Here is a 57,671-nt window from a genome sequence, read left to right as displayed (position 1 = left end):
GATATCGTCAAAAGCGTCAACCCGTTGTCGCCGATGATGTCCGCCGTCCATTATTTCACGCAGGCAGGTCAGGAAGCCGAAATACAGGTCAGCCCAATCGGCAGGGATGCGAAGGTTCTTCCCGCCGCTGGAGGTGTTCATAAGCCGCGCATCACCGTCATCGTTGCGGGCGAGACCGCTCGCGCCGCGAATTTTTCCCTGAACGGCTATGGGCGCGACACCAATCCGGAACTGGCCAAACGCGACGTGATCTATTTCCCCAACACGACCAGCTGCGGCACCGCGACGGCGATGTCCATTCCCTGCATGTTCTCGAAATTCCCGCGTTCGCAATATAGCCATAGCAAGGCGCTCGCGAATGAAAACGTCATGGACGTCCTCGTCCACGCCGGTGTCAGCGCAACATGGCTGGACAACAACACCGGCAGCAAGAACGTCGCCGACCGTATCCCCTATTTCGACCTGCCTTCCACCAATGACAGCCGCTTCTGCACCGGCGGAGAATGCCGCGACGATATCTTCTTCGACAAGCTCGACGCCTGGCTCAACAACGTCACGAAGGATAGCGTCATCGTGCTGCACCAGATGGGCAGCCACGGACCGACCTATTATCTGCGCTATACCGACGAATTCCGCAAATTCACCCCGGATTGCCGCACCGCCGAGCTTGGCAATTGCAGCGATGCCGAGATCGTCAATTCCTATGACAACACGCTTCTCTATACCGACCACTTCCTCTCGACCGTGATCGACAAGCTGAAAGCACGCTCCGACAGGCTGGCGACCGGCATGATCTATGCCTCCGACCACGGCGAATCGCTTGGCGAGAATGGTGTCTACCTGCATGGCGCACCCTACCTGCTTGCCCCCGACCAGCAGACCCATGTGCCGTTTCTCGTCTGGTTCGACGATGATTTCGCCAAATCCATGGGGCTTAACCGGGCCTGCCTTGCGAAAAGTGCTGCAGAGGGTGGACGCTCCCACGACAATTATTTCCACAGCATCCTTGGCATGATGAACGTCTCCACTTCCGTCTACGATCCCTCGCTGGACGTCTTCGGCGGCTGCACCCAGCGCCAGAACAGCTGAACGAACAGTGCTTGACGCTTATCCCGTGAAAGCGATACGCAGGACGACGCGATAAAGGGAGCTGTCTTGCGGGTTCTGCTTGTTGAAGACGATCATGTCCTTGGAGAGGCGTTGCGAGACCATGTCGCAGCGGCCGGCCATGCTGTTGACTGGTTCAAGACGCTGGACGACGCCATGGCGGCAACGCTGACCATGGCCTATGGCCTGATCCTGCTCGACATGCGGCTGCCGGATGGCGAAGGCATCACCCTTCTGCAAGCGCTGCGCAAGCGCGACGACGCCACGCCGGTGATCATCCTGACGGCACATGATCAGGTTTCCGACCGGATTGCCGGGCTGAATGCCGGCGCGGACGACTATCTGGTCAAGCCTTTCGACCTCGATGAGCTTTCCGCGCGCATGCTGGCGGTCTCGCGCCGTTACGAGGGCCGCTCGGCGCCCGTCATTCGCCTGCCCGGCATCGAGATCAACCAGGTGGCGCGCAATATCACGGTCGACGGAACGGCACAGACACTCAGCGCCCGCGAATGGGCCGTGCTTGAAAAGCTGGTTGAACATCCCGGCGCCGTCGTCTCGAAAGCCCAGTTGCACGACACGCTTTACGAATTCGGCGCGGAAATAGAAAGCAACACGGTCGAGGTCTATATCAGCCGGCTGCGCAAGAAAATCGGCCATGACCGCGTGGAGACCGTGCGCGGCGTCGGCTACACGATCAAGTGAGCCAGACGGCTAACAAGTAAATAACAAGTAGGCAGAGATGGCCAGACCGACCAGCATGACCCGCAAGCTCGTGACGGCGCTGACCAGCGTCGTCGCCATATCCTGGCTCCTTGCCTGCGGGCTGGGCGTCATGGTGATGCAGGACGAATTTGCCGAGATTTTCGATGCCGGCGTGCAGGAAACGGCCGAAAGGCTGCTGCCGCTTCTGGCCGACGATCTCAGGGAAAACAACACGGCCCCCGCCTCGCGCAAGCTCAACCCTTCGGCGGAAGGCGCGGAATATCTGACCTATCAGGTGCGCGACCGCGAAGGACAGGTCGTGCTGCATTCGCATGATAGTTCGACGGAGCCTTTCGAAGTCTCACTCGATCCCGGTTTTTCCGAAACCGCGACACAGCGCATCTACACGGTTGCAACGCCGGACGGCAATTATTTCCTGCAGGTCGCCGATGCCTTCGCCAACCGGCGCGAGGCGATCGAGGAAGCGGGCAGCGCACTGCTTTTGCCCGTACTCATCCTCATTCCCGCCAGCATCTTTGCAGTGATCGTGGTGGTGCGCAGGACCCTGCAACCAATACAGACCCTGCGCGACGAGATCGGCAAAAAGGATGGCGGCAACCTTGCGCCGCTCGAAACGCAGCCTTTTCCCGGCGAACTGCATCCCATCGCCCGCTCGGTCAATCTGCTGCTTGGACGGCTGCGATCGGCAATCGAGGCGGAGCGGGAGTTCACCGCCAACAGCGCCCACGAATTGCGGACGCCAATTGCCGGCGCGCTGGCGCAGGCGCAGCGGCTGCATGCCGATATTCCGCCGGAACTTGCGCCGCGCGTCGAGAATATCGAGAAATCCCTGCAACATCTGGGCCATCTCGCCGAAAAGCTGCTGCAGATGTCACGGGCCGAAGCGAGGATCGGCGTGACCGATACGGCAAATGATGTCATCCCCGTTCTCGAACTCGTCATCGACGACATGGTGAGAACTGCGATTGGCAAATCCCGCATCCGCTTCACCAATCACTGCGAGGACGGACTGCCCTGCAGGATAGGCGCGGACGCCTTCGGCATCATCGTGCGCAACCTTCTCGAAAATGCCCTGATCCACAGCCCGGCGGGAAGCCCGGTGCAGATTTTGGCGGAACAGGACGGCACGATCCGCATCATCAATTCCGGACCGGCAATCGACGGGGCGCTGTTGCCCAAACTGACGACCCGTTTTGCCCGAGGCCCGACCAAGGCGGATGGCACCGGGCTTGGCCTTGCGATCGTCAAAAGCCTGGTGGAACAGACCGGCGGCGAATTGCTGCTTTCTTCACCCGCACCCGGCCGGCAAGACGGTTTCGAGGCGCGCGTGGTTCTGCCTGTCGAAAGCGCCTGAAGGCACCTAAAACAAAAAGCCCCGCCAAAAGGACGGGGCTTTTATGTCTGGATGTACCGCTCAATCCTCGTGGATGTGGCTGTGATCGCGCGTATCGCGCATCTTCACATAGACCACCAGCGACAGCGCAATCATGACCGTTACATACCAGAAGAACCAGTTTTCATGGCCGATCTGCTTGAACTTCAAGGCCACGAACTCCGCCGTTCCACCAAAAATGGTGTTCGCCAGCGCATAGGGCAGCGCCACGCCGAGCGCGCGGATATGGGCGGGGAACATTTCCGCCTTCACCACCGCATTGATGGAGGTGTAGCCGGTAACGATCAGCAGTCCGACCAGAACGAGGGCGAAAGCCATGATCGGATCGGTCGTCGTCGCCAGCGTGGTGAAGATGAGGTAGGTAAACAGCGTGCCGAGAATACCGAAGCCCACCATCAGCGGTTTGCGGCCGATCTTATCGGACAGCGCACCGGCAAGCGGCTGGCACAACATGAAGACGAAAAGCGCCGCCGTGGTAATTTCAGTCGCACTTTCCTTACTGAAACCGGAGGTGTTGACGAGGAATTTCTGCAGATAGGTGGTGTAGGCGTAGAAGGCGAGCGTGCCGCCTGATGTCAGCGCCATGACCATCAATGCTTCCCGCGGATAGTGCTTGAAAAGCGCCCATCCGCTGGATTTCGGCTTGTCGGCGTCGCCCGCCTTGGCATTTTCGAAAGACTGCGTTTCGGCAAGGCCACGACGGATGTAAAATACCGCAATCGCCAGAATACCGCCGATGAAGAAGGGAATGCGCCAGCCCCACTCGCCAAGCTGTGTCGGCGTCAGCATCCGCTGCAGCACCAGAAGCACCGCCAGCGCCAGAAGCTGGCCGGAGATCAGCGTTACATACTGGAAGCTGGAGAAGAAGCCGCGACGGCTCTTGCCGGCCATTTCACTGAGATAGGTAGCGCTGGCTCCATATTCGCCGCCGACGCTGATGCCCTGCAGAAGGCGGGCAAAAACCAGAATGGCAGGCGCGGCAATGCCGATCGTCTCATGGCCAGGTGTAATCGCGATCAGCAGGGAGCCGAGACACATCAGCGTAACGGACAAGGTCAGGCCGGCCTTGCGGCCCTTGCGGTCGGCATAGGTGCCCATGAACCAGGCCCCGATGGGCCGCATCAGAAATCCGACGGCAAAAACGGCGGCTGCGCTCAACAGTTCGGCGGTCTGGTTTCCGGAAGGGAAGAACACCGGCGCGAAATAAAGGGTGAAGGCCGAATAGACGTACCAGTCGTACCATTCGACGAGATTGCCCGCCGATCCGCCGATAATGGATTTCAAACGGGTTTTCTGATCCGGCGCGGTGGCGGGACCATTTGCCATAATATTCACGGGTAAACTCCAATTCATCTTCGTCTGGAGATGGAAGGGCGAACGGAAGGTGTGATAATTTGTCGCTCTAGGCGGGGGTATATACCCGTCATGCTGCAATGCGCAAGTTTATGCTGCATCGCAACAAGGCGGTGGAAACGTCAGAAGTGACCCGCGTCCTCGTGAAGCCCGGCCCTCCATACCGGTCGGCGCCGCAGGATCGGCGACGATGATACCGGGAAAAGCAGAACCGGGCCATTGCAATCCGTCTTGTAAGCCGTGCGCGCTCAAACTAAAAAATATCAATGATTTATGATATATCGGACATCCAGATCGAAAAGCTTCTCATCGCCGCCACCCGTGCAGGCGAAGCGCTGGCGCGGCTGGACGAGCGGATCAGCCGCTCGCCGATGAAACACGGCTTCATCGAAAGGCAGGATTTCACCGATGCGATTTCCTCCATGTGGGTCGATGGCGAACTCGTCCATATGGAAGATCTGGTCCTGCATGACGCCCATATGGACGTGCGCGCGCCTACCCACGAGATGACGGCGGCGCACCGGATCTTGCGGTCGAGGCGGCTGATCTTTTCCAATGCCGCCGGCTGGGCTTTCACTGCGCCCGGCCTTTCCAGATTACGGGGCAGAGCCACACTTGCAGCCGACGAGGTGTCACCTCCCCGGGAAACCGGGGATCACACCCGCAGCGAAGAGAGCGGGACGGATGGGGAAGCATTGCTGGACGGGGCTTTCTCCGAACTGGATGCGCTGCTGGCGCGAAGCTCCGCGACGCTTGAGGCGATTACCGCCGGTAACATGCCCGCGCCCGTGAACCAGCGGCAGGAAGGCCATCCGATCATCAACGAGCCTGACTGGGACGAGGATCAACGGCTGAAAGAATGGCTGGAACTGCATGCAAGGACGGCAGAACTGCCAACTATCCTTCGCACCGCCATTCTGCTCGATGCGTGGAACATGATCGAGGTGTTACAACGCAGCCCCTGGCTCGGCCGGCTTCTGGCCGCCGCTTTTCTGCGTGAGGGAGCCGTGACGCCCGATCACCTGCCGGCGCTCAGCGCCGGTCTTCGCACCGTTCCGCGCGAGCGCCGACACGCCAGAAACCAGACACAGCGGCTGCTCGCCCTTCTGGACAGTTTTTACGAGGCGGCCCAGACCAGTCTGAAAGAACATGACCGGCTGACCCACGCGCGGGATCGCATGATGCGCAAGCTCACCGGCCGGCGCTCATCATCACGTTTGCCGGAACTGGTGGAGCTGGTGGTTTCCCGGCCGGTGGTCTCTGCGGCAATGATCGTCAAGGAACTCGGCACCACGCCGCAGGGTGCAATCGGGCTCGCCAATCAGCTGGAATTGCGGGAAGTTACGGGTCGCGGCCGTTTCCGCGCCTGGGGCATGCTTTAAGCCTGGCATTTTGAAATACAGCCTGCCCGAAACTGGAAAAGTGCCTGTCGTCCGGCCGTTTCCACCACGAAAAATGCCGCAGGAATGCGGCGATCACGAATCTTAACAAAATTTAACTATTGCGTAGGTGGGCGAAGCGTCTATGTTCCTCGCTGCGTTGCAGCACGATTTCTTCTCCGGCAACGCGGTCGCATTCGGCCCCCGGCAACTTTTCCTTGCCGCCCGCATTTAAGTGTCCATCATCAGGGAGATGCAATAATGACAATTTCAGTCTCAGAACTTAATTCCGATCACGAAACCGATGCTCCTTTTGCCAAAAAGGTCCTGACCGCGCGCACGCTCGCCGGCTATACGGTCGAACAGCTTGCTGTCACCTGCGGTCTCACCACCACCGAAATCCACGCACTGGAAGACGGCACGGACAGCGATCCATCGCGTATCAGACGCGTTGCCGCTGCCCTGCATATTCCTGTCGAAACCGTTATCTGATCGCCCTTAGCGATCACGAAAAATCTCAGCGCCGCCGGGGACGATGTTCAAGAGAACATCCGGGCGGCGCGCGTGGCCCGAGGCCGCAAATATCTTCCGGAAGATTTTCCGAAGTCCTCTCTTAACATTTTTGTTATCCGGCACCACATGGGGTTCACGAGCGACCATGTTCGATGAAATTCGGCATGCGCCCTGCCCGTGCGATAACAGCAACAATCTCCGGAATCCTGCCATGACACTCAGTCTTAACACCGAAGAACGGGTTTCTTCAGCATTGGATGAATTGTGGCCGGCAGAGAAGACCGAAATTCTCGACTGGCTCGTGACCGGCACCAAGGACGAGCGTTTTATCGACGAGATATTCGTGGAGCTTTGCGACAGGCTGCGGGCAAGCGGAATCTCCATCGCAAGGGGCGTTCTCGCTTTCCGCATCCGCCACCCGCAATGGCTTGGCGCGCGGATATTGTGGAAAGCCGGCATGCCCACCGCCGAAATCGCCACCTATGGTTACGGCTCGGAAAGCACGCCCGAATATCTCAACAGCCCCATCAACGACATCCACCAGGGTGCGACGGAAGTCCGTCACCGGCTGAATGGCGATGACATCGATGAACCCGGTTATACGATCTATGACGAGCTGCGGGCCGAAGGGCTGACGGATTATTGCGCCTGGCCGATCGAGCACACTTTCGGAAAGCGCCATGTCGCGACATTCTCCAGTGACCAGCCGGGCGGTTTTTCCGACAGCGAAATCGCCGCCCTTAAAAACCTGCTGCCGGCTTTGGCGCTGGTCAGTGAAATACGCCTCAAAAACCGCATGACGCGCACGCTTTTGGAAACTTATGTGGGTCCGCATGCGGGCGAGAAAATTCTCAACGGCGCCACGACACGCGGTAGCGGCATAACGGTGGGCGCGGCGATCCTGATCTGCGACCTGCGCAATTTCACCCATATTTCCGACCTTTGGCCGCGCGATGACGTGATCGAGCTTCTAAACGGCTATTTCGACGCCATGTGCGACCCCATTGAAGAATTCGGCGGTGAAATCCTGAAATTCATGGGTGACGGGCTGCTGGCGATTTTTCCGCTCAGCGATCCGCAGGCCTGTGAAAACCTGCTGAAAGCCATCGCCAGCGCGCAAAAGGGTCTTGTTGCCCTCAATGAGATCAATTGCCAGAAGGGTCATGATCCCCTGGGTTACGGCATCGGCGTGCATGTCGGCGATGTCATGTACGGCAATATCGGCTCAAAAACCCGCCTCGATTTCACTGTCATCGGCCCCGCCGTCAACATCGCCTCGCGGCTGGAAACGCTGACCAAGGAAACCGGCCGCAACGTGCTGTTTTCCGAGGAATTCGTTCGTATGGCAGGAAATGGGGACAGGCTGGAAAATCTGGGTCCATGGCTGCTGCGCGGCCTTGAAACGCCAGTCGAGGTATATGCGCTTCCCCAGAATGCCGTGCAGATACCTTCCACCAATTGACGCCAGGCAGCGTTTGGGCTTCGGCTCAACCTGCCTTTCGGCATGATCAGCGACCACATCCAGTGACCTCCAGGGGCGAATGATTTCGGCCGTGCCTGCCGCTGTCAAAACGCTTGACACGCCTCCGATGTCGATCTAGCAAAATGGAACATATATTCCATATCGAAACATTGTTTGCATTCATATTCTGTCTCTCCGGGAGTGAGGGCGGGTGTGAGGAACCGGAGGAAAGATGGTTACGAAATTGGCACTGCTCGGCGCTGGACGGATCGGCAAGGTCCACGCCAAGGCGATCACCACCGATAGCCGTGCGCAGCTGGTGGCCGTTGTCGACGCCATGGCCGGTGCCGCGGAAGCAATTGCCCGCGAAGCGCAGTGCAAGGTCAGCACGATCGACGAGGTTCTGGCCGACAAAACGATCGACGCCGTCATCATCTGCACGCCGACCAACACCCATGCCGACCTGATCGAGCGTTTCGCCCGCGCCGGCAAGGCCATCTTCTGCGAAAAGCCCGTTGATCTCGATGTCGCCCGCGCGGAAGCCTGCGCCAAGGTGGTTGAAGAAACCGGCGCGAAGGTGATGCTCGGTTTCAACCGCCGTTTTGACCCGCATTTTCAGGCCGTGCATAAGGCAATCGAAGATGGCCGCATCGGCAAGGTGGAAATGGTTACCATCACCAGCCGCGACCCCGGCCCGCCGCCTGCTGAATATATCAAGGTTTCCGGCGGCATCTTCCGCGACATGACCATTCATGATTTCGACATGGCCCGCTTCCTGCTGGGCGAAGAAGTGGACAGCGTGTTTGCCACCGGTTCGGTTCTCGTCAATCCGGAAATCGGCGCGCTTGGTGATTTCGACAGCGCCAGCATCATTCTGACGACGAAAAGCGGCAGGCAGGCGGTGATTTCGAATTCCCGCCGCGCGACCTATGGTTATGACCAGCGTATCGAAGTGCATGGTTCTCTCGGTTCGGCAGCGGCCGAAAACCAGCGTCCGGTCTCCATCGAGATCGCCAATGCCGACGGTTATACCCGCCCGCCGCTGCATGATTTCTTCATGACGCGTTACACGGCGGCCTATGCGGCGGAAATTACCGCTTTCATCGACAGCATCGAGAATAACGTCGCGCCGTCGCCCTCCATCAAGGACGGTCTGATCGCGCTGAAACTGGCCGATGCCGCCCTGAAATCCGCGACCTCCAAGACGGCCGTGACAATCGGCTGAAGCCGGTCTCATCGTCACCCTCGGGTTTGGCCCGAGGGTGAGTTTTCCGGCTTTTTTTGAGAAAAGCCGATTATTCCCCGCGCCTACGGAAACAGGCTGCCTGTCAAAAAGGCAGCCGCCGGACTTGCATGGCAGCTATTCGGAAAATAAGGTTGTCTGACAAGGTGCGGCCGTAACATATGGCTGTTACCCACCTCATTCACGCCGAATCCTCTTTTGCCGGCACGCAGCCGGACAGCGGTTTTTTCATGCCATCACCCAAGACCGGTTTTCTTTATGCGCTTGTCGCCTTCACGATATTTGCGGCGCAAGATGGCATCTCGAAACATCTGGGTAGCGCCTATCCGCCCGTCTTCATCGCCATGCTACGCTACTGGGCCTTTGCCGTCTTCGTTCTATTGATGGCCGCAAGGTCGGCGGGCGGCATCCGGGGTGCGGTCATGGCCAACCGTCCGTGGCTGCAGATCGGCCGCGGCGTTCTGCTGGCGGTACAGATCGTTTTTTCGATCTTCTCTTTCGCCATTGTCGGGCTGGCGCACAGCCACTCGATCATCGCTTCCGCGCCGCTTATCGTCGCTGCACTTTCCGTACCGCTGCTTGGCGAAAAGGTTGGCTGGCGACGCTGGTGCGCCATTTTTGTCGGCTTCATCGGGGTTCTCGTCATCCTGAAGCCGGATGGCGAAGGTTTCGACAACAGCCTGATCATAACCTTCATCGCCGCGTTCATGCTGGCGCTTTACGGCGTGCTCACCCGCCTCGGCAGCCGGAGCGATACGGCAATGACGAGCTTTTTCTACACCGGTGTGGCCGGTGCAGCAGCGCTGACGCTGGTCGGGCCGTTTTATTGGGTCAGCCTCGCCCCCTATGACTGGGGATGGATGCTGGCGCTCTGCATTACCGGCATGAGCGGTCATTATTGCCTGATAAAAGCGTTCGAACTGGCGGATGCAGCTTCCGTGCAGCCTTTCTCCTATTACCAGCTCGTGCTCGTTTCCATCATCGGCGTCACCATCTATGGCGAGGTCGTGACGTCAAACATGGTTATGGGCGCGGCAATCGTCATTGCCGCCGGCCTCTTCACCATCTGGCGGGAACATGTGGTTGGCCGGAAGAAAAGCGCGGGAGCCGGCTGAGCGCCAGCTCCACCTTAAATCTGTCCTCTCAGGCGAGAGCCGCCTCACAACGCAGCAACATGCCGAATAGATCGCGTGGCTCATCCGGATCGGCCAGGAGATCCAGCTCCGCATAAAGACCGGTGCCCGGCAGTTTCGAGCGCACGTAACGCAGCGCGGAGAAATCTTCCGTTGCAAAGCCGACGCTGTCGAACAGGGTGATCTGCCTCTCGCCGGTCCGGCCCTGTTTTTCGCCGGCAATGACCTGCCATAACTCGGTCACGGCATAATCCGCCGGCAATTGCTGGATTTCGCCTTCAATACGCGTCTGCGGCGGATATTCGACGAAAATATCGGATCGCAGCAGGATATCCCGGTGCAGTTCCGTCTTGCCCGGACAATCACCGCCGACGGCATTGATATGAATGCCGGGGCCGACCATGTTGTCGGTCAGGATCGTCGCATATTGCTTGTCAGCGGTGACTGTCGTGATGATATCCGCGCCTTCCACCGCCTCCTCAGCGCTGTCGCAGATTTCGATGGCGAAACCCTGTCCGCCAAGATTGCGGGCGCATTTTTCGCTGGCCGACCGATCGATATCAAAAAGCCGCAACGTGTCGATGCCAAGGATTGCCTTGAAAGCGCGCGCCTGGAACTCGCTCTGGGCACCATTGCCGATGATGGCCATGGAGCGGGAATTGGGGCGGGCAAGATGCCTGGCGGCAACGGCCGAAGTAGCGGCAGTGCGCAGCGCCGTCAGGATCGTCATTTCAGTCAGAAGCAGCGGATAGCCGTTACCCACATCGGAAAGCACGCCGAAGGCCGTCACCGTCTGGCGGCCTTCCTTCATGTTCTTCGGATGGCCGTTGACATATTTGAAGCCGTATAGCGTGCCATCGCTGGTCGGCATCAGCTCGATGACGCCCTCCTTCGAATGTGAGGCGATGCGTGGCGTCTTGTCGAAGCTCTCCCAGCGGCGGAAATCCTCCTCCACCACATCGGCAAGCTCACGCAGGAAGGTGTCGATTCCCACCCGCAGAATGAGCTTCATCATATGGTCGACGCTGACGAAGGGAACGATATTGAGGTTCGGTATCACGGTCATCACATCACCCCTTTCAGCCTGCCCGCGTCGGGCGGTCCATGACCCGCTTGCCCATCAGGCTTGCAGCGAGATCGACCATGAGGGTCGCCGTCCTGCCGCGCTCATCGAGAAACGGGTTGAGTTCCACCAGATCGAGACTGCAGACCAGCCCGCTATCATGCAGCATTTCCATCACCAGATGCGCTTCGCGGAACGTCGCGCCGCCCGGAACGGTGGTGCCGACCGCAGGCGCAATCGACGGCTCGAGAAAATCGACATCGAGGCTGACATGCAGCAAACCATTTACCGCCTCAACGCGGGCGAGAAATTCGCGCAGCAGAACCGCAACGCCGTGCTCGTCTATCGAGCGCATGTCGTGCACCGTGATGCCGCTCTTTTCCAGCGCCGCCCTTTCGGCGGGATCGACGCTGCGGATACCGATCATGCCGATATTTTCTTCCGGCACGGCATGGGAGAGCGGCGGGAAATAACCGGCAAAACCGTCATGGCCGCTAAAATAGGCAACGGGCGTGCCATGCAGATTGCCGCTGCGTGTCGTCTCCAGCGTGTGATAATCGGTATGGGCATCAAGCCAGAGTACGAAAAACGGCCGGCCCGTCTCGGCAACCCGCCGCGCCATGCCAGCCACGGTTCCTGCCGAAATCGCATGGTCGCCGCCAAGAAAGATCGGCACGGCATCCGCACTCTCGCGATAGGCCGCCTCCGTCAGCGCCTCGGTCCAGGCCACGGTTTCTTCCAGATGATGCACAGCCGGGTTGGGGTGGTGAAATTCCTTGAGCGGCGCCGGCGTCACGTTGCCGGTATCGACCACCCGGTGCCCCAGATCCTCCAGCGCACGCATGAGACCGGCAATGCGATAGGCGCTCGGTCCCATTTCGCATCCCAATTGCCCTGCTCCGATCTGCAGAGGTGCACCAATAAGCCTGATATCCATTCCCGTCCTCGCTTTCCCAACCAACACCATCACTAAACCATAGAGATATGGCGGATTGAACATCAAATATTGGCAAGATTATCGAAATGAACTATCAATCTGGCAAAATCACTTTATCAAACTGGTAATCATGGACAATCTCGACGAACGGCTCGTCACCCTTCTGCGTCACAACGGCAGACGCAGCATTTCCGATCTGGCGGTGGAGACGGAAACCTCGCGCGCCACGGTTCGCTCCCGCATCGAAAGAATGGAAAACGACGGCACCATCATCGGTTACACCGTCATCCTGCGTGCCGATGCGGTGGAGGCGGCAATTCGCGGTATCATGATGATCGAGATTGAAGGCCATGTGACGGACCGCGTCATCCGCACCCTTGGCGGCTTCCCGGAAATATCCGAGATACACACCACCAATGGCCGCTGGGACCTGATCGTGGAACTCAACGCCGCCACACTCAGCGATTTCGACGCCGTGCTGCGCCGCATCCGCCTGGTGCCCGGCATCACCGGCAGCGAGACCAGCCTGCTGCTTTCCACCCCGCGTTCCACCCGCGCAAGGCTCTGATCCGGGGATGAAACGCAAAAGAGGGGTGAAAACGCATTTTTCGATTTTTTCGACTTGCGCCTCGGCATAAATCATCTATATGACGACCCACCAAAGCGAACGCGCCACGCGCTTCACGCTTTTGGGGAATAGTTCAATGGTAGAACAGCGGACTCTGACTCCGTCGATCTTGGTTCGAATCCAGGTTCCCCAGCCAATTTCTTCAAATAAAATCAAACATCTACCCGCTGGCTTATCTGGCGTTTCGTTCTGCGCACTGTTATCGCGCTAGTGCCGATAAACAATCGCCCCGCCGGTCAAACCGGCTCCTGCGGCGGTGAGCAATAACGTCTCGCCCTTTACGATGCGCCTTTCAGCATTGGCAACGGAGAGCGACAGCGGAATGGTCGCGGCGGAGGAATTGCCGAAGCTCTCCACCGTGCGGACGGTTTTTTGCCGGTCGATGTCGAGATTGTCGCAAACGGCATCGAACATGCGGGCATTGGCCTGATGAGGCACGAAACGGTCGATATTCGTCGCCGATAGCTCCGCCTGTTGCAGCACACGCTGTGAGGTCCGGGTCATCAACGCCACGGCGCGGGAGAAGACCTCGCGGCCGTCGCGCATCGTCATCAGCGTTTCCCCGGTGGGCGTGTCAGCGGAGAACGGCTGGCTGCTGCCGCCTGCGGCTATCCGGATCAGATCGTAACCGCTGCCATCAGACCGCAGATCGGCCGAAAGCAGGCCACGCTGCGCTTCCCGGCACGGTTCAAGCACGACCGCCCCGGCAGCATCGGCAAAAAGGACAGCGCTCGCCCTTTCCCGAAGATTGATGCGGCGGCTCAGAATATTGGCCGCCACGACAAGCACGGCGCGACCATGGGTGCGGACAAAACCATCGGCAAGGGTGAGCGCATAAAGAAAGCCGGAACAGGCGCCGGCGAGATCGATGCCGCCCGATTGCGCCAGACCCAGCCGATAGGCAAGCAGCGGTGCGGAAGGCGGCAAGAGGTGGTCCGGCGTGGAAGTTGCCAGCAGTGTGAGCGCGATATCGTCCGGGGCGATTTCCGCATCTTCCAGCGCCATGCGGCCGGCCTCGGCGGCAAGGCCGCTGAGCGTATCGCCCTCCTCCGCCCAATAACGCCTGAGGATGCCGGTTCGCCGCTCGATCCAGCCGGACTCCAGCCCAAGGCGCGCCTCGATCTCGTCATTGCCGACGCACCGCCCCGGAACGGCATGTCCAAAACCGGCCATGCGCGAAGAAAGTATCTGCATTGTCTGGTCTTTCAAGAGTATCTTTGAGGGTGCGGATATCCGGTCTCACGCTTCGGTCACAATCGAGGCCACCTCATCGATGGCGTCGAAGGCACGGGCCAGATCGTCTGGTGTCGAACAATAGGGGGGCATAAGATAAACCACGTTGCCAAGCGGACGGATGACAAGCCCGCGCTCGCGAAACAGGCCCCGCATACGCGGTCCCGCTTCGGCGAGATAACCATCGGAAGGTGCCACGAGATCGAGTGCAGCTATGGTGCCCGCCTGCCGGATATTGGTGAAACGTCTGTCTTCGGCAAAGCGCCGCAGATGGTCCCCCAGCATCTGTTCCAGTTGCCCGATACGCTGCGCCACCGGTTCATCCCGCCAGACCTGGAGATTGGCGACGGCAGCGGCGCAGGCAATCGGATTGGCGGTGTAGGAACTCGAATGGAAAAAGGTCTTGCGGCGGTCGGTCGAAAAATGCGCATCGAAGATATCGCCGCTGCACAGCGTGGCCGCCAGCGGCAGGGAACCGCCGGTCAGGCCCTTCGACGTGCACAGAATATCCGGAGAAATTCCGGCTTGCTCGCATGCGAAAAGACTTCCGGTCCGGCCCCAGCCGGTCATCACCTCATCGGCAATGAACAGGCAGCCATGGCGTTCGGCAATCTGTTTCAGCCCGGCCAGAACATCTGCGCCATACATCTTCATGCCGCCGGCACCCAGCACCAGCGGCTCAATCAACAGGGCAGCTACACGGCCTGAACGGCAGAAATGCTCAAACATGTCGAGGGTGGCCTGCGCGCTGCCCTGTTCCGGAAAAGCCAGACGGTCGACACCGAAGAGCAGCGGCTCGTAAGCGGCATTGAACACGCCACGTTCGCCGGTGGACATGGTGCCGATCGTATCGCCATGATAGCCATGTTCCATCACCACGATGCGATCGCGCTTTTCTCCGCGATTATGGAAATAACCGAGCGCCATTTTCAGTGCCACTTCCACTGCGGTCGAGCCGCTATCGGAATAAAACACATGTTCCAGCCCGGCGGGGGCAATGTCGATCAGCCCTCTTGCCAGCGTCTCGGCAGGCTCGTGGGAAAATTCCGCAAAAATCACCTGATCGAAGGCCTCCGCCGCGGCACGGATGGCGGCCATGATCGCCGGGTGCCGGTGACCATGGGTGATGACCCACCAGGATGAAATTGCATCGAACAGCCGAGTACCGTCCTCATCGACGAGATAGGCACTCTGCGTCGACACGATGCGTTTCATCGGCGGCTCCAGCCCGTGCTGGGTGAAGGGATGCCAGATGGGCGAAGGGCTCATGCCGTCACCTCCAGAAAATCGGCAGGATTAAATTGCCGGGCGAAAGCCTGATGCAGCGCCCCGGCGGTCATCTGAGGCAGATGCGGCAGACGGCCGAGCGCACGACCCCCGCCGATATCGGTGATGATACGCTCATTTTCTGCGTGCTCGTCGCCGATGAAAACCAGACCATGCACCGGAATGGCCCGTAACCGCAGCGCTTCAAGCGACAGCAGCGTGTGGTTAATGGTGCCGAGCGCAGTTCTGGCGCAAAGGATCAGCGGGATTTGCCAGCCGGCGAAGATATCGGCAAACAGCAATCTGTCGGTCAACGGCACCAGAAGCCCGCCCGCCCCTTCAATTACCAGCGGCCCCTCCGTTTCCGGTAGTTGCAGGAGTGCGGGATCGATCGTCACATTCTCGAGACGCGCCGAAAGATGCGGCGAGGCCGGCGTTTTGAGACGATAGGCTTCCGGCAGGATGCGGGTGCGCGGCGCACCACCCAGCCGCTCCACTGTCTCGCTGTCCGTCTCTTCTTCCAGCCCGGACTGGACCGGCTTCCAGTAGGAAGCCTGCAGGGCGTGGGTAAGCGCTGCGGCAAAAACCGTCTTGCCGATGCCCGTATCGGTGCCGGAAATGACGAAACGAAGGCTCATGCCCGTTCCTCCTTCAATGCGAAGGCAAGCTGCCCGACCATATCGGCAATCTGGCTCTCATCCACATTCAGCGTGATGGAAAGACGCAGGCGCGCCGTTCCCTCCGGCACCGTCGGCGGGCGGATCGCCCGTACGTCGAAACCGCTTTCACGCAGGTGCGCAGCTATGCCGAGCGAACGGGCGTTGTCACCGATCATCACCGGCATGATCTGCGAACCGCTGGGTGTGACCCCGAGCCGGGAGTTTAGTTCGTTACCGGCAAAATTTATCAGTTCCGCCAGCCGCGACTGCCGCCAACCTTCCTCGGCGATGATCAACAAGGCTTCCCGCACCGCCGCCGCCATCAGCGGCGAAGGCGCGGTGGAATAGATGAAGCCCCGGGCGCGGTTGATGAGGTAGTCGGCAAGAACCGAAGGCAAGCTCAGAAGTGCGCCGGAAAGGCCAAGCGCCTTGCCGCAGGTGTGCAGCGCCACCACATTGCCCCGCCCTTCCAGTTCTGCCGCAAGGCCACGACCACCGGGTCCGAAAACGCCGGTGGCATGCGCCTCATCGACCACAAGAAAACCGCCATGCCGTTCAGCAATACCGGCAAGATCGGCAAGCGGCGCCCGGTCGCCATCCATGGAATAAAGGCTTTCAACCGCGATCCACGGCCGTCCACGACCGCCAGCCTGACGCCAGCAGCTTATTTCCCGCTCGAATGCCCCGACCTCGTTATGCGGCACGGCGAGCGCCTGTGCCTTGCCGGCCGCGATACCATCATGCACGCTCGCATGGATCAGCGCATCGTAGAGCACAAGATCGTCCCGCAGCGGCAAGGTGGAAAAAAGTGCGACATTGGCGGCGAAACCGCTGCCAAAATAGATCGTTTTTTCCGTGCCGAAAAACGCTGCTGCCTCCGCCTCCAGCGCCTCATGTTCCGGGTGGTTACCGCGAAGCAAGCGTGAGCCGCCGGCACCAACCGGCACGCCCCTTTCGATTGCGTCGGTCATCGCCGCCTTCAGACGGGGTGCATCGGCAAGCGCGAGATAGTCGTTGGAGGTGAAATCGATCCCCTCATGGGGAGAGAGCGCCCGTAGCCGCGATTTGCGGTGCAGACCGGCAAGTTTCACCTCGTAAGCGGAGAGTGCCGATGCGTTCACCGGCCCTCTCCCGATTGTGCAGGCTGCAACTCCATCGGCTTAAGACCCAGACGCCGGAACAGTGCCGTATCGTGATCCTCACCCGGATTATCGGCCGTCAGCAGCGTTTCACCGACGAAAATGGAATTGGCTCCGGCCAGAAAACAGAGCGCCTGCGTTTCGTCGCTCATCTCGGTGCGCCCGGCGGAAAGCCGCACATGCGAACGCGGCATCAGGATTCGCGCCAGTGCGATGGTGCGGACAAAATCGATCGGGTCGACAGGATCGGCGTCGGCAAGCTTCGAACCGGGGATCGGGATCAGCATGTTGATCGGAACGCTTTCCGGTGGAACCGGCAGATTGGCGAGCGTCACCAGCATCGAAATACGGTCCTCGACCGTTTCCCCCATGCCGAGAATGCCGCCGGCACAGACCTTGATACCCGCATCGCGGACATTGGCGAGCGTTTCCAGCCGATCTTCAAAAGTGCGGGTAGTGATGATCTGCGAATAAAAGCGCTCGGAGGTATCGACATTATGATTGTAATAATCGAGCCCGGCATCGGCGAGCCGTTCGGATTGCTCCGGCGTCAGCATGCCGAGCGTCATGCAGGTCTCCATACCCAGAGCCTTGACGCCCTCGACCATGGCCACCACCGCCTCCATGTCGCGTTCCTTGGGGTTGCGCCAGGCTGCACCCATGCAATAACGCGTCGCCCCACCTTCCTTCGCCTTGCGCGCCTCCGCCAACACCCGCTCCACTTCCATGAGCTTGGAGGCCTTCAGACCCGTCGGGTTGCGGGCGGATTGGCTGCAGTAACTGCAATCCTCGGGGCATCCACCCGTTTTGATGGATAGGAGCCTGCTCATCTGGATGGCATTGGCATCGAAATGACGGCGATGCACCTGTTGAGCTTGGAAAAGCAGATCGTTAAACGGTAAATTATAGATAATTTTTGCTTCTTCGAGTGCCGAGCTTGCCGCAGCCGTAGGAATTTTGGCCTGATTTCGGGCGATTGGCGCAACCATCTGATCCATTTGACAGCCTCTCCTTTAAAATAAATAGATAGAACTCCTTTTTATCTATTTTTTTTATCGCTGTTTTTGCAAGCGCTTTTTTCGCGAAAATTCTCTGCCCCGTTAATCCGGCTCGACAGCGGAGCTAAAAATCGACCGCTTCAGCCCCGGAAATTCATCGACCGCAAAGGTGCTCGCGAAAAAGATGAAGGCGGCCCCATGGCGTGAAAAGATCGCAATTGCTAAGGGTGGGACATGATCACACTTCGCCCCTCCACCACCCGCGACACAACCCGCATCCTCGACATATGGAGCCGGGCCGTCGATGCCACCCACGGCTTCCTTCTTCCGGCGGATCGCGCCGCGATCGGAGAGGAAGTCAAAGCCTTCCTCCCGCAAATGCCCCTGACGCTTGCGGTCGATGCTTCGGATGACCCGCTCGGCTTCATGTTTCTGCATGAAGGGCACATGGAGGCGCTTTTCATCGATCCGGATCATCACGGCAAAGGCATCGGCAAGGCGCTGGTGCAGGCGGCCATTGCCGCGCATCCGCAGCTGACCACCGATGTCAACGAACAGAACATCGAGGCCATGGGCTTTTACCGCAAGCTGGGTTTCGAGCCGACAGGCCGCTCCGATCTTGACGGACAGGGGCGGCCCTACCCGCTCGTTCATCTTCGATTTCGCGCAACAGAAAAATAGGCCGCCGGGGATCGTCGGGGAGGACCAGGTCACGAATACCATCATCCGCTTCGCAACCGACGATTTCCTGCCCGAGCACCGTTTCGACCAATGGCGCGAGGTGCGCGGCAAAAGCCTGTTTGGCGTAACGATCGAGCTTGCGCGGGATCGCCGACATCGTTTTCAGGGATCATTTCAGGCGCGCGCCATCGCCAACGCCGTCGTGAGCGAGATGCGCGCCTCCTCCTACCGGGTTGATCGCACGGAAGCCGACATTGCCCGCATTGCCGGCGACAGCCTCTGCATCGGCCTGCAGATCAGGGGTTCCGGGCTGCTCTATACGGGCAGGGACCGGGTTCATGCCGTCGGCGGTGGCGATATCACCATCAACCATTCGGATCTGCCTTATGCCGGCATACCGGGCGGCGAAGACCATTTTCATTTCCGGATGCTCAAAATCCCCGTCGATTACGAGGTCATGCTCGGCCAGACGACCTATGACCTGTTTGCGGCCCGTTATGCGGACAATGCCGCCTTCTCCCGGCCGTTCCGGGCGCTCTTCAACGCGCTGAATGCCGATCATGGCCGGCTCATCAATCCCGCCCGCGATGTGACCCACATTACCCGGCTTGCGATGACGGCGCGCGGGCGGCTTTCTCCCGCCATGCCGGAGGTGCGCGCCGCCCTTCGAACCGGGCTTTGTTACGCGGCCCAGGACATCATGATGCGGAAAAAATCCCGCCAAAACCTCACGCCCGCCGCAGTGGCGAAAGAACTGGGAATTTCACTGCGGCAATTACACGTCGTGTTCGAAGGCGCGGAACTGTCATTTTCCCGCACCCTGTCCGCCATGCGGATCGAGGAGGCAAAACGGCTGCTGCTGGAATTTCCCGCCTTGCCGATCATACAGATTGCGCATGGCTGCGGTTTCGACAGCCTCGCCACCTTCTACCGGGTGTTTGCCGCCGCCTATGGCATGGCGCCGGGCGATGCCCGCCTCATGGGCCCACCCGCAGTTTAAAATTTCGCCTCTGCGCGCAATGAGAAGACGCCTCATCCCCGCCCCTGTAAGGCCCATGGATCGTTCAATCCATGCACCTCCATAGAGAGGTGATGCCGGCAATTCGAGGAGCGCGCGCCATGACCAATTTTTTCGATTTTGCGATTTCCCGGCTGCCGGATAATGCCACGAGGGGCAGCAGGCCACCCCTGAACGAAATCGACGCGCTGGTTCAAACCGCATCTTTCACGGCCGCGTTGCGCCTGTTGGCCGGGAGCTTCATAAGCCTTTATGAAGGCTCACCCGAGATGACCGCGCTTTTCGCCACACGTCAGAGCAGGCTTCTCTGCCACGCGCTGGTGGGGCTTTATTTCCAGAAGCGCAGCATCGGCGAGACGGAAACGGGAGAACCCTTCCTGACCCGCGAGGATTTCGCACAGCTGGCGCTGAAGAACGGCCTCGCCAGCCACGAGGGTGCCTACACTTTCTTCAAGCAGGCGCTGAAACGCGGGCTGACGAGACCGGTGACCCAATCCGACAGCGACAGGGTCGATGGCGTAGCACCCTCACCATTGACGCTGGCGATGCTCGCCCATTGGTATGACGTCCATTTTCAGGCACTGGACCTTATCGACGAGGGGTTGAGGGCCTCACGCTTCATCGAAGGGTCCCAAACCATGCTCGCACATATCCATCCTCGCGTGGCACAGGCGCTGTTATCCAATCCGGAGGTGCGCTGCCCCGGCCCGCTTTCCATCATCTTCAACTGGTTCGATGCGGGCGGCTTGCTGATGGACCGCCTGATTGCCGGTATCGACTGGGAGAGCCCTCTTGAACATGGCAGGCACCTGACGGATGTGAAGACGGCCTCACAACTGGCGCAATCGCTTTCACTGTCGCGGACCCATGTCAGCCGCAAACTTGCGGCGGCCGAAATGATCGGTGGCATCGGCTGGACCGGGCAGCGGGGCCGTTCCGCCCTCTGGATCTCACAGGGGTTTTACGAGGAATATGCCCGCACACAGGCGCGCAAGCTACTTATTCTCGACGACGCGTTCATGGAGATTTTCTAAGAACGGTTACGGTCGTAATCGCGAACCGAATTCACCCTGCTCTGGACCATCATGACCTTCGTCTGGCGCGCGCACTGGAAGCGCACCGTCCTCTTCCGGATGCGCTTTGCCGCCAATCCTGTCGTCACCTTTCGGTGATGGGGGTTTCTGGCCGCTTTTTCGGCAAAGCGGAAATTGCCGCCCCATGATGAATTGCTGCAGAAACCGCTGTCGAAGTTTCTTGTCAGCGAAATTTCCCAGCAGAGACGACTGCTTTTTCTCGGGGAGAACTTCACAGTTGCGGACCGTCGTTTTACGAAGACCGTCATGAGCGGGCTCTGGGCAGGAAAGACACTGGAGATGGGCATCGTTGCGCTGGATCGGTAGAGCCCAATGTATTTGTTGATGGTTATGGGCGATACCCATTGACAAATTTCAGGACTGCGGCTCTTCTACAGCGCATGAATGGGATGTTGCGAGCATCGAAATTGATGGCCCTGTTGTTCAGGCTGGTGATGGTACTGTCACTGGCGGGCTACAGCGTTTCCACCGTCAATGCCGCAATGCATGCCGAAAACGACGTCCCGATCTCCCAGATCGAGAACGATCATTCGGCTGGAAGGGGTCACCATGACGCCGCCGTTCAGGATCACGGCGACCACGCCGATCAACACGACCACGCCAGCAAGGAAAAATCGAAGAATTCCTGCTGCCAGGATTATTGTGGTGTCGCGGCCATCCCGTGCCCCTCTTCATCCCTGAGCCATCCGACCGTCATTTCCCTGCGTGCGTTTATCGACGATACGCATGCCGCCGGTCTGGCACCGAAGCTTCAACGCCCCCCTAATATCTGAATATCCGGAACCGCTTTGCGGGCTTTCCTGCACCTGCATGCGTGAGCGTGCCGGAGCAATCATGATCTTATTCCCGGATTTTCACCATGAAACGTTTGTTCCTGGTGGTTGCCCTGCCGCTTTTTGCGGGCGGATGCGCAGCCACCTTACCTGAAGTCGTCGTATCGACCGACAGCCCCGACACTGTCTCCAGCGTCAGGCCCATTCCCTATCAAAACCCGATCGGAGCTTACACGCACCGCGTTCCCGTCGATCCGAAACCTTGGCGTGGTCTGAACGATGCACAGGCGCCGGCAAAGGGAGGCGCGTGATGATCATACGTCCTATCAGACTGGTATCCTCCCTTCTGTTTCCTCTCATCGCGGCAGGCTGTGTTACGACCGATTATGCCGCCAAGGATGCGGGCTTTGCCGATGCAACGCTGAAAAGCGCCGAGGCAACCGGAAAGCAGACTGTCTGGGTGCAGAACCAGCAGCAGGCACAGGTGGTGCGCGACCGCGTCAAGGCGCTGATGGCCAAAAAGACCATCGACGTCGAAACCGCCGTTCAGGTTGCATTGCTGAACAACAAGGGGCTGCAGGCATCCTATGCGGATCTTGGAGACAGCGCTGCCGACGCCTGGCAGACGCAACTCTCCGTCTTTCCGACCTTTTCCGTCAGCCTGAACGGCATCGGAACGCCCGGGCTTGGCATGTATCGCGTGCTTGAAGGAGCCGTCACCGCCAATATTCTCGCTTTGGCGACCTATGACAAGAATATCAGGCTGGCGGATACGCGCTTCCGCCAGGCGCAGGTCAATGCGGCGATCGCCACCGTATCGCTTGCCGCGGAAACCCGCCGGGCATGGATCAACGCCGTGGCCGCCTGGGAAAACGTCGCCTATCTCAACCAGGCAAAGGTCGCAGCCGACGCCTCTTCGGAACTTGCGAAAAAGATCGGTGAAGCGGGCTCGATGCCCAAGGCCAATCAGGCCCGCGAGCATGTGTTCTATGCCGAACTGACGGGAGAAACGGCAAAGGCGCGACTGGCAGCGAAACTCGCCAAGGAAGAGCTGATCCGGCTGATGGGGCTTTCCGGCACGGACGCCGAATTCCAGATACCGAACCGGCTTCCTTCCTTGCCGAAGACGCTGATAGCGCGCAACGATATCGAGGCGGAAGCAATTCACAAACGCATGGATTTGCAGGTCGCCCGCTTGGAATTGCAGGCAACCGCGCAATCCTATCGCCTGGAAGACGCCACCCGCATCGTCACCGATATCGAGCTGGCCGGAAACTGGGAGAAGGAACGCGAGCGCGAGGACGGTGCCACCCGTTCGGACATTGCAAGAACCGGCTCGCTGTCCTTCACGATCCCGATCTTCGATTCCGGGCAGGCGCGTCTGCGCAAGGGCGAACTCGCCTATATGCGGGCGGCCAACCAGCTGGCCGGGCTGGCCGTCGACATCCGTTCGCAGGCCCGTTCCGCCCATCTGGCCTACAGGTCGAATTACGACATTGCGCGCCACTACCGCAACAATGTCCTGCCCCTGCGCAGCGCGATCGAGGAGCAATCGCTGCTGTCCTATAACGGCATGATTACCAGCACCTTCGAGCTGATCGCCGATACCCGCGAAAAAATCGAATCCACCATCCTCGCAGTCAACGCCAAGCGCGACTTCTGGCTGGCCGAAGCCAACCTTGCCCCCGTCATCTATGGCGGAAGCACGGGCAGTGCCGCGGCCGAAACCGAAGTCGCATCGGCCGAAGCGCCGGCAGGCGGCGGTCATTGAGAAAGGAAACGGGAATGTTCAGCAGAAGACAATTGCTTGGAGCAGGTGCCGCCGGCGCAGCGCTCGTCTCCTCCAAAACCTGGGCGCAAACGTCCAATATGGGCCTGCCGGAAGCAGCCAGCATGGAAGGCGCTGCGACCCAGGCACCCACCCGCCCCTCAACCGGCCCGGATTACAACCCGGTCGTCACCCTCAACGGATGGACACTGCCCTTCCGGATGAACAACGGCGTCAAGGAATTCCACCTCGTCGCCGAACCGGTGGAACGCGAGATGGCCGAAGGCATGACCGCCTATCTATGGGGTTACAACGGCCAATCCCCCGGCCCGACCATCGAAGCTGTGGAGGGTGACCGGGTGCGTATCTTCGTCACCAACAAATTGCCCGAACATACGACCGTTCACTGGCACGGCATGATCCTGCCTTCGGGCATGGACGGTGTCGGCGGCCTGTCGCAGCCGCATATTCCGGTTGGCAAAACCTTCGTTTACGAGTTCGATCTCGTGAAATCCGGCACCTTCATGTACCACCCGCATTCCGACGAAATGGTGCAGATGGCCATGGGGATGATGGGCTTCTTCGTCGTGCATCCCAAGGACCCGGCATTCATGCCGGTGGACCGGGACTTCGTGTTTCTCCTCAGCGCCTTCGACATCGACCCGGGAACTTACGTGCCCCGTGTCATGGAGATGACCGATTTCAATCTCTGGACCTGGAACAGCCGTGTCTTTCCCGGCATCGATCCGCTGGTCGTGTCGAAAAATGACAGGGTGCGGGTGCGGGTCGGCAACCTGACCATGACCAATCATCCGATCCACATGCATGGTTACGACTTCGAGGTCACCTGCACCGATGGCGGCTGGGTGCGGCCCGAGGCGCGCTGGCCGGAAGTCAGCATCGACATTCCCGTCGGCGCGATGCGCGCTTACGAGTTCGACGCCAAATATGAGGGCGACTGGGCGATCCACTGCCACAAGTCGCACCACACCATGAACGCCATGGGTCACGAAATCCCGACATTCATCGGCGTCGACAAAAAGGAAGTCGCCAAGAAAATCCGGCAGATCCGCCCCGAATACATGCCGATGGGCACTGCCGGCATGGCTGACATGGCCGAAATGTCGATGGAGATACCCGAAAACACCGTGCCCATGATGACCGGTTGGGGTCCGCACGGCCCCATCGAAATGGGCGGCATGTTCTCGGTGGTGAAGGTCCGCGAAGGTATCTCCGCGGGCGATTACGCCGATCCGGGCTGGTATGAAAACCCGCCCGGCACACAGGCCTTTGAGTGGACGGGCAACCTGCCCGACGCACCCAAAGCCAAAGATGCAAGCACACAGCCCCCATCGGCCCATTCGAACCATGGCTGATCATCAACATTCCCAAACGAAAAAGGAAAACGACATGAACACTGCAATTCTTGGCCTTGTGCTGGCAGCACTTGCGACCCCCGCTCTCGCGGCCGGCAGCCACGCCGGCGGACACAGCGAGGCGATGGCAGTGGGTGAGCCCGGCGACGCCACGAAAGTCACCCAGACCATCCGCGTCAGCATGAAGGAAACACCGGATGGCAAGATGATCTTCACGCCCAACAGCTTCAGGGTCCGCAAGGACCAGACCATCCGCTTCACCGTCAAGAACGAAGGCGAGCTCGATCATGAATTCGTTCTCGATGAAGAAGCGAAGGTCATGGAACACAAGGGGCTGATGGAGAAATTCCCCGAGATGGAACATGCCGATCCGAACGCCATCCGCCTGGCGCCTGGCAAGACGGGAGAAATCGTCTGGAGGTTCACCAATGACGGCGTCTTCAAGGTCGCCTGCCTTGTGCCCGGACATTACGACGCCGGCATGCACGGCGATGTCACCGTTGCCAAAAAGTAAGCAAACAAGGAAACCGATCCATGAAAACAGTCATCAACACCACCCTCGCCGCAGCCCTCTTTTTCGCCTCTGCCGCCGGCGCCTTCGCACAGGAATTCACCGCCGGCACGGTGAAGAAACTCGATACCAAGGCCAAAAAGGTCACGCTTATCCACGAGGACCTGAAAAACCTGGACATGCCGGCAATGACCATGGTCTTCGACGTCAAGGACGAAGCCATGCTGGCGAAATTGCAGGAAGGCGCGAAAGTGCAATTCGTCGCCGAGCGGGTGAACGGCAAGCTGACCGTGACGCAGCTGAAATAACTGCGGCGGAACCCGCAAAGACCAGCGCGCACCCCTATCGGCAAAGCCGGTGGGGGTGCGCCTCATTCGTCTGCGGTACATTAATCGCAGGCGGGTTTTCGCACCGGGCCGAAGACCACGAAGCTGATGGCGGAAAGCAGCCAGACACTGATACCGGCATAAAGCATGACCAGGCCGAAGCCATCCGCCAGCGCCTGATGGACGAGCACCTCCGACAGGCCCTGCGCCGACGCTTCCGCGGTTCCCGCCGCAACCTTTTCAGCGAGCAACTGCAATGCGTTCATATCCGTGCCGGATGGTAGATTTGCCTGAAGCGAAGAGCGGACGCCCTCCACCAGAATGAAACCCATGACCGGAATATTGATGGCTAGCGAGATCATGCGCGCACTCATGTCGATACCGGACGCCATGCCGGAACGCGCCGGCGGCACCGCACCCGTGGTCGTATTGGTGACCGGCGTATTAGTCAAACCGAGCCCGATGCCGGAAAGAATGCAGCCGGGCAGCATGGTGAGCCAGTTGGCATTTTCGATGCCGCTGCCCAATTTCATCAGCATGAAACCGAGACCGATGGTGAACAACCCGGCCGGAATGACAAGACGAGGCTGATAACGCAGGGACAGGCGCTCCGCCAGCGGCGGCATCACCAGCGCCGGCAGCGTGTAGGCAAGCAGGCCAAGACCGGCGGCGACGCTGTCATAACCGAGACCCGCCTGAAACCAGATCGGCAGATAGATCATGAAGGGCCAGAAGCTGATGTTCATTGCCGCCGAGCCGATGATGGCCCCGGAAAACGGCCGGATGCGGAACACGGAAAAATCGAACATCGGCCTTGGCGTGAGCTTTTCCACGATGAGAAAGGCAATGAAGCTTGCGACGGACCCAACAAGGACTAATAGCGCGGCCTGACTGGCAAAGCCGAGTTCAGGGCCTTGCGTGATGAAAAACGCAAGGAGAAACACGGCCAGCGACAGCGTGGCGATGCCGGCAAGATCAAGACGGATCGCTTCCGGATCAAACGATTCCCGCACGCCGCCCACTGCAAGCAGCAAAGTGCCGGCGCTGAGCGCCACGTGAACGAGGAACACCCATTCCCAGCTCCACAACGCGACGATGGCCCCGCCGATAATCGGGCCAAAGCCCAGCCCTACACCGGAGACGATGCCCCACCAGCCGAATGCCATGCCACGCTCACCGGCCGTGCGGAACTGGTGTGACAGGATGGCGATCTGGCACACCAGCATCGCACCGCCGCTCAGTCCCTGAAGGAAACGTGCCGCAATCAGCACCACCACATTTTCCGTCATTCCGCAGGCAAGGGACGAAAGCGCAAAAGCGGCAATGCTGGCAATGAAGACGCGCTTGCGGCCAAAGCGGTCGGCCAGCGCGCCTGTCGCCATCAACACCACCGTCACGCCGATCGTATAGGCATTCATGATCCACTGAAGCTGCCGGAAATCCGCATGCAGCACCTGTTCGAGTGTCGGCAGGATTGCCGGAACGCTGGAAATCTCCAGGCCGAACATCAGGGCGGAAAGACAAACGGCAGCGAGCGCCATGGCGCTTCTGCTGCCTGTGGGTGCGGTAACGGCAAGGGTCATTCTTCAGCCTTTCATGGGTCGGATCGCAAAAGCAAAATCCGGTCTGCGGAACCGGACGCAAACTAGCCAAAGCTTGACCATAACTGAATTGGATGATTGGCTATTTCAGAGACAACAAATTGGAATTACCGATATGCGCACGCTGGATGTGGATGCCGTCGAGGCTTTTGTCACCATCGCCGATATGCAGAGCTTCACCCGCGCGGCCGAAGCGCTGGGAACCACGCAGGGCGCCATCAGCGTCAAACTCAAGCGGCTGGAAGACCGGCTGGGCCAGCGGCTGCTTGAGCGCACGCCCCGGTCCGTGCGGCTTTCAGCGCAAGGTGCGGTGTTTCTGGCGCCCGCCCGCGAATTCCTCGCCGCGCATGATCGTGCCCTTGCCGGCCTTTCATCCCCGCGCCGCCGTTTCGGCCTTGGCATTGCCGCCCATGTTGCGGGGCCGGAGGTGCCAACCCTTCTGGCGCGGCTTAATGCCCATGATCCGGGGCTGACGATCGAAGTGCGCATGGACAATTCCCGCGTGCTGCTGGACGCATTCGACCGTGGAGAAATCGACGCCGCGATCATCCGGCGCGAAGACGACCGACGCGACGGCGAGGTACTGGGTGCGGAGCATTTCGGCTGGTACGCCGCTCCGCAGTTCGAACACCGGCAGGGCGAGCCCCTGCGGCTGGCAGCGCTTTCACCCGCCTGCGGCGTGCGCGACATTGCCGCCCGCGCGCTGGATTCGGCCGCCATTGCCTGGACGGAAGTGTTTCTTGGCGGCACCTCGTCGATGGTTACAGCCGCGGTCTCCGCCGGTCTTGCCATTTCCGCCTTTTCCTGCCGTCTTGCACCGCCCGGCACGGTCGAGGTCAGCCAGCGCTTCGGCCTGCCGTCGCTGCCCTCCACCGAGGTCGTGATGTTCTCCACCCTCACCGACAGCAGATCCCGCGAGGCGTTGCGCACGCTTGCCGCTGCATTCCGGGAACATCGGCCCTGATACGGCCTCAGGGTAGCAGCGGATAGCGCCGCCTATTTCAGCGGCTCGCGCGCCTCTTCCAATGTCTTGAGAATATCGATCAACCGTGGCGCCATCTCGCGGATTTCGGTGAGATGGATGGCGGTCAGCCGTTCCAGAACCGCCTGCGCCTTGTCCGTCAGCGCCAGCGTCTGGCGCCGCCGGTCGGCGGGATCAGCGTGCCTGGTTACATAGTCGGCGGTGACCAGCCGGCCCACCAGTTCCGTTGCGGAGTGGGGTGCGATCAGCAACCGCTCGGCAAGCCTGCCGACGGTCATCGCCTCTTCATCGCGATGCCCGCGGATGGCAAGCAACGCCTGATGTTGCTGGGCCGGAAGCCCCTCCTCTTGCGCTGCAGAGGTGCTGAAATCCATGAAGCGGCGCAGCGTGTAGCGCAGGTTGGAAAGGGCCTCGTAATCGGCATCGCTCAGCCTGTCCTTTGGCATTTTCCACACTCTCGATCTCTGCGATTCATCTTGCTCAAGGCGCCCAAGGCGGAAATATCTCCCCGGCGCCATACGTCCGGCTTAGCGCAGGACGGCGTTCTCCGCCAGTGCGGAGCGGCTGATCGGCGCGCCACTTCCCCATACCCGTGTTGATTTATATCGTATTACGATGTATTGACGCCGCCATCCACATCACAGCAACGGAAAATGCCATGCCGAAAACCACGCCTCACCGCCGGCTACACGATTTCACGGGCGGCCTTGCCCGGCGTGAAGCAGGCGATTTTACGACCGACCGCCGCGTTCTAGCCCTTATCGGCATGGCGCTGATCGTCGGCACCGGCGGCGCTTTCGCCGCAAAGCTGCTGGTGAGCCTGATCGCGCTTGTCACCAATCTTGCCTGGTTCGGACAGCTGAGCATGGCAGCCAGCTCTCCCGCCGAAGCGCCACGTTCGTTGTGGATGGTGGCAATCCCCGTGCTTGGCGGCCTCGTCATCGGCCTGATGGCCCGGTTCGGATCGGAAAAAATCCGCGGCCACGGCATTCCCGAAGCGATCGAAGCCATACTCATCGGCGGCAGTCGCATGTCGCCGAAGGTCGCGATCCTGAAGCCGCTCTCCTCGGCAATCTCCATCGGCACCGGCGGGCCGTTCGGTGCGGAAGGGCCGATCATCATGACCGGCGGCGCGATCGGATCGTTATTTGCCCAGTGCTTTCATCTGAGCGCAGCCGAGCGCAAGACCCTTCTCGTCGCAGGTGCGGCAGCCGGCATGACCGCCATCTTCGGCTCGCCGATAGCCGCGCTGACACTCGCCGTCGAACTGCTGCTGTTCGAATGGAAACCGAGAAGCTTCATTCCCGTCGCCCTTGCCACCTGCATCTCCGCGTGCTGGCGCCCTTTCCTTTTTGAAGCCGGCGCGCTCTTTCCCCGGCAATTCCACATGGACCTGCCATGGTGGGGCATCGGCCTGTGCGCCATGGTGGGCATCATCGCCGGCCTGCAATCGGGCCTTCTGACGACCCTGCTCTACCGGATCGAGGATGCCTTCGAGGCGCTGCCGATCCACTGGATGTGGTGCCCAGCAATCGGCGGCCTTGCCGTTGGTCTCGGTGGCCTGATCGAGCCACGCGCGCTGGGGGTCGGCTACGACATTATCGACGGCCTTCTGAACGGCCGACTGCTGCCGCAGGCCGTGCTGACGATACTGCTGGTCAAATCTGCCATCTGGCTCATATCGCTTTCGTCAGGTACATCGGGCGGCGTGCTCGCACCCCTCCTCATCCTTGGCGGCGCGCTTGGCTGGCTGGTCGGTCTGGCGCTGCCCGGCGACCCCGGTTTCTGGGCGCTTCTGGGCATGGCAGCGATGATGGGCGGGACAATGCGTGCGCCGCTGACCGGTACCTTCTTTGCGGTCGAACTGACCGGTGATGTCTCAACCCTGCTGCCACTGCTCGCCGCAACCATTTCCGCCTATGCGGTAACGGTGCTTCTGCTGCGCCGGTCGATCCTGACCGAAAAGATCGCGCGGCGTGGCCAGCATATTACCCGCGAATACGGCATCGACCCCTTCGAATATACCCGCGCCCGCGACATCATGATCGATACGGTCGATACGTTGCCGGCGGATATGCGCGTCGGCGATGCCTCCGCTTTCTTCGCAACCACCGAAAACACGCATCGGATTTATCCTGTTGTCGATCAACAAGGCGTGCTGAAAGGCATCGTTTCACGCGGCGATGCACTGCAATGGCAGCAGAACCCGGTGCTTGCCGATCAGAGCCTCGACGAGCGCGTTTCCGACACCTCGGCTCCAGTCGCGCATCCAGAAGATACCATCGGTTATGTCGCGGATTTGATGCTTGCGACCGACACGGGCCGCATCCCTGTCGTTGATGCGGAAACCGGTCGCCTTGTAGGTCTCGTGGCCCGCAAGGATCTGCTGCGGCTTCGCCATACGGCCAATACGCTGGAGAACGAGCGCAAGCCCTATCTCGGACCACGCAAAGCCAATCCGGCAAAAGCAGGCTGAAAAGGCCTGTCTGCGCAGCCACGGCCGGAAAGCAAGTATCCCGTCTTGCCGACCGGCCGGTTCGGGACTATAGAAGAAATGTCGAAAAAGGCACGACTTGGTGTGGTCTAGCCCAAGTCCTTTCGGAAACGAAAGCTCTGTCCATGCCCCGCGCATGAGTCCCACGACGAACAACGACGCTGTCAGGGCGTCAAATTGTTCGTCCGTGTGGTTCTCAAAACGATGAGCTGCTCCGGTCGAACGACCAAAGGAGCATTTCATGTCAAATACCCCTCAGATTTACGATGTCGTGATTGCCGGCGCTGGTCCTGTCGGTCTGTTTCTCGCCTGCGAGCTACGCTTGGCCAGGGTTTCGGTTCTGGTGCTGGAACAGGCCCCCGACCCTTCCTCTCCGCTTAAGAAACTTCCCTTCGGCATGCGTGGTTTGTCTGTGCCCACCATCGAAAGTTTCCACCGCCGCGGCCTGCTGGAGGACATAACCGAAAAGCAGCCAGCGAAAGAACAGCCAAACGGCAGCCATGGCTTGACCGCGCATTGGATGCAGCAGCAGCGCCGGCCGGGTGGCCACTTTGCCGGCATCCAGTTCTTCCACGATAATATCGACACGTCGAAATGGACCTATCGCTTGCCGGATTCGACGCCGGTTACCATCGCTTCCAGCATGGAAGAGATCGAAACCGTCCTGGAAAGACGTGCAACCGCAATGGGAACCGAGATCAGACGCGGCCTTGGCGTCGAGGGCGTCGAGCAGTCGGATGAGGCCGTGACCATTCGCGCCGGCGGCCAGATATTTCACGCACGGTGGCTTGTTGGCTGCGATGGCGGCCGCAGCACGGTGCGCAAGGCGGGCGGCTTCGATTTCGTCGGCACCGATCCGGAATTCACCGGCTATTCCGTTAAGGTCGAAATGGCTGACCCTGAAAAGCTCGTTCCGGGCCGCCACTACACGTCGACCGGCATGTACACCTATCAAAAGCCCGGAACCATCGCGATGGTCGATTTCGACAGCGGTCGTTTCCACCGAACCCAGCCGATAACGCCGGAGCATGTGCAGACAGTGCTGCGGCATGTTTCCGGCAGCGACATCACGATAACGGGCCTCAGCCTTGCAACGACATGGACGGATCGTGCCTATCAGGCCACGACCTATCGCAACGGCCGAATATTGCTGTCGGGCGATGCCGCGCACATACACTCTCCGCTTGGCGGGCAAGGGCTCAATCTCGGGCTGGGCGATGCGTTCAATCTTGGCTGGAAACTTGCAGCGACGATCCGCGGCGATGCCCCGGACGGATTGCTGGACACCTATACCGGCGAGCGGCACCCGGTGGGAGCACAGGTCCTCGACTGGTCGCGCGCGCAGGTCGCTCTCATGCGCCCCAGCCCGAGCACAAGGGCGCTGGAAGCCATCATCCGCGATCTCATCGAGACCCGCGATGGCGCGACATATTTCGCCGAGCGTGTCTGGGGTGTTTCCCTGCACTATGAGCTTGGCGGCCAAAATCCGATTGTCGGCCGCAGCGTTCCGGATTTCGTACTGACCGATGGAAGGAAGACCGGCGAACTTCTGAGAGAAGGCAAAGCTCTGCTTTTGGACTTTGGTGCGGATGAATCGCTTCAAGCGCTTGCAGGCCGTTGGAACGGGCGGATTGCTTATGTAGCGGGCAATGCCGTCAACCATCTCGACTTACGCGCCGTGCTCGTGCGTCCCGATGGCATCGTCGCCTGGGCCACGGGTTCAACTCCTGACAAGGAGGAACTTACAGAAGCCGCTAGCCGGTGGTTCGGTACATTATAAACTACATCTGAAGCGCGAAATCAGCTTATGCAGAGTTGAAAAAACTGGCGCCGCCCCTTGAAAGCACCAATGGAGTGCTTTATGTATTTCACATGAGCACGAAACTTCTGTCCAACGTCGTTCTGGTACTCAATCTTTCAAGGGAAGATCGATCTTCCCTTGAAGAAACGCTGCTTGCCTATCGACGTGCGATGGCAATCCTCGATCAGACCGAAGGCGCCAACCTCGTGGCGCTGCATGCCGCAGCTTACGAGGAAATCAGGGTCAAGACAGGCCTCCCATCCCGCATGGTGACGCTGGCTTTGCGCGACCATAGCCAGCGTGATCCGCAGGAGCCGGTGCGCGACATCCCGCTCGACAGCAAGCTGTTTTCGGTAAAGGGGCCTGACAGCCTCAGCATCGCCACCCTCTCGGGCCGCGTCGTCGTGCCCTACACCGTTCGTGGTTATCACGACGGCTGGAATGACTTTTCAGAAGCGCGCCTCGTTTTCGAGGGCGAAACCATCAGCATCCATGCCGGCATAAAAACCGGCTTCCAACCGAACAGGGAGGCTTCGATGAACAATGAAGGTATTCTCGGGCGGCTCGGGCGTGTCATCGCCGGTGTCATGAACAACGCTGTCGACGCGGCCGAGGCGTCCAATCCGGTCGCCGTTGCACAACAGGCCGTGCGGGAAATTGCCAAGATCGCCGAGGAAGCGCGAACGGCCCTGGGCGTGGCGGTTGCCGCCGGTCATCGCCTCAAATCGAAGGCCGCTGACCTCGATGAGGAAATTAGCGACCTCGACGACAAGATCAGGATCGGGCTGGAAAACGGCCGCGAAGATCTGGCCCGGGCCGCAACCGGACTGCAGATCGATCTGGAGGCGCAGCGCGAAGCGCTGAACAAGGCGATCCTCGAGAATGCCGCCGAAATTGCCGAGGCGGAAACCACCTTGCGCAGCATCGCCTCTGCAAAGGCGGATGCGCAAAAGCGGCTCGAAGATGCCAAGCGTGCCGAACGCGCCGCACCTGCCAGCGTGGACGCCACCCCGTCCCAGCGCAATGACCGCCGTCTCGCCGAGGCGCTGGAAGCGATCGAAAGAGTGACCGGCACACCGGCCAAGCCCAATACCGGCGCAGCCGAGGTGGAGGAGCTGAGCCGCATGCAGCGACAGAGCGCCATAGAGGCGCGGCTCAAGGCCTTCCGGGAGGGCGAACGCTGATGGAGGGCATTGTCCAGCCAGGCACAGCCCCCTTCTGGATCGCCCTCTTGACGGTCGCCGGTCTCGGCATTGTCGAACTCGTCTCGGTCCTGGTAGGCGTATCGGCCTCCGGACTGCTGGACGACAGTTTCAGCTACCATGCGCCGGGCGATACCGAAGCGGGGCTGCTGGGAAGCTGGATGTCCTGGCTCAACGCCGGCGGCGTGCCGCTGCTTGTTCTCGCGGTCATTCTGCTTTCGGTTTTTGCCGTTACCGGTTTCTTCATTCAGGGGGTCGCTTCCACGGTGCTTCTCGGGCCCTTGCCGCTCCCTCTGGCCATGACCGGCGCGGTTGCCGTGGCCATTCCGGCCACGCGGTCGCTCAGCCTTGCTGTTGCAAAGGTCATTCCACGCGATGAGACCAACGCGCTCGAGCAGGCCGACTTTCTAGGGCTCACAGGCATCGTCACCATCGGGCCGCTTGACCAGGGCAAGCCCGGCACCGTGCGGGTCAAGGACCGGCATGACAATATTCACTTCCTGCGCGCACAGGCCGCATCCGGTCACACGATCGATACGGGTGCGCAGGTATTGATCGTCGATGGGGCGGATGGGCTTTTCCAGGCCATCCCCGCACCGCCGGATCTGAAAAATTCATAATAGCGGGCACAACAGGGGTTAATTCACCATGGACTTCTTTTCTTTGAGCCTGATTGCCGGTGCCATCGTCACGGCGATCGTCGTCATCGGCATCATCATGACATCGCTTTATACGCGCTCGACGCGCGACAAGGCCTATGTCAGAACCGGCCTTGGCGGCAAAAAAGTCGTACTCGACGGCGGCGCAATCATTCTGCCGATCTTCCACTCCTATTCCTGGGTCTCGCTCAGCACGTTGCGGCTGGAAGTGAAGAGATCCGAACATGAATCGCTGATCACCAAGGATCGCATGCGCGCCGATATCACCGCCGAATTTTATGTGCGCGTAAAACCGGACGCCGAAAATATCGCGCTCGCTGCCCAGACGCTTGGCGACCGGACAAACGACGCCGATGCGCTGAAATCCCTGGTCGAGGCGAAGTTCGTCGACGGCCTGCGCTCTGTCGCCGCGACCATGTCGCTGCGCGACCTGCAGGAACAGCGTGCCGAATTCGTCAAATCCGTGCAGGCGGCCGTCGCGCATGACCTGCAGTCCAACGGCCTGGAGCTGGAATCGGTGTCGCTGACGCGGCTCGACCAGACCGACATCAAGCATTTCAACCCCAACAACACCTTCGATGCGGAAGGCCTGACGGCACTGACGCGGATCACCGAGGAGCGCAAACGCGAGCGCAACCAGATCGTCCGCGACAACGAAGTCGAAATCGCCACCAAGGACCGCGAAGCCGTGCTGCGCCGCCTGACCATCGAGCGCGAACAGCGCGATGCGGAACTGACGCAGGAACGTGATATCGCCAACAAGACCGCGGAAACACGGGCAGAAGCCGCACGTGCCGAACAGGCCGCCCGCTTGAACGAGGAGACCGCAAAGCTCGATACCGAACGGGGCATTGCCGAGCGGGATGCGGAAGCCCGCCAGGCCCGCGAGACCGCCCGCATCGAGGCCGAGCGCGGCATCGCCGAGCGCGAGGCGGAAGCCCGCAAGATCACCGAAACCGCCCGGATCGAAGCGGCAATCGCCGTTGCCCAGAAGGTGGAGCAGGAACAGGCTGCGCGTGCCAAGGCGGATGAAGCCAAGGCAGCCGCCATCACCGCCGAAGAACAGGTGGCAACCGCCCGCGAAGTGGAAATCGCCGAACGTGCCAAACGCATTGCCGTGATCGACGCCCGCAAGGCGGCCGAACAGGAAGCGACGGCGATCACCGTGAAGGCGGAAGCCGAACGCGAAGCTGCGGAAAACCTTGCCGCCGCCGCCAAGATCGGCGCCGAGGCCGAGGCGCAGGCCGCCAAAATCCGCGCCGAAGGCGTCATCGCGCTCGGTGATGCCGAGGCGCAGGCGGAGCGTGCGAAAAACGATGCACGCAATGCGCTTTCCGGCGACATCATCGAATTCGAACTTGCCCGCGCAAGGATCGCCATCATCCCCGAGGCGCTGGCCGAAGCGATGAAGCCGATCGAGAAGATTTCCGATATCCGCATCTTCAGCGCCGGAAATCTGGCCGGCGCACTCGGTGGCGGCAGCGACGGACAAGGTGGCAATGGCCTGGGCGATCTTTCAAGCCAGCTGCTGAGCTTCACCGCGCAGAAGCCGGTTCTCGATGAAATCCTCGCGCAGGCCGGTTTCAAGGGAGCGGACCCGACACAGGCCCTCCTCGCAGCCTCGATCACGAATGGCACGGATCGGCCAACCTCGGAAAAACAGCCACGCAAGGAGACTTAACAGGGTCTCGGCAGTCCTTCCGTCCGGCACTCGTCTCGGCAAGAATATCAAGCGCGGCCAATCTAAGATGGCCGCGCTTTTCTGTTCTTTAGACACTCCACGAGACCCGTTATACGCCCCGGAAATGATGCCGCATCACTCGATCACCTCACCTCGCATCAGAAACTTCGCAAGTGCGACCGTCGAAACGAAGCCGAGAATTGCGAGGATCAGAATGAAGGGAAGATAAAGGGCGTTTCCGGTTTTGATCGCCAGCACCAGTGCCTGCAATATTCCAATATTGTAGATCGCATCAATTGCCATGACACGATCCTGGGCCCTTGGACCCTTGATCAGCCGATATGCGGCGAATGCCATGGCAAGCAGAAGCATGCCCTGGGCAAGGGTGGCGGACCAGTAAATAATATCGGCGCTCAACATCATCGGCACCCTCAACAGGGTCGTGCCGAAGAAAAAATACCGGTCTGTTCAGGGCAATTATGAGAGATCATGGCCTTGCTCCACGTGTTCTTTAGACACGGGGCCGTCCCCAATTGATCCGGATGGCGCAGGTCGTCCTGCACAACTGCGTGCTATCACCAATGGCGCCTGTCATCAAGGCGGGTGGCCCGACTGCGCCATTGCTTTCAGGAACCCTGCCATGCTATCGCTGATATCTACAGCTTGACAGAGCTTCGTTCGGGACGACCCGAATGCGACAGATTGCCGGGGACGACCCCAGATAGAGGTCGCCTGCAATGTCTGACAAATCTCCATCCTTTCTCCGCACTCCCTGGCCGAAACTCGTCGTGGCCTGGCTGGTCGTCGCCGTTTTCCAGCTGTCCGGCCAGTCATGGCTTTCGCCGGGCATGACGCCAACCATTGCCATCTCGTGCTTTCTCGTTCTCTTCGCCACAATCCTGATGGCGGCTTTCGGGGTAGTGAAAGAGGCCGATGAACTGGCCCATCAACTGGGTGAACCCTACGGAACGCTCATTCTCACGCTGTCGATCGTTGCAATCGAAGTGATCCTGATTGCGGCGGTGATGCTGGGGCCGAATGAGGCGCCGACAATCGGAAGAGATTCCATATTCGCGGTGATGATGATCATCCTCAACCTCGTGACAGGTATCTGCCTTCTGGCGGGCGCGATGCGTTATGGCGAGCAGGAATATAATGCGCCCGGCGCCGTTTCCTTCATTGCGATGACGGTGGTTCTGGCCGGCGTCGCGCTTCTGGTGCCAAACACGCTCTCCGCAGGCAATGGCACGTTTACCGCTCTCCAGGCCATCGTCATCTCTCTCGTGACCGTGATTGTCTATGGCAGTTTCCTCGCCCTCCAGATGGGCCGCTACCGCAGCCACTTCATGCAACCGGCACCGGGCCGGATGTCGATCAGGCTGACAGAACCCGTCAAGCGTCAGGCTCCAGACCATCCGACGGACGGTCATGCCCGCAAAAAGAACATCGTTCATTCGATGTTTCTGATCGGATTGATGCTGCCGATCGTGCTGCTCGCACATGACCTTGCCATCGTCATTGATTACGGCGTTGCGCAGGCTGGCGCCCCGGTGGCCGTTGGCGGCGTTCTTATTGCGATCATCGTCTTTACGCCCGAATCGATCACGGCCGTGAAGGCCGCGTTGAACAACGAGACACAACGGGCAATCAATCTGTGCCTCGGCGCATTCGTTTCAACTGTCGGGCTCACGGTCCCGGCGGTCCTGACGGTTGGCCTCGTCACCGGCAAAACGGTGATCTTCGGAATTTCGCCCACCGAAACCATCCTGTTTGCCCTGACGGTTGCGCTGACAACCCTGACCTATCTGGGCAGGCGAACCTCGGCGGCGCAGGGACTGTTGCATCTGATGCTGTTCGTCATCTTTGGCCTCCTGTTGTTTACAGCCTGAGGCCACGGCATCGCGGGACGGCCCGCGCGCGCTTCAAACCGAACGGGGACGACCCCATGATCGCGAGATTCATGATGTGGAACGCTCCCGAAATGCTTTATCAGGACATTTCAGAAACGGTCGCAAAAAGTGCAAATCAACGCTCGCCAGGCTGGGTGACGCGGATTTCGGCGGTCTTGATCTTCGTTCTCGTCGCCAACCATCTGGTCCGGTTTTCCCGCGCCGATGCGTTTGCCCGAAAACGATTGCCACCTGCCACCGATTTGGCTAGAAAGCCCTCGCGCGGGACGACCCGTGCCTTGAAACGTTCCGGGGACGGCCCTGACTCTCAATCTTGGGATCAGAATGGCCGATATACCGAACACCCTCCCTATTTCTGACTTTCCACCACACGCACGGTCTTCCTGCGTCCGGCACAGCCGTGACCTCGAACACCGGCGCATCCCCGTCATTGTCGCAATTTACTGAAGGACCTGTCATGGCCGGCCCCATCGACCAATTCGAAGTCAAACCTCTCGTTGAAATTACAGTCGGGGATATCGACCTCAGCTTCACCAATGCTTCGGCATACATGTTTCTCACCGTCACACTGGCCAGTTCATTCCTGCTTCTGGCAACCGGCAAGGCCCGCCTCGTGCCCGGCCGTTGGCAATCGAGCGCGGAGATGCTTTACCTGTTCGTTGCCAAGACCCTGCGTGACAATGCCGGCGAACAGGGGATGCGGTTCTTCCCCTTCGTGTTCTCGCTTTTCATGTTCATCCTCTTCGCGAACATGATCGGCATGTTTCCTTATGCCTTTACCGTAACGAGCCAGATCATCGTCACCTTCGGCCTCGCCATGATGGTGTTCGGCACCGTCACGCTTTATGGCCTGTTCAAACACGGCATTGGTTTTTTCGGCCTGTTCAAACCCGCCGGAATCCCGGCAATCCTGGCGCCGATCATCGTGCCGATCGAAATCATCTCCTATATTTCGCGCCCGGTCAGCCATTCCGTCCGCCTGTTTGCGGTCATGCTTGCGGGCCATATCACGCTGAAGGTCTTTGCGGGTTTCGTCGTCTCCCTCGCCAGCGTCAATGCGCTGGGGGTAATCGGCGCCATCGCGCCACTCTTCATGACGGTCGCCATCACGGCTCTGGAGTTCCTGATGGCCGGCATTCAGGCCTATGTCTTCACCATGCTCACCTGCATGTATCTCAACGATGCACTGCATCCGGGACACTAAAGCATTCACGGCGGCGCCGAGCGTCCCGTATCAGCAAAGGCCCACAAAGGGGACGTCAGGCGCGCTGACGTTCCCCGACAGGCCGGTGCAGGCGTTGAAGGATCAGGGGCAGAACCCCGCCGGCACGCAAAATGGCGATTTCCGCCCGGGTTTCGATCGCCGCAGATGCCTCGAAAGAGATGGAATCACCGCTGGGCCGCGTGATCGTCACGGGTATCGCGCAACGGGGTGCGATCGACAGGACATCGGCGTTGACCATGATTGTGTCGGGGGCGGTCAATTCAAGCTGTTCGGGCTTCAGCCCTTGCGGAAGCCGCAGTGGCAGGACACCCATGCCGATCAGGTTCCAGCGGTGGATGCGCTCGAAACTTGCCGCCAGAACCGCCCGAACACCCAGGAGGGCGACACCCTTTGCGGCCCAGTCGCGGGAAGATCCCATTCCATAACGTTCACCCGCCACAACGACAACGGATTTACCTTCGGCTTCGTATCGCTGGGCAGCATCCCAGAGCGGGAGAACTTTTTCCGTTCCCGCATGAATGGTAGAGCCCGCAGGAATATCCGCCGCCAGAAGATTGCGCACGGTCCTGTTGGTGAAGAGGCCACGGATCATGACTTCCCAGTTGCCGCGCCGTGAAGAAAAGACATTGAGATCAAGCGGATTCTCGCCACGATCAATGAGATGCCGTCCGGCGTCGCCCGTCGCGGGAATGGCACCCGCGGGCGAGATATGATCGGTGGTGATGTCGTCGCCGAGCACGAGAATAGGATGGGCTTGATAGGCGCCAAGCCTCGTTCCCTTGCCGAAGCCGGAAAAAGGCGGCCGGCGGATATAGGTCGATTTTTCATCCCAGGGGAAAAGTGTCGTTGTGGGCGCGGGAAGCTCCTTCCACGCCTTGCTTGCCTCGGCCGCGTCATAGGCCGGCGCGAAATCCTCAACCCTTGACGCCATCTCCATGGCCGCATCGATCTCGGCAGCGGTCGGCCAGATCATCGGAAGCGTTACGGGAGTACCGTCTTCTGCGATGCCGAGAGGATCATTCATGATATCGAGCTCGACCGTACCGGCCAGTGCTAAGGCCACAACCATGGGCGGCGAGGCCAGAAACCCGGCTTCCAGCTGCGGATGAACCCGGCCGGGAAAATTGCGGTTGCCGGAAAGAACCGCCACGGGAAGAATGTTCCGCTCCGCCATTGCCATTGCAACCGGAGTGGTGAGCGGGCCGGAGTTGCCGATACAGGTCGTACAGCCATAACCGACGATGCCGAAGCCGACGGCCTCCAGATCGGTCATCAGCCCCGCACGCTGGAGATAACGCTCCGCCGTCGGCGAACCCGGAGCAGTCGAGGTTTTGACCCAATGCGGCGGGCGCAGACCGTAAGCATTGGCTTTGCGGGCCAGGAGCCCGGCGGCAATCATGAGCCGGGGATCGGACGTGTTGGTGCAGCTGGTAATCGCCGCGATTGCGACGGCGCCGTCATTCGGCTCACCCTCCAGGGAAATCGTCCCGGCCTTCTTCATGGCGGAAATCGCATGGCGCGTTGCGCTGACCGAAATCCTGTCCTGAGGGCGGCATGGTCCGGCAAGGCTTGGCTCGACGCTTGAAAGATCGAGATCAAGGGTTGCGGCGTAGCGGGGATTGGCATCGGGATCGAACCAGATTCCGACACGTCTGGCATAAGCCTCGACGAAGGCCGCGTGATCCGGTGTGCGCCCGGTCCTGAGCAGATAGTCGACGGACTGACGATCTATCGGGAAATAACCGCTATTCGCTCCGAATTCCGGCGTCATATTGGCGATGACCGCCCGGTCACCAGCAGCCAGACCGGAAACGCCCGGACCATAGAACTCGACATATTTATCCTGAAGGTCGATCTGACGCAGCAGATGCGTGATAACCAGCGCGAGATCCGTGGCAAGCACGCCCTCTTTCAACGCTCCTGTCAGCCGGACACCAACGACGTCAGGTACGCGAAGGGCGACGGGCATGCCGAAAAACACGCTTTCTGCCTCAAGCCCGCCAACACCCCAGCCAAGCACTCCGATGCCATTGATCATCGGCGTATGGCTGTCCGTACCGATCAACGTGTCCGGCATGGCCCATAACATCCCGTCGCGCCGCTGCGAGGTCACCACGGTTGCCAGGCGCTCGAGATTAAGCGTGTGCATGATGCCCGTGCCGGGGGGATGGATCCGAAAATCGGCAAGCGTATTTGTCGCCCATTTCATGAAGCTGTATCGTTCCGAATTTCGCTCATATTCGCGCTCCATATTGCGCGTGAGCGCCGATGAGGTCGCAAACACGTCCACGGCAACGGAATGGTCGGTCGAGACATCCACCGGAACGACCGGATTGAGCCGGGCGGGATCGCCCCCGGCTTCTGCAAGCGCAGAACGCATTCCGGCAATGTCGACCAAAGCCGGACCACAGGTCGTGTCGTGCATCAGGACCCGGTTCGGTAGGAACGGAATTTCGACTTCGCTAACACTGGTTTCAAGCCAGTCGATCATCGCCGCTTTCGCCCGTGCAGCGTCGTCGTCTCCGGTGCGAAGCACATTCTCCAGCAATATGCGATGCACATAGGGCATGCGGGCCAGACAGTCCCCCGCCTCTGCGGGGAGATCGATGATATCGTAGCTGACGCCGTTTATCTCGAATGTCGTTCGCATATTCTTTTGGTCGAGCGTCACGGCCATCCCCGCAGGCGTTATCATTGCTTGCTTTGCAAGTGACAATTCACATACATAATATAATCACAAAATGCAATTATCTCGACAATAAATCGATTGCCTTTTCACCCGGTGAAGGACACGAACCAGGCAAGCAATCCAACTCACAGTGAGGGAGGTTAGGGATCTAGACCTTGGGAGACTTGATCCGGCTGGCACCCATGATGTGGGTGTAGAGAAAAGCGGCGGCTTCGTTCCGGCGACCATGTTCGATCAGGTCGAGAATTTGCAGATGTTCTTCCGTCTGCCGGGGCAGGCGGCTGCGGTCGATGGTGATGTGGTATTCGATAAGCCGGCGCAGACGGTTGATGCGTCTGATCGCATCCAGGAAAAATTCATTCTGCGAGCAGGCGACGAGCATCTCGTGAAATTCGTTATTGGCCTTGAAGATTTCGGCGCGCGACCATGTTTCATATCCGCCGTCACGCAGCCGCATCTGAACCTCCCGCGCCCGCTTCAGACCCTCGACATTGGGCTCGAAACTCGGCAGCAGCATGGCTTGCTGCTCGATCACGGCGCGAAAGGCATAACCGTCCTCATAACTCTTCTTGGACGTCAGCGCCTGCGTGAACGCCCAGCCATTGCCGGGCAGACGCTCGATCCAGCCCTCTTCCGCAATACGCCGAAGTACCCTCAGAAGCTTGGTGCGCGGGAGATCGTAAAACCGCATGAGTTCATTTTCGCTCATGCGCTCGTCGAGCTTGCCGGAGAGGCGATCCTCGGCGATGCGGAAATAGATCGCCTCGTCACCCTCACCGTCTTCAACACCTGCGGATTTCATATCCTGAAGACTGCCGGGATCAACGGCCAGAAAGTAACCGCGATTGGGCTCCGCCCGCACGACGCCCTGGATCTCGAGTTGCTTGAGCGCGCTCATGATGGGAGCACGCGAGACACGGAAGGCGTCAGCCAGCATTTGAAGAGGAAGATGCTCACCCTTGCCGATGCCGTTCGTCTGGATGAATTCAATGACGTTTCCGACGATCTGCGGCGTAAGACTTTTCCGTACCATGGGGCTCGCTCTGTAGTTTTGTCCAGTTTTGTATGATCGCCGGCTTCAAAGCAACAGTCGGCCGCCCGAACGGGCCGCCGCCTCGCTGTTCGATCCTCGCCTGCCGGAAACGGGACAGCCCCTTGAAAAAGAAGGGTGCAACAAGCGCTATCACCGCAAAGGCGCGACGGGATAATCGAATTTCCGCATGGAAAAGCCGATAGCGCCAGATCCGACAATTTCTTGCCTATGTTCCTCCAACAGATTTCGCGCTCCCTTAATGCTGACCCTTGCCAGATCGCAGCGAAAGCCCGAACGACACCATCGTGAAACCTGCCACCAGGAGATCTGCCGCCAGAATGATGTCCGGGCCCCCTCCAAGTCCAAAGGAGCGATCCGCGACCAGCCATGCGACAAAGAAGAGGGTGGTCAAGCCGCCTGCGAGCAGGGATGGAGCACCCCGGTGGGGACGGATCGTTTCTCCAACCCAGAGCCGTAATAACGAAAGACCAAGAAACAGACAGCAGAAAAGCAGAAAGGCCGCAGACGACCGAAGGGTCTCATCAACACAGACGATACATCCCATCGCTGCCTGAAGGGCGCCGATGGCAATCCAGTCCGGATAAAATGCGGGGCGTGCAAGCCGCATGATGATGATTGCAAACAGCAATCCGCCCAGCATTGGCCCGAGGCCCGGCAGATAACCTTCAAAGTTCCGGTCGAGAAACCTGTTGGCGAGGGACAACACGGCAAAATCGACCAGAATGACGCCAAGCGCGACGACTCTCAGCCAGTCGGACGGTTTTCTGAAGCGGTTTTGGCCGACCTCCCGGCCACTGCGGATGAGGCGGCGAAGCCGCGGGAGAAATGACGGGGCACGCTGGTGGGGGAAAACGTGCCCCGTCCGATGTCCGGCAATGAGCGTTGCGGACATCATTGGCCCTGACGGCAGGGGACGATACGTCAGGGCCATGTTTGTCGAAGACGGAGCAGGCACGGAACCTCCGTAACCCGTGGAAACGGCCAGACTGCCGCGAAGGGCAAGAGACTGGCGCGAAATATTTTCCCGATCCTTCATCATTTTCGGAACCGTCTCCTCCGTTGGGCAACCGGTTCGCTTTCGGGATCATACCGGTCAACCAGCCCTGCTTGCCGGGGCAACAGTAGCCATGTCTTTATATATACATACAACACGTTTGTAAATTCGAACCTAGTCATCTTCCGTCACCAGCGCATGTCAGGCGTGGTTTGCCTGGGGTAATTTTGTCAGGATTGGTTCAGTTGAGGCCTTGGTGTTTTTGCTGAACTCCGGCGAGCAAAGTCGCGACCAGAAGGCTCCCGTCTTCGGAAAGCGTAAAGACGCTCTTGCTTAGCGCCCATTCCGTAATGAGACCGCCCATGGCCGCATAAAGCATGGAGGCAGCCTTTTCCGGCGTCCACGGCTTCACCATTCCGGGGTTTCGCTCGACTGCCCTGAATATGCGCACGAATAATTCATGCATTTCCTCGGGAAACGTGTTTTGTGCGGCCTCATCCTTTTCCGCCAGAACGATATCGAGCCGCATCATCACCCGCAGCAGACCGCGTTGACGCGGATCCTGCTCCAGCAGCCTGAAGGTGTCGGCTATGATATCACCAAGTTTTTCGATGGAAGCGGAGCTGCGGCCTTCGGAAAGTTCGTCGGCAAATCGCCGAAACGGTTCCTGCGCCTCGTTTCGGAGAGCGAGCAGAAGACCGTGCTTGTTCTTGAAATGCCAGTGGATTGCACCCCGGGTCACACCGGAAAGAGCAGCGATTTCTTCCAGGCTGACATTGTCATAGCCCTTGTCCAGAAACAGGGTCTCTGCCGCCTGTAAGATCTGGCGACCGGTTTCCGCCGCCTGCTCCTTGGTTCTCCTCACGTCTCTAAACTCCCATGACTGAATTTCGCCGTTGCTTTCTACATGGACCAGCCCGGCAAAAGCAAACCGCCGTCCCGCCGCAACTCATCACGGCGAGACGGCAATGCATCGACCTCAGGCGGTTTTCGGCTCCGCCACCTTTACGCTTCTGCGGCTAAATATTCCCGATATCAGCACGAAGAAGACCGGCACGAAAACAATCGCCAGCAAAGTCCCCGTCACCGTTCCAAAGAAGGTGGCAAAGCCGATCGCCTGGCGCGCGCCGGCGCCGGCACCCGTCGATATGACCAGCGGAATGACACCGAGACCAAAGGCAAGCGAGGTCATCAGGATCGGCCGGAAGCGAAGTTTCGCCGCCTCGCAAACCGCCTCGAATGCGCTTTCGCCCAGCTGCGCCATTCGCTCTCGCGCAAATTCGACGATCATGATGCCATTCTTGCCCGTCAGGCCGACCACGGTCAGAAGACCCACCTGGAAATAGACGCCATTCGACTGCCCGCCGATCCATGCGCCCAGAAGCGCACCGAGAATACCGACCGGCATGGCGAGCAGAACCGCAACGGGGATGGTCCAGCTTTCATAAAGAGCCGCAAGGCAAAGGAACATCGTTGCCAATGCCAGCCCGTAGAGAGGTAAGGCGCCGGCACCGGCATCCTTTTCTTCGAGCGACATTCCCGTCCACTGCAGGCTGAAGCCCGGCGGCAGTTTCGCGGCAAGCGCCTCCATTTCCGCCAGCGCCTCACCGGAGGAGAACCCCGGAGCCGCCGACCCTTCGATCGACATGGCGGGCAGGGCGTCATAACGGCTGACCTGCTGAGGGCCGAAGACCCAGTTCTGGCTGGCAATGGTCGAAAGATCGACGAAATCGCCATTCGCATTCGGCACCCGCCAGAGAGCAAGATCCTCCGGCCCGGTGCGTGCCAAGGGCTCGCCCTGCACGTAAACGCGTTTCATGCGCCCCTCGTAAAGGAAGTCGTTCACATAGGAACTCGACCAGACGGTGGTGAGGAACGACCCGACATCCGCAGCGCTGAGGCCAACAGCGCCGGCCTTGCCCCAGTCGATGTTGAGTTCGAACTGAGAAGCATCCTCGACGCCGTTCGGCCGGACAGCCATGAGTTTCGGGCTTTGGGCCGCAAGACCCAGCAGCATGTTGCGCGCTTCCAGAAGCTGCTCATGGCTCTGGCCGGAACGTGCCTGAAGGAAGGCGGTAAAGCCGTTGGAATTGCCGAGTTCCGTGACCGCCGGCGGCACCAGCGGAACGACGATCGCTTCCTTGATGCCGCCCATCAAGGGCCCGAAAGCGCGCGCGGCGATGGCCTGGGCGGAGTTGTCCTTACCCTTGCGCTCTTCCCAGTCCTTCAGTTTGACGAACATCATGCCCATGTTCTGCCCCTGACCGGCGAAGGAAAAACCACGAACCGAGAAGACCGACTCGACGTTCTTGGCTTCGGCATTCATGTAGTATTTCTCCACCTTGCCCAGAACCTCCTCGGTATTTTGCGCGGTGGAACCGGGCGGTGTCTGGATGATGGTGAGCAGGGTTCCCTGATCTTCATCGGGAAGGAACGAGGTTGGCGTCTTCTGGTAAAGGAAGACCATGGCGCCCACCAGAAGCAGATAGACAAGGAACATCCTGACCGGCCTTTTCGCCGAAGCCCTGACGATATTGCCGTATCGTGTCGTCAGCCATGAGAAATTGCGCTCGAACCAGTTGCTGAAACGGCTGGCAAGACCCGGCTTTGCATTGTGATCATGGGCCTTCAGCATCGTCGCGCAGAGCGCCGGCGTGAAGATGAGGGCGACCAGCACCGAGAGCGCCATGGCCGCAACGATGGTCACCGAGAACTGCTTGTACATTTCCCCTGTTGCGCCGCCAAAAAACGCCATGGGCACGAAGACGGCGGAAACCACCATGGCGATGCCCACGAGCGCCCCCTGGATTTCTCCCATCGATTTTTTCGTAGCCGCGACGGGATCGAGATGCTCGTCGCGCATGATGCGTTCGACGTTTTCCACCACCACGATGGCATCATCGACAAGCAGGCCGATCGCCAGAACCATGGCCAGCATGGTGAGCGTGTTGATCGAAAATCCGAGCGCCGCCATGATGCCGAAGGTTCCAAGCAGAACCACCGGCACGGCCAGCGTCGGGATCAGCGTCGCGCGGAAATTATGCAGGAAGATCAGCATCACGAACACGACCAGCACGATCGCTTCGATGAGCGTGTGAATGACCGCCTCGATGGAAAGCGAGACAAACGGCGTCGTATCATAGGGAATGACATAGCTCACGCCGGCGGGAAGGAATGCACCGAGATCGGCCATCTTGGCCTTCACCAGCTCCGCCGTTTCAAGCGCATTGGCGCCGGATGCCAGCTGGATCGCCATGCCTGACGACGGCTTGCCGTTGTAGAAACTGGAAATTTCGTAGTTTTCAGTTCCGAGTTCCGCCCGCGCCACATCACGCAGCAACACCAGCCCGCCATCGGTATCGGCACGCAGCACGATGCGCTCGAAATCCTGCGGCGTCTTCAGGAGGGACTGGGCGGTGACGGTGGCATTGAGCTGCTGACCTTCCGGTGCCGGCATGGCGCCGAAGGAACCGGCCGATATCTGCGCATTCTGGGCGCTGATCGCATTAATGACGGTGGTGGGAGAGAGGCCGTAATATTTCAGCTTCTGCGGATCGAGCCAGATTCGCATCGCATATTCCGACCCGAACACTTCAACCTTGCCGACACCCTTCAGTCTCGACACCGGTTCGACCATGTAGGAGTTCAGATAATCGGCCAGATCGATGGCGCTTCGGGCTCCGTCGTCCGAGATCAGCGCGATCACCATCAGAAAGCCGGTTGTCGATTTCTCAACCGTTACACCCTGACGCGTCACTTCAGAAGGCAGGCTCGCTTCGGCCTGGCTCAGCTTGTTCTGGACCTGAACCTGGGCAATGTCGGGATCCGTGCCGAGATTGAATGTGAGTGTCACGGTGGCGCGACCGGTAGAGGTCGTCGACGAGTCGATGTAACGCAGCCCGTCAAGGCCCGTCATTTCCTTCTCGATGATCTGCACCACCGTATCCGCGACCGTTTCGGCGGATGCGCCGGGATAGGTCGCGCCGATGACCACGGATGGGCCGGCGATCGAAGGATATTGCGAGATCGGCAGTCTCATGATCGACAGGACGCCGAGGCCCATGATGATGATCGCGATGACCCAGGCGAAAATGGGTCTGTCTATGAAAAACCGCGCCATGGATCAGTTACTCCCGACCCGGGCAGCCTGCTGGGCCACCGGCTGTTGCTCTATTTCCACCGAAGCACCGGGTGTCACCTTCTGGAAACCGGACATGACGATCTGGTCTCCCGGTTTCAGGCCGCTGCTGGTGACCCAGCGATTGCCGGCACCAGTGACGATGGTTACCGGACGGGGAACAATCTTGCCGTCCTCCACGATCCAGACGGAGGCCTCGCCTTTGGCATTGCGCATCACGGCGCTTTGCGGAACGAGGATCGCGTCCTTGGTAACGGCCTGCGGCAGTTCAACCTCGACATAGAGGCCCGGCAAAAGCCTGTTATCCGGGTTGGAGAACGAGATTCGAAGCGTGACCATGCCCGTTGTCGGTTCGACCCTCGGTTCGGCCGCCTTCAGATCACCCTTTACCGGGTAAGTCTGGCCGTTTGGAAGGATCATCGTTGCAACGGACTGGGACTGGCTGCCCCCCACCCTTTTGTCGGCATTCCACCGCAACAGATCGTTTACCGACTGGGTTACGTCGACATAGATCGTGTCGAGCGCGCGGATCGTGGTCAAAGCCGTCGTCTGCTGCGCAGCCACAAGCGCACCGGCGGTCGTTTCCGAAAACCCGATGATGCCGGAGATTGGCGCGCGGATCGTCGTTCTCTCGAGGTCGATCTCCGCTGTCGTCAGCTGTGCCCGCGCCACCTGAAGTGCGGCCTGCGTCTTGTTTCTCTCCGCAATCTTGTTATCGCGGTTCGACGCCGAGCTTACATTATTGGCAAATGTCTCCTCAGCACGGCGCGCATCGACGAGGGCGAAGTCGTAGCTGGCTTGCGCCTGGGCGACGTTGGCTTTGGCCGACTCCACCGCCGCAACATAGGTTTCATCCTCTATCTTGTAGAGAACCTGACCGGCCTCGACACGGGCGCCTTCTTCAAACAGTCGTTCCCGGATGATGCCGGAGACCTGCGGCCGTACCTCTGAAATCGTCGATGGTTTGATACGTCCGGGCAAACGCGCAGTCAGCGTGAAATCCGCCGCCTTGGCGGTTTCAACCGTGACCGACGGGGTGGGTTGTTGCTGCGAGAGCACTCTTCCGGGATAGAGGACACAGGATAGGATCAACGCAAGGGCCACCGTTTGCCCGCGCCGCCACTGACTTTTCTCGACCATTTTTCACCTTTTGATGCAAACGAGCTGCCGGACACATCACAAGCGTCCGATCTTTCGGTGCCATATACATACATTCCGAATGTAAATATCAAGTGAAATATTTTGGCCGACCGGCACCGGCTCTTCATGTCGGTCCTGCTTCAAAGTGCAAAATCGATCGCGATAAGTTGCTAAAATAAAAGGAAAATCAGATTGCTGACGAGATTCCCATGCGGAGCACATTTACTTCCGGCAGGCGGATCCGGAAGAAAAATTAACATTGCCGACAGACCGGTTTTCTGGCCCAATGTCTCATCTTCAGTTCAGGACACGCGTTACCGTCCTGCGTAAAACACGGCCGATCCGGCCCCCTTGCAGCCGCGGAGTCATCATGTCCCTTCCCCAGAAAATCGGTTTCATCGGAACCGGAGCGATCACCGACGCGATGGTGCGAGGCCTGCTTGGCAAGCCTGTCGCCGTGCCGCATGTCATGGTGTCGCAGCGCAGCGCGGATATTTCCGCAGAGCTCGCCGCCGATTTCCCGCAGGTGATTGTCGCCGGCGATAATCAGGCAATCGTTGACGGCTGCGATACCGTCGTGCTGGCGATCCGCCCGCAGATCGCCGAAGAAGTCACCAGACCCCTGCAGTTCCGGGAGGGGCAGAAGGTCATCAGCGTGGTTGCCGCCACCAGCCGGCAAGCCCTTCTCGACTGGATCGGTGCGGATGTGCGGCTCACCCAGGCGATCCCCCTGCCCTTCGTGGCGCGGCGCAAGGGTGTCACCGCCGTTTATCCTGCCGATACGGATACGGCAGCGATTTTCAACGTGCTCGGTAATGCGGTTGAATGCGAGACCAAGGCGGAATACGACCTGCTGGCCGCCGCAAGCGCCCTGATGGCCACCTATTTCGGTATCCTTCAACATACGACGGAATGGCTGGCGGAAAACGGCCTGCCGGAAGAAAAGGGCCGCGCCTATCTTGCTCCCCTCTTCGCCGGCCTTTCCGAGGTGGCGGTGCTGGCCGGCAAGGATACTGATTTCACTGATATCAGCCGTGAATTCGCCACCAAGGGCGGCCTCAACGAACAGGTATTGCTGGATTTTGACGGCAATGGCGGTTCGCGCGCATTGAAAGAGGCATTGAGCCGTGTGCTGGAGCGGATCACCTAGTAACCGGCCGGATTGTCTTTGCTCAGCAATAAAAAAGGGGCCAGTCGGCCCCTTTTCCTTGCTTCATGCTTTTCCCGGACGATTGATCGTCAGGAAGTGCCGCACGACTGGTCTTTCCAGCCCCGAGTGATAGGCAAGCACCTTCCCCTGCAGATCCGCGTCGGCGTTGGAGACCCGTTTGTGCTGGCGCAGATGTTCCGCCCAGGATTCCACCATGAACCATTCAACGATCTTCTGCGGATCGGCGGAGTCCTCGGTGACACCCCAGCCATAGGCACCATCACGCCGGCGTTCCTGGGATAGCTCGTCAAGCGCATGCAGGAACGCGCTGCGATGATGCTTTTCGACGTTGTATTCGATCAGGATCAGCACCGGGCCGCGGTCATGGGCCACCGGCTCGGCAACCAGCGGTTCCGGCCAGTGATTGGACGGTACCATATCGGCGTCGCCGGCAGGCAATTTCAGGCGGTGCATGACAAGACCGGCGATAAAAAGACCGGCAGAGCCGATCAGCAACGTTCCGGGCACGCCTGCCGCTTCGCCAACCGCACCCCAGCCGATGCTGCCCGCCGTCATCGCGCCGTTGAAGACGGTAAGATAGACCGCCAGCCCACGGCCACGCACCCAGTTCGGCAGAATGGCCTGGGCCGCGCCATTCAACGTCGTCAGCGCCGTGATCCATGCACCACCGAGAAAGAGCAGGATGATGATGGCCAGCCACTTGGGCGGAGCAAACGACAGACCGGCCATGACAAGCGCGGTAATGACAGCAGCCCCCAGAAGCAGGGCGTCGGCATCAAAGCGGGCGCGCAGTTTCGGCATGATCAGCGCGCCGCCAATGGCGCCGGCACCGACCGCGCCGAGCAGAATGCCATAAAAGCTGGCATCTCCGCCGAGCAATTGCCGTGCGACCAGTGGCAGAAGCGCCCAGACGGCACTGGCGAATGCAAAGAAGATTGCAGCCCGCAGCAGGACGACATGCAGCGGCCGGCTGGCGCGCGTGTAACGAAGGCCGGCCCGGAATGCACCGAAGAAACCTTCCGCCAGCACATCATTGGCGTTCTTCGCCCGCGGCCACCACAGGAGCGCCGCGATGACGACAAAGTAGCTGGCGACATCTGCACCGTAAGTAACGGCCGCACCGAAGGCAGCAAGCAATATGCCGCCGACCGCAGGACCGATGGAACGGGCAATATTGATGCCCAGCGAATTGAGCGCGACAGCGCTCTTGATATCCTCGCGTTTCACCAGTTCCGGCACGATGGCCTGCCAGGTCGGACCCATCAGCGCCGCACCGATGCCGCCAAGGAAGGTAAGGCCGATCAGGGCACTGACAGATAACAATCCGGTATGGGCGAGAACCATGAGGGTAAGGCTGACAGAGGCTAGGAGCAGCTGGACCGCAATCAAAAATTTGCGACGGTCGAGAATATCCGTCAGCACGCCGGCCGGGATCGCCAGCAGAAAGATCGGCAGGGTTCCCGCCGCCTGGACCATGGCGACTGCCGCCGGCGAGGCCGAAAGATCGGTCATAAGCCACGAACTGGCGACATCGCGCATGAAACTGCCGGTATTGCCGAGCACGGTTGCGGCCCAGAGGACGGCAAAAACCGGCTGCGCAAGCGGAGCAAAGCTGCTCGTTGAGGATTTTGCGGCATTCATTTGCCTGTTCCTTTCGTGAGATCGGTTGCGGCGACGATAACAAAGGCGCCAGCCAGACCGAGATGTTCGAAGAAGGCGTTGGTTGCCATCATGCGGTCCATGCCGGGTGCCATTTCCCAGAACCGAAGAGCAATGAAGGTGGCCAGAAGCGTGAAGCCCGCAAGCGCCAGAGCGCCTGCCCAGCGCAGAAAGCCGGAAACCACCATGGCCGAGGCGGTAAGCTCGAACACAATGACGACAACGGCAAAGACCGCCGCCGGATGAAGCCCAAAATGGTTCATCTCGGCAATCGCACCGGGAAAATCGAAAATCTTGGTCAGCGGCCCCTGAATATAGGCCGAGCAAAGCGCCAGAAGCGCGAGGGTCCGTGTGACAGGCGAGGCAACAACGCCCGTAAGAAGCCCATGAGGGCGAAGTGTTGAAGAGGGTTCGGTCATTGTCTGCTCCTGCAATCTTGGCCGTTCGGTTCGACCGGCACTGCGTTCATCTGATGGAGCGATATTGGCTGAAACAATTATCGCCAACAATTGCATCAATAGTTTCGATATAATTGCATATTTCGCAACATTAGCCCGTCTGAGAGGGCTTCCTTCGCGTCGGATGCGGGCAGCGACAATCCGCTGCCCGCATGGTCGATCTGGCATTCAGCGGGTCGGGCTTAAACCGCCCAGCACGAGCAGCCAAGCGCTCCGAAAAAGCCCTTCAGATCGGCGATGGGCAGCTTCGATGTCCAGGCTCCGGCATGGTCGTGGCCATGCACACCGCAATCGCTGGCGCAGCCGCAGGACGTGATTGCCGCCCGTCGCAACGAGTTCTTTCCAGCCCCTTGTGGCTCACCCCAGGCGGCATAACCGCCGAAAGCGCGAACGGGCGACCAGTCCGGCATGGCGGGAGGCACGTCGTTCTCATCGAGCGCCCTGAAATCACCGGCACCATAGACGATCTTGCCGCCAACCATGGTCAGCTCGGAGGTGAGGAAGGAAATTTCATCCTCGGCACAGGCGAAATAATCCTTGTCCGGCACCACCAGATCGGCGAACTGGCCTTTTTCGATGCGGCCCTTTTTGCCCTCCTCGTTCGAGAACCAGGTGACTTTTTCGGTCCACATGCGCAGTGCCGTTTCGCGATCGAGGCAATTGGCGCGTGGATAGAGCTGCATGCCGCCGACGGTTTTGCCGGTTACCATCCACGAAAGGGAAACCCACGGATTGTAGGAGGCGACACGGGTGGCATCGGTACCGGCAGAGACATTGACGCCCTTGTCGAGCATTTTCCGGATCGGTGGCGTCGCCTCGGCAACTCCCTGTCCATACCGTTCGACGAAATATTCACCCTGATACGCCATGCGGTGCTGCGTGGCGATGCCACCGCCAAGCGCTGCGATGCGGTCGATGGAGCGGTCCGAGATGGTTTCGGCATGGTCGAAGAACCAGTTCAGGCCCTCAAGCGGAATGTCCCGGTTGACCTTTTCGAAGACATCCAGAGCCCGCGAGATCGTCTCGTCATAGGTGGCGTGCAGACGCCAGGGCCAGCGGTTCTCCGCAAGAATTCGGACGACGTCTTCCAGTTCGCCTTCCATTTCCGGCGGCATGTCCGGTCGTGGCTGGCGGAAATCCTCGAAATCGGCAGCGGAAAAGACCAGCATCTCACCTGCACCATTGTGCCGGAAATAGTCATTGCCCTGCTTGTATTTGACAGAAGAGGTCCAGTTGAGAAAATCCTCCTTTTCCTGCTTGGGCTTCTGCGTGAAGAGGTTGTAGGCAAGACGCACGGTCATCTGGCCGTCATCAGAAAGCTTCTGGATGACCTCATAGTCATCGGGATAATTCTGGAAACCGCCACCGGCATCGATCACGCCGGTCACACCCAGCCGGTTCAGTTCACGCATGAAATGACGGGTGGAGTTGACCTGATAATCGAGCGGCAGCTTCGGTCCCTTTGCGAGCGTCGAATAGAGGATGCCGGCATTCGGTTTGGCGAGCAGCATGCCCGTGGGATTGCCGTTCGCATCACGAGTGATCTCGCCGCCGGGCGGGTTTGGCGTATCCCGCGTATAGCCAACGGCGCGCAACGCAGCGCCATTCAGCAGCGCCCGATCATAGAGATGCAGCAGGAAGACCGGCGTATCGGGAGCCACCGCATTGATTTCCTCAATGGTCGGCAGGCGTTTTTCGACGAATTGATGCTCGGTGAAGCCGCCAACGACGCGCACCCATTGCGGGGCGGGCGTGATCGCCACCTGACGTTTCAGCATGTCCATGGCGTCCGCCAGCGAGCGCACGCCATCCCAGCGCAGTTCCATGTTGAAGTTCAAGCCGCCGCGAACGACGTGAGTGTGATTGTCGATCAGGCCGGGCAGCACACGTTTACCCTTCAGATCGATGACTTTCGTCTCCGGCCCGGCGAGCGCCATGACATCGGCATCGGTTCCCACCTCAACGAACAGACCATCCTTGATGGCAACTGCCGTTGCATTCGGATTGCCGCGGTCAAGCGTCGTCAGGCGGCCGTTGTGAAGAATGGTGTCAGGATACATGGAATAAGCTCCGGTCTGAATGGGATCAGCGGCCTTGGCCGGTGAAAAGAGATGCGGAAAGGCAAGGCTCGATGCCGCGCCAAGAAAGGTGCGTCGCGTCGGCATCAGCTTCTCTCCCCATCCACAGGCTGTTTCGCTCTGGCGAGATCCACGGTCTCTCCGCTCCCCTTCGGCATTGGGCCGAACATATGCGGCTTGATCTGGTTGATCCACGAAACGGCGGCCGGTTCCTTGCCGATGATCGACCTTGCAAAAGGAATGACCTGTTCCCCAAGCAATATGCCAAGCAGGCCGACAAGAGCGATGATGGGCGGCGCAGGTGAACGCACATTGAGCAGGCTGTAAACAATGCCGACCAGCAGGCCGGCGCCAAGCGACAGAAGATAGACTTTCATGGGAACCTCCTAGATGGATGAAAGCCGCACCGGAGGGGACATCGATCCTTCCGGTGCGGCGAAAGCTTATTTTTGGGCTGGGTTGGGGCCGATACGCTTGCCGTGTTTGACGCGTTCTTCACCGCCATGGACGTGGGTGACGGCATAGTCGATGCCCATGCCATAGGCGCCGGAATGTTCCTTCACCAGCGAGGTGACGGCGTCATAGGTTTCCTTGCGTGCCCAGTCGCGCTGCCATTCAAGCAGCACCTGCTGCCAGGTGACCGGGATGATGCCGGCCTGCACCATGCGGTCCATCGCATATTTATGCGCATCGACAGAGGTGCCACCGGAAGCATCCGCCACCATGTAGATCTCGTAATCCGCGACATCGTGGAGCGCCGAGAGCGCGAAGGTGGTGTTGCAGACTTCCGTCCAGAGGCCGGAAACGACGATCTTCCTGCGGCCACCGGCAGCGTTCTTCGCCAGGGCGTCGCGGACATTCTGGTCATCCCAGGAATTCATCGAGGTGCGCTCGAGGATATCATTCTCCGGGAAAACCGCGAGCAATTCCGGGAAGGTGTTGCCGGAGAAGCTTTCCGTTTCGACCGTCGTGATGGTCGTCGGGATGTTGAATATCCGGGCAGCCTTGGCGAGGCCGACGACATTGTTCTTCAGGGTCTGACGATCGATCGACTGCACACCGAAAGCCATCTGCGGCTGCTGGTCGATGAAGATCAACTGGCTGTTGGCGGGGGTCAGGACTTCGAGCTTGGACATTTTCGTTCTCCGTTCAGGTGGTGATTGCCGATCTGCGGCGGTGGAAATTGACAAGGCTTCGCCAGTGGACTGCCCGGCGCGGGCAGCCATCTTTAAAAGGCGTGAATGTGTATCGGTCAGTCGGTGCGGATCAGCGATCCGTCTCAGGCGGCAAGCGGAACCAGGCTCGCCTCGATCTTGTTGCGGAACGGCTCATACCGGTTCGGCAGCTTGAGTGCTTCGCCAAGATGCGCGGTATCCTCGTCCCGGTCGAAACCCGGTTCATTGGTGGCGATCTCGAACAGGATACCGCCCGGTGTGCGGAAATAGATCGCCCAGAAGTAATCGCGGTCGATGACCGGGGTTACCTGATAGCCGGTTTCCATCAGCGCCTTACGCACTTCGAGCTGCTTTTCGCGGTTCTCGACCGCAAAGGCGATGTGGTGCACCGAACCGGCTCCGGGGCGGGCAAAGGGTGTCTTCGGCAGCGCCGCCAGATCGATCGTATCCGCGCCATTGCCACCGGGAATAACGAAACGCGTGACGTTCCCTTCAACTTCGGCCCGCTCATAACCCATGAAACGCAGAAGCTCCTCGGTCGCAGCCGTGTCGTGAAGATTGAAGCGCGCGCCGGTGAAACCGCGTATGGCGTTTTCTTCTGATATGCCTTCGGCCAACCAGCCAGCACGTGCATCATTGCCGGTTTCGATCAGCGCGAGACCGTCGCCATCGGGACCGGTGAAGCGCAGGCGATTGTCGCCGAAAACCGTGTCGGCCTGAATGCCGGCGGCACCTTTGGCAATGAGACGATCTTTCCAGAAGCCGAGCGAACCCTTCGGAATGGAGAACTGGGTCTCGCCCACTTCACCGACACCGGGACGACCGGCCATCATCTGGGCGAAGGGAAAATAGGTCATGACCGTGCCGGGCGTTCCCGTTTCATCACCGTAATAAAGGTGATAGACGCTGGGCTCATCAAAGTTGACGGTCTTCTTCACCCGGCGCAGGCCGAGCGTTTCGGTGAAAAAACTGTTATTCTGCCGCGCATCCGACGCCATGGAGGTAACGTGGTGCAGGCCCTTGATATCCTTGATCATCGTCGGCGCCTTTTTTCGTTGGTGTGTCCGTTTCGATGACAAAGATATACGCCGCTTGATTGCATCGAAGAATTGCAATATTTCTTGCGACTGAATTGCGGTTTTTGAAATAATAGAGATGAACGACCACAAAGCTCTCAAAACCTTTCTGATGGCGGCCGAAAAGCGCAACTTCGCGCAGGTGGCCCGCGAACTGGGCATGACGGCAGCAGCCGTCACCCGCGCCATTGCCGCGCTTGAATGTGATCTCGGCGTGCAATTATTCGTCCGCACCACCCGCCAGGTGTCGCTGACGACCGACGGAGCCGTTTTCGCCGCGCAGATTCAGCCGGCAATAGAAGCGCTCGAAAATGCCCGGCGCGACGTCAGGAATGCTCACAAGGCCGATCAGGGAAGACTGAGGATCAGCGCGCCGACATGGCTCGGGAAAACCGTTTTGCCACCGATACTCTCGGGTTTCCGGGAACTTTACCCGAAAATGTGCTTCGAGATTTCGCTGTCCGATGGTTTGGTCAACATCGTCGATGACGACTACGACCTCGCGATCCGCATTTCGTCTGCCCCATCAGACAAATTCACCATCTGGCGCAAGATCAGGGCCGTGCCGAGAATATTGGTGGCGGCGCCGGGCAGCCGGTTCACGCAGATGGAACATCCAGGCGAGCTGACGCCCGACGATTGCCTTGCCTATAGCGGTGAAAGCCGACGGGAGAATTGGGTCCTTTCGGATGGCGGATCAAGCATCAC

General features: G+C 59.7%; 52 protein-coding genes, 1 tRNA gene and 1 pseudogene (2 of these 54 cut by a window edge). 30 read left to right on the top strand and 24 right to left on the bottom strand.

Going from position 1 to position 57,671, the window contains the following annotated elements:
- The 3 genes from PL640_RS16975 to PL640_RS16965 form a co-directional block, all read left to right on the top strand.
- Window positions 1–1,089, top strand: partial view of a phosphoethanolamine transferase gene (locus PL640_RS16975; RefSeq protein ID WP_271362737.1) — the 3' portion only. The gene continues 579 nt to the left of window position 1, outside the view; the window shows 1,089 of its 1,668 coding nt (coding positions 580–1,668); its start codon lies beyond the left edge, outside the window; the stop codon is at window positions 1,087–1,089.
- Between the two features lie 66 nt (window positions 1,090–1,155).
- Window positions 1,156–1,809 carry a response regulator transcription factor gene (locus PL640_RS16970; RefSeq protein ID WP_142842513.1) on the top strand — a complete coding sequence of 218 codons (654 nt, stop codon included), beginning with the start codon at window positions 1,156–1,158 and terminating at the stop codon, window positions 1,807–1,809.
- Window positions 1,810–1,846: 37 nt separating this feature from the next.
- Window positions 1,847–3,184: a sensor histidine kinase gene (locus PL640_RS16965; RefSeq protein WP_142842514.1), complete on the top strand. Its 1,338-nt coding sequence runs from the start codon at window positions 1,847–1,849 to the stop codon at window positions 3,182–3,184.
- A gap of 60 nt (window positions 3,185–3,244) precedes the next feature.
- Here PL640_RS16965 and PL640_RS16960 read toward each other — a convergent pair whose 3' ends face one another.
- Window positions 3,245–4,549, bottom strand: coding sequence for an MFS transporter (locus PL640_RS16960; RefSeq protein ID WP_271362851.1), 1,305 nt, complete (start codon window positions 4,547–4,549; stop codon window positions 3,245–3,247).
- 293 nt (window positions 4,550–4,842) lie between these two features.
- On the opposite strand from PL640_RS16960, the gene PL640_RS16955 reads away from it, so the two are divergent.
- The 5 genes from PL640_RS16955 to PL640_RS16935 all read left to right on the top strand — a co-directional run bounded on the left by PL640_RS16955 (window position 4,843) and on the right by PL640_RS16935 (window position 10,288).
- Window positions 4,843–5,958 carry an RHE_PE00001 family protein gene (locus PL640_RS16955; RefSeq protein WP_271362736.1) on the top strand — a complete coding sequence of 372 codons (1,116 nt, stop codon included), beginning with the start codon at window positions 4,843–4,845 and terminating at the stop codon, window positions 5,956–5,958.
- Window positions 5,959–6,216: 258 nt separating this feature from the next.
- Complete coding sequence (locus tag PL640_RS16950) at window positions 6,217–6,447, top strand: helix-turn-helix domain-containing protein (protein ID WP_046801638.1); 231 nt, start codon at window positions 6,217–6,219, stop codon at window positions 6,445–6,447.
- A gap of 232 nt (window positions 6,448–6,679) precedes the next feature.
- Window positions 6,680–7,930, top strand: coding sequence for an adenylate/guanylate cyclase domain-containing protein (locus PL640_RS16945; RefSeq protein WP_142842517.1), 1,251 nt, complete (start codon window positions 6,680–6,682; stop codon window positions 7,928–7,930).
- 232 nt (window positions 7,931–8,162) lie between these two features.
- A complete protein-coding gene (gene iolG / locus PL640_RS16940; RefSeq protein ID WP_142842518.1) occupies window positions 8,163–9,155 on the top strand; it encodes an inositol 2-dehydrogenase in 993 nt (330 codons plus the stop codon).
- A 248-nt stretch (window positions 9,156–9,403) separates the two neighbouring features.
- Window positions 9,404–10,288: a DMT family transporter gene (locus PL640_RS16935; RefSeq protein WP_271362850.1), complete on the top strand. Its 885-nt coding sequence runs from the start codon at window positions 9,404–9,406 to the stop codon at window positions 10,286–10,288.
- A gap of 28 nt (window positions 10,289–10,316) precedes the next feature.
- Here PL640_RS16935 and PL640_RS16930 read toward each other — a convergent pair whose 3' ends face one another.
- A complete protein-coding gene (locus tag PL640_RS16930) occupies window positions 10,317–11,372 on the bottom strand; it encodes an ornithine cyclodeaminase (protein ID WP_271362735.1) in 1,056 nt (351 codons plus the stop codon).
- Window positions 11,373–11,385: 13 nt separating this feature from the next.
- The gene (gene rocF / locus PL640_RS16925; RefSeq protein WP_271362733.1) at window positions 11,386–12,306 is read right to left on the bottom strand and encodes an arginase; all 921 of its coding nucleotides are present in this window, start codon (window positions 12,304–12,306) and stop codon (window positions 11,386–11,388) included.
- Window positions 12,307–12,436: 130 nt separating this feature from the next.
- Here rocF and PL640_RS16920 point away from each other — a divergent pair, with 130 nt between their 5' ends.
- Window positions 12,437–12,874 carry an Lrp/AsnC family transcriptional regulator gene (locus PL640_RS16920; RefSeq protein WP_065116260.1) on the top strand — a complete coding sequence of 146 codons (438 nt, stop codon included), beginning with the start codon at window positions 12,437–12,439 and terminating at the stop codon, window positions 12,872–12,874.
- Window positions 12,875–12,996: 122 nt separating this feature from the next.
- A tRNA-Gln gene (locus PL640_RS16915) sits at window positions 12,997–13,070 on the top strand.
- A gap of 71 nt (window positions 13,071–13,141) precedes the next feature.
- On the opposite strand, the gene PL640_RS16910 is transcribed toward PL640_RS16915, so the two are convergent.
- The 5 genes and pseudogenes from PL640_RS16910 to bioB all read right to left on the bottom strand — a co-directional run.
- Window positions 13,142–14,128, bottom strand: a complete 987-nt coding sequence (locus PL640_RS16910) for a beta-ketoacyl-ACP synthase III (RefSeq protein ID WP_271362732.1) — start codon at window positions 14,126–14,128, stop codon at window positions 13,142–13,144.
- A gap of 45 nt (window positions 14,129–14,173) precedes the next feature.
- Window positions 14,174–15,436 (bottom strand): adenosylmethionine--8-amino-7-oxononanoate transaminase, encoded by a 1,263-nt coding sequence (locus tag PL640_RS16905; protein ID WP_271362731.1) that lies wholly within the window; start codon window positions 15,434–15,436, stop codon window positions 14,174–14,176.
- Complete coding sequence (gene bioD / locus PL640_RS16900; RefSeq protein ID WP_271362730.1) at window positions 15,433–16,071, bottom strand: dethiobiotin synthase; 639 nt, start codon at window positions 16,069–16,071, stop codon at window positions 15,433–15,435. Before bioD ends, PL640_RS16905 begins: the two co-directional genes overlap by 4 nt.
- On the bottom strand, window positions 16,068–17,213 hold the full coding sequence (locus PL640_RS16895) for an 8-amino-7-oxononanoate synthase (RefSeq protein WP_271362728.1): 1,146 nt from the start codon (window positions 17,211–17,213) through the stop codon (window positions 16,068–16,070). Before PL640_RS16895 ends, bioD begins: the two co-directional genes overlap by 4 nt.
- Window positions 17,210–18,160, bottom strand: a pseudogene (gene bioB / locus PL640_RS16890) (biotin synthase BioB); the annotation flags it as partial. The gene PL640_RS16895 and the pseudogene bioB, both read right to left, overlap by 4 nt.
- 303 nt (window positions 18,161–18,463) lie before the next feature.
- On the opposite strand from bioB, the gene PL640_RS16885 reads away from it, so the two are divergent.
- The 3 genes from PL640_RS16885 (at window position 18,464) to PL640_RS16875 (ending at window position 20,962) form a co-directional block, all read left to right on the top strand.
- Window positions 18,464–18,910 carry an acetyltransferase gene (locus tag PL640_RS16885; protein ID WP_271362727.1) on the top strand — a complete coding sequence of 149 codons (447 nt, stop codon included), beginning with the start codon at window positions 18,464–18,466 and terminating at the stop codon, window positions 18,908–18,910.
- 100 nt (window positions 18,911–19,010) lie between these two features.
- Window positions 19,011–19,910 (top strand): AraC family transcriptional regulator, encoded by a 900-nt coding sequence (locus PL640_RS16880; RefSeq protein ID WP_271362848.1) that lies wholly within the window; start codon window positions 19,011–19,013, stop codon window positions 19,908–19,910.
- A 119-nt stretch (window positions 19,911–20,029) separates the two neighbouring features.
- Window positions 20,030–20,962 carry a hypothetical protein gene (locus PL640_RS16875; RefSeq protein ID WP_271362726.1) on the top strand — a complete coding sequence of 311 codons (933 nt, stop codon included), beginning with the start codon at window positions 20,030–20,032 and terminating at the stop codon, window positions 20,960–20,962.
- A 6-nt stretch (window positions 20,963–20,968) separates the two neighbouring features.
- Here the strand turns inward: PL640_RS16875 and PL640_RS16870 are convergent, their stop codons facing one another.
- On the bottom strand, window positions 20,969–21,367 hold the full coding sequence (locus tag PL640_RS16870) for a hypothetical protein (RefSeq protein ID WP_271362725.1): 399 nt from the start codon (window positions 21,365–21,367) through the stop codon (window positions 20,969–20,971).
- 65 nt (window positions 21,368–21,432) lie between these two features.
- Here PL640_RS16870 and PL640_RS16865 point away from each other — a divergent pair, with 65 nt between their 5' ends.
- From PL640_RS16865 to PL640_RS16840, 6 genes are all read left to right on the top strand, one after another.
- Window positions 21,433–21,795 (top strand): hypothetical protein, encoded by a 363-nt coding sequence (locus PL640_RS16865; protein ID WP_237681434.1) that lies wholly within the window; start codon window positions 21,433–21,435, stop codon window positions 21,793–21,795.
- An 86-nt stretch (window positions 21,796–21,881) separates the two neighbouring features.
- Window positions 21,882–22,106 carry a hypothetical protein gene (locus tag PL640_RS16860; protein ID WP_271362724.1) on the top strand — a complete coding sequence of 75 codons (225 nt, stop codon included), beginning with the start codon at window positions 21,882–21,884 and terminating at the stop codon, window positions 22,104–22,106.
- Window positions 22,106–23,566: a TolC family protein gene (locus PL640_RS16855; RefSeq protein WP_271362723.1), complete on the top strand. Its 1,461-nt coding sequence runs from the start codon at window positions 22,106–22,108 to the stop codon at window positions 23,564–23,566. Before PL640_RS16860 ends, PL640_RS16855 begins: the two co-directional genes overlap by 1 nt.
- A gap of 14 nt (window positions 23,567–23,580) precedes the next feature.
- Window positions 23,581–24,939, top strand: a complete 1,359-nt coding sequence (locus PL640_RS16850; protein WP_271362722.1) for a multicopper oxidase family protein — start codon at window positions 23,581–23,583, stop codon at window positions 24,937–24,939.
- A gap of 34 nt (window positions 24,940–24,973) precedes the next feature.
- Window positions 24,974–25,453 (top strand): cupredoxin domain-containing protein, encoded by a 480-nt coding sequence (locus PL640_RS16845; protein WP_269701499.1) that lies wholly within the window; start codon window positions 24,974–24,976, stop codon window positions 25,451–25,453.
- Between the two features lie 20 nt (window positions 25,454–25,473).
- On the top strand, window positions 25,474–25,758 hold the full coding sequence (locus tag PL640_RS16840; protein WP_271362721.1) for a copper-binding protein: 285 nt from the start codon (window positions 25,474–25,476) through the stop codon (window positions 25,756–25,758).
- An 80-nt stretch (window positions 25,759–25,838) separates the two neighbouring features.
- Here PL640_RS16840 and PL640_RS16835 read toward each other — a convergent pair whose 3' ends face one another.
- Complete coding sequence (locus PL640_RS16835; RefSeq protein ID WP_271362720.1) at window positions 25,839–27,359, bottom strand: MFS transporter; 1,521 nt, start codon at window positions 27,357–27,359, stop codon at window positions 25,839–25,841.
- Between the two features lie 133 nt (window positions 27,360–27,492).
- On the opposite strand from PL640_RS16835, the gene PL640_RS16830 reads away from it, so the two are divergent.
- Entirely contained in the window at window positions 27,493–28,341 is an 849-nt protein-coding gene (locus tag PL640_RS16830) for a LysR family transcriptional regulator (protein WP_065116568.1), read from the top strand.
- A 32-nt stretch (window positions 28,342–28,373) separates the two neighbouring features.
- On the opposite strand, the gene PL640_RS16825 is transcribed toward PL640_RS16830, so the two are convergent.
- Window positions 28,374–28,805 (bottom strand): MarR family winged helix-turn-helix transcriptional regulator, encoded by a 432-nt coding sequence (locus PL640_RS16825; protein WP_174032634.1) that lies wholly within the window; start codon window positions 28,803–28,805, stop codon window positions 28,374–28,376.
- Between the two features lie 212 nt (window positions 28,806–29,017).
- Here PL640_RS16825 and PL640_RS16820 point away from each other — a divergent pair, with 212 nt between their 5' ends.
- From PL640_RS16820 to PL640_RS16800, 5 genes are all read left to right on the top strand, one after another.
- A complete protein-coding gene (locus tag PL640_RS16820; protein ID WP_271362719.1) occupies window positions 29,018–30,835 on the top strand; it encodes a chloride channel protein in 1,818 nt (605 codons plus the stop codon).
- 259 nt (window positions 30,836–31,094) lie between these two features.
- The gene (locus PL640_RS16815) at window positions 31,095–32,633 is read left to right on the top strand and encodes an FAD-dependent monooxygenase (protein ID WP_271362718.1); all 1,539 of its coding nucleotides are present in this window, start codon (window positions 31,095–31,097) and stop codon (window positions 32,631–32,633) included.
- 92 nt (window positions 32,634–32,725) lie between these two features.
- Window positions 32,726–33,838, top strand: coding sequence for a PspA/IM30 family protein (locus PL640_RS16810; protein WP_271362717.1), 1,113 nt, complete (start codon window positions 32,726–32,728; stop codon window positions 33,836–33,838).
- Window positions 33,838–34,476, top strand: coding sequence for an OB-fold-containig protein (locus tag PL640_RS16805; RefSeq protein WP_271362716.1), 639 nt, complete (start codon window positions 33,838–33,840; stop codon window positions 34,474–34,476). Before PL640_RS16810 ends, PL640_RS16805 begins: the two co-directional genes overlap by 1 nt.
- A gap of 28 nt (window positions 34,477–34,504) precedes the next feature.
- Window positions 34,505–36,196 carry a flotillin family protein gene (locus tag PL640_RS16800; RefSeq protein ID WP_142842539.1) on the top strand — a complete coding sequence of 564 codons (1,692 nt, stop codon included), beginning with the start codon at window positions 34,505–34,507 and terminating at the stop codon, window positions 36,194–36,196.
- Window positions 36,197–36,331: 135 nt separating this feature from the next.
- On the opposite strand, the gene PL640_RS16795 is transcribed toward PL640_RS16800, so the two are convergent.
- Window positions 36,332–36,613, bottom strand: coding sequence for a K+/H+ antiporter subunit F (locus tag PL640_RS16795; protein ID WP_271362847.1), 282 nt, complete (start codon window positions 36,611–36,613; stop codon window positions 36,332–36,334).
- Between the two features lie 320 nt (window positions 36,614–36,933).
- On the opposite strand from PL640_RS16795, the gene PL640_RS16790 reads away from it, so the two are divergent.
- From PL640_RS16790 to PL640_RS16780, 3 genes are all read left to right on the top strand, one after another.
- Window positions 36,934–38,085 carry a calcium:proton antiporter gene (locus tag PL640_RS16790; protein WP_271362715.1) on the top strand — a complete coding sequence of 384 codons (1,152 nt, stop codon included), beginning with the start codon at window positions 36,934–36,936 and terminating at the stop codon, window positions 38,083–38,085.
- A gap of 56 nt (window positions 38,086–38,141) precedes the next feature.
- Window positions 38,142–38,465, top strand: a complete 324-nt coding sequence (locus tag PL640_RS16785; protein WP_142842541.1) for a hypothetical protein — start codon at window positions 38,142–38,144, stop codon at window positions 38,463–38,465.
- Window positions 38,466–38,563: 98 nt separating this feature from the next.
- On the top strand, window positions 38,564–39,310 hold the full coding sequence (locus PL640_RS16780) for a F0F1 ATP synthase subunit A (protein WP_271362714.1): 747 nt from the start codon (window positions 38,564–38,566) through the stop codon (window positions 39,308–39,310).
- A gap of 55 nt (window positions 39,311–39,365) precedes the next feature.
- Here the strand turns inward: PL640_RS16780 and acnA are convergent, their stop codons facing one another.
- The 6 genes from acnA to PL640_RS16750 form a co-directional block, all read right to left on the bottom strand.
- A complete protein-coding gene (gene acnA, locus PL640_RS16775) occupies window positions 39,366–41,981 on the bottom strand; it encodes an aconitate hydratase AcnA (RefSeq protein ID WP_405049210.1) in 2,616 nt (871 codons plus the stop codon).
- 187 nt (window positions 41,982–42,168) lie between these two features.
- On the bottom strand, window positions 42,169–43,053 hold the full coding sequence (locus tag PL640_RS16770; protein ID WP_271362712.1) for a GntR family transcriptional regulator: 885 nt from the start codon (window positions 43,051–43,053) through the stop codon (window positions 42,169–42,171).
- 256 nt (window positions 43,054–43,309) lie between these two features.
- The gene (locus tag PL640_RS16765; protein WP_271362711.1) at window positions 43,310–44,113 is read right to left on the bottom strand and encodes a hypothetical protein; all 804 of its coding nucleotides are present in this window, start codon (window positions 44,111–44,113) and stop codon (window positions 43,310–43,312) included.
- A 196-nt stretch (window positions 44,114–44,309) separates the two neighbouring features.
- Window positions 44,310–44,933 (bottom strand): TetR/AcrR family transcriptional regulator, encoded by a 624-nt coding sequence (locus tag PL640_RS16760; protein ID WP_269701468.1) that lies wholly within the window; start codon window positions 44,931–44,933, stop codon window positions 44,310–44,312.
- 114 nt (window positions 44,934–45,047) lie between these two features.
- Window positions 45,048–48,188: an efflux RND transporter permease subunit gene (locus PL640_RS16755; protein ID WP_269701466.1), complete on the bottom strand. Its 3,141-nt coding sequence runs from the start codon at window positions 48,186–48,188 to the stop codon at window positions 45,048–45,050.
- A 3-nt stretch (window positions 48,189–48,191) separates the two neighbouring features.
- Window positions 48,192–49,346 carry an efflux RND transporter periplasmic adaptor subunit gene (locus PL640_RS16750; protein ID WP_271362709.1) on the bottom strand — a complete coding sequence of 385 codons (1,155 nt, stop codon included), beginning with the start codon at window positions 49,344–49,346 and terminating at the stop codon, window positions 48,192–48,194.
- A gap of 370 nt (window positions 49,347–49,716) precedes the next feature.
- Between PL640_RS16750 and PL640_RS16745 the strand changes: the two genes are divergently transcribed.
- Window positions 49,717–50,496, top strand: a complete 780-nt coding sequence (locus PL640_RS16745) for a pyrroline-5-carboxylate reductase (RefSeq protein ID WP_271362708.1) — start codon at window positions 49,717–49,719, stop codon at window positions 50,494–50,496.
- Between the two features lie 63 nt (window positions 50,497–50,559).
- Here PL640_RS16745 and PL640_RS16740 read toward each other — a convergent pair whose 3' ends face one another.
- The 6 genes from PL640_RS16740 to PL640_RS16715 all read right to left on the bottom strand — a co-directional run bounded on the left by PL640_RS16740 (window position 50,560) and on the right by PL640_RS16715 (window position 56,924).
- Window positions 50,560–52,158, bottom strand: a complete 1,599-nt coding sequence (locus PL640_RS16740; protein ID WP_271362707.1) for an MFS transporter — start codon at window positions 52,156–52,158, stop codon at window positions 50,560–50,562.
- Entirely contained in the window at window positions 52,155–52,595 is a 441-nt protein-coding gene (locus PL640_RS16735) for a DoxX family protein (protein WP_271362706.1), read from the bottom strand. Before PL640_RS16735 ends, PL640_RS16740 begins: the two co-directional genes overlap by 4 nt.
- A 221-nt stretch (window positions 52,596–52,816) precedes the next feature.
- Window positions 52,817–54,799, bottom strand: a complete 1,983-nt coding sequence (locus PL640_RS16730; protein WP_271362705.1) for an amidohydrolase — start codon at window positions 54,797–54,799, stop codon at window positions 52,817–52,819.
- The gene (locus tag PL640_RS16725; protein ID WP_271362704.1) at window positions 54,799–55,089 is read right to left on the bottom strand and encodes a XapX domain-containing protein; all 291 of its coding nucleotides are present in this window, start codon (window positions 55,087–55,089) and stop codon (window positions 54,799–54,801) included. The genes PL640_RS16730 and PL640_RS16725 overlap by 1 nt, the downstream gene beginning before the upstream one ends.
- 66 nt (window positions 55,090–55,155) lie before the next feature.
- Window positions 55,156–55,848 carry a hydrolase gene (locus PL640_RS16720; RefSeq protein ID WP_142842553.1) on the bottom strand — a complete coding sequence of 231 codons (693 nt, stop codon included), beginning with the start codon at window positions 55,846–55,848 and terminating at the stop codon, window positions 55,156–55,158.
- A 143-nt stretch (window positions 55,849–55,991) separates the two neighbouring features.
- Entirely contained in the window at window positions 55,992–56,924 is a 933-nt protein-coding gene (locus PL640_RS16715; protein ID WP_271362703.1) for a VOC family protein, read from the bottom strand.
- 118 nt (window positions 56,925–57,042) lie between these two features.
- Between PL640_RS16715 and PL640_RS16710 the strand changes: the two genes are divergently transcribed.
- On the top strand, window positions 57,043–57,671 hold the 5' portion of the coding sequence (locus PL640_RS16710) for a LysR family transcriptional regulator (protein ID WP_142842555.1). The gene runs 271 nt beyond the window's last position; the window shows 629 of its 900 coding nt (coding positions 1–629); it begins with the start codon at window positions 57,043–57,045; its stop codon lies beyond the right edge, outside the window.

It is taken from the genome of Agrobacterium sp. ST15.16.024 (assembly GCF_027956545.1).
Taxonomy (GTDB): Bacteria; Pseudomonadota; Alphaproteobacteria; order Rhizobiales; family Rhizobiaceae; genus Agrobacterium; species Agrobacterium cucumeris.
This window is presented reverse-complemented; position numbering and strand designations above follow the sequence as displayed.

Bases quoted from the DNA above. Each gene is read 5' to 3' on its own strand.
- PL640_RS16965 (WP_142842514.1), top strand. From the start codon at position 1,847: ATGGCCAGACCGACCAGCATGACCCGCAAGCTCGTGACGGCGCTGACC.
- PL640_RS16960 (WP_271362851.1), bottom strand. From the start codon at position 4,549: ATGGCAAATGGTCCCGCCACCGCGCCGGATCAGAAAACCCGTTTGAAA.
- PL640_RS16955 (WP_271362736.1), top strand. From the start codon at position 4,843: ATGATTTATGATATATCGGACATCCAGATCGAAAAGCTTCTCATCGCC.
- PL640_RS16950 (WP_046801638.1), top strand. From the start codon at position 6,217: ATGACAATTTCAGTCTCAGAACTTAATTCCGATCACGAAACCGATGCT.
- PL640_RS16945 (WP_142842517.1), top strand. From the start codon at position 6,680: ATGACACTCAGTCTTAACACCGAAGAACGGGTTTCTTCAGCATTGGAT.
- iolG (WP_142842518.1), top strand. From the start codon at position 8,163: ATGGTTACGAAATTGGCACTGCTCGGCGCTGGACGGATCGGCAAGGTC.
- PL640_RS16935 (WP_271362850.1), top strand. From the start codon at position 9,404: ATGCCATCACCCAAGACCGGTTTTCTTTATGCGCTTGTCGCCTTCACG.
- PL640_RS16930 (WP_271362735.1), bottom strand. From the start codon at position 11,372: ATGACCGTGATACCGAACCTCAATATCGTTCCCTTCGTCAGCGTCGAC.
- rocF (WP_271362733.1), bottom strand. From the start codon at position 12,306: ATGGATATCAGGCTTATTGGTGCACCTCTGCAGATCGGAGCAGGGCAA.
- PL640_RS16920 (WP_065116260.1), top strand. From the start codon at position 12,437: ATGGACAATCTCGACGAACGGCTCGTCACCCTTCTGCGTCACAACGGC.
- PL640_RS16910 (WP_271362732.1), bottom strand. From the start codon at position 14,128: ATGCAGATACTTTCTTCGCGCATGGCCGGTTTTGGACATGCCGTTCCG.
- PL640_RS16905 (WP_271362731.1), bottom strand. From the start codon at position 15,436: ATGAGCCCTTCGCCCATCTGGCATCCCTTCACCCAGCACGGGCTGGAG.
- bioD (WP_271362730.1), bottom strand. From the start codon at position 16,071: ATGAGCCTTCGTTTCGTCATTTCCGGCACCGATACGGGCATCGGCAAG.
- PL640_RS16885 (WP_271362727.1), top strand. From the start codon at position 18,464: ATGATCACACTTCGCCCCTCCACCACCCGCGACACAACCCGCATCCTC.
- PL640_RS16875 (WP_271362726.1), top strand. From the start codon at position 20,030: ATGACCAATTTTTTCGATTTTGCGATTTCCCGGCTGCCGGATAATGCC.
- PL640_RS16870 (WP_271362725.1), bottom strand. From the start codon at position 21,367: ATGGGTATCGCCCATAACCATCAACAAATACATTGGGCTCTACCGATC.
- PL640_RS16865 (WP_237681434.1), top strand. From the start codon at position 21,433: ATGGCCCTGTTGTTCAGGCTGGTGATGGTACTGTCACTGGCGGGCTAC.
- PL640_RS16860 (WP_271362724.1), top strand. From the start codon at position 21,882: ATGAAACGTTTGTTCCTGGTGGTTGCCCTGCCGCTTTTTGCGGGCGGA.
- PL640_RS16855 (WP_271362723.1), top strand. From the start codon at position 22,106: ATGATCATACGTCCTATCAGACTGGTATCCTCCCTTCTGTTTCCTCTC.
- PL640_RS16850 (WP_271362722.1), top strand. From the start codon at position 23,581: ATGTTCAGCAGAAGACAATTGCTTGGAGCAGGTGCCGCCGGCGCAGCG.
- PL640_RS16845 (WP_269701499.1), top strand. From the start codon at position 24,974: ATGAACACTGCAATTCTTGGCCTTGTGCTGGCAGCACTTGCGACCCCC.
- PL640_RS16840 (WP_271362721.1), top strand. From the start codon at position 25,474: ATGAAAACAGTCATCAACACCACCCTCGCCGCAGCCCTCTTTTTCGCC.
- PL640_RS16835 (WP_271362720.1), bottom strand. From the start codon at position 27,359: ATGACCCTTGCCGTTACCGCACCCACAGGCAGCAGAAGCGCCATGGCG.
- PL640_RS16830 (WP_065116568.1), top strand. From the start codon at position 27,493: ATGCGCACGCTGGATGTGGATGCCGTCGAGGCTTTTGTCACCATCGCC.
- PL640_RS16825 (WP_174032634.1), bottom strand. From the start codon at position 28,805: ATGCCAAAGGACAGGCTGAGCGATGCCGATTACGAGGCCCTTTCCAAC.
- PL640_RS16820 (WP_271362719.1), top strand. From the start codon at position 29,018: ATGCCGAAAACCACGCCTCACCGCCGGCTACACGATTTCACGGGCGGC.
- PL640_RS16815 (WP_271362718.1), top strand. From the start codon at position 31,095: ATGTCAAATACCCCTCAGATTTACGATGTCGTGATTGCCGGCGCTGGT.
- PL640_RS16810 (WP_271362717.1), top strand. From the start codon at position 32,726: ATGAGCACGAAACTTCTGTCCAACGTCGTTCTGGTACTCAATCTTTCA.
- PL640_RS16805 (WP_271362716.1), top strand. From the start codon at position 33,838: ATGGAGGGCATTGTCCAGCCAGGCACAGCCCCCTTCTGGATCGCCCTC.
- PL640_RS16800 (WP_142842539.1), top strand. From the start codon at position 34,505: ATGGACTTCTTTTCTTTGAGCCTGATTGCCGGTGCCATCGTCACGGCG.
- PL640_RS16790 (WP_271362715.1), top strand. From the start codon at position 36,934: ATGTCTGACAAATCTCCATCCTTTCTCCGCACTCCCTGGCCGAAACTC.
- PL640_RS16785 (WP_142842541.1), top strand. From the start codon at position 38,142: ATGATCGCGAGATTCATGATGTGGAACGCTCCCGAAATGCTTTATCAG.
- PL640_RS16780 (WP_271362714.1), top strand. From the start codon at position 38,564: ATGGCCGGCCCCATCGACCAATTCGAAGTCAAACCTCTCGTTGAAATT.
- acnA (WP_405049210.1), bottom strand. From the start codon at position 41,981: ATGCGAACGACATTCGAGATAAACGGCGTCAGCTACGATATCATCGAT.
- PL640_RS16770 (WP_271362712.1), bottom strand. From the start codon at position 43,053: ATGGTACGGAAAAGTCTTACGCCGCAGATCGTCGGAAACGTCATTGAA.
- PL640_RS16765 (WP_271362711.1), bottom strand. From the start codon at position 44,113: ATGATGAAGGATCGGGAAAATATTTCGCGCCAGTCTCTTGCCCTTCGC.
- PL640_RS16755 (WP_269701466.1), bottom strand. From the start codon at position 48,188: ATGGCGCGGTTTTTCATAGACAGACCCATTTTCGCCTGGGTCATCGCG.
- PL640_RS16750 (WP_271362709.1), bottom strand. From the start codon at position 49,346: ATGGTCGAGAAAAGTCAGTGGCGGCGCGGGCAAACGGTGGCCCTTGCG.
- PL640_RS16745 (WP_271362708.1), top strand. From the start codon at position 49,717: ATGTCCCTTCCCCAGAAAATCGGTTTCATCGGAACCGGAGCGATCACC.
- PL640_RS16740 (WP_271362707.1), bottom strand. From the start codon at position 52,158: ATGAATGCCGCAAAATCCTCAACGAGCAGCTTTGCTCCGCTTGCGCAG.
- PL640_RS16735 (WP_271362706.1), bottom strand. From the start codon at position 52,595: ATGACCGAACCCTCTTCAACACTTCGCCCTCATGGGCTTCTTACGGGC.
- PL640_RS16730 (WP_271362705.1), bottom strand. From the start codon at position 54,799: ATGCCGACGCGACGCACCTTTCTTGGCGCGGCATCGAGCCTTGCCTTT.
- PL640_RS16725 (WP_271362704.1), bottom strand. From the start codon at position 55,089: ATGAAAGTCTATCTTCTGTCGCTTGGCGCCGGCCTGCTGGTCGGCATT.
- PL640_RS16720 (WP_142842553.1), bottom strand. From the start codon at position 55,848: ATGTCCAAGCTCGAAGTCCTGACCCCCGCCAACAGCCAGTTGATCTTC.
- PL640_RS16715 (WP_271362703.1), bottom strand. From the start codon at position 56,924: ATGATCAAGGATATCAAGGGCCTGCACCACGTTACCTCCATGGCGTCG.